Annotated in this window: 52 protein-coding genes; 20 read left to right on the top strand and 32 right to left on the bottom strand. The window is 55.1% G+C overall.

Going from position 1 to position 50,970, the window contains the following annotated elements; translation table 11 throughout:
- The 10 genes from HOJ95_07670 to recO form a co-directional block, all read right to left on the bottom strand.
- Positions 1–1,681 (bottom strand): glycine--tRNA ligase subunit beta (locus HOJ95_07670; GenBank protein MBT6394568.1); only part of this gene is annotated, 1,681 nt, incomplete at its 3' end.
- A gap of 35 nt (positions 1,682–1,716) precedes the next feature.
- Entirely contained in the window at positions 1,717–2,724 is a 1,008-nt protein-coding gene (gene glyQ / locus HOJ95_07665; protein ID MBT6394567.1) for a glycine--tRNA ligase subunit alpha, read from the bottom strand.
- Positions 2,721–3,929, bottom strand: a complete 1,209-nt coding sequence (locus HOJ95_07660; protein ID MBT6394566.1) for an aspartate kinase — start codon at positions 3,927–3,929, stop codon at positions 2,721–2,723. The genes glyQ and HOJ95_07660 overlap by 4 nt, the downstream gene beginning before the upstream one ends.
- 36 nt (positions 3,930–3,965) lie before the next feature.
- On the bottom strand, positions 3,966–5,213 hold the full coding sequence (locus tag HOJ95_07655; protein MBT6394565.1) for a hypothetical protein: 1,248 nt from the start codon (positions 5,211–5,213) through the stop codon (positions 3,966–3,968).
- Between the two features lie 27 nt (positions 5,214–5,240).
- Positions 5,241–6,563, bottom strand: coding sequence for a homoserine dehydrogenase (locus HOJ95_07650; protein ID MBT6394564.1), 1,323 nt, complete (start codon positions 6,561–6,563; stop codon positions 5,241–5,243).
- Between the two features lie 29 nt (positions 6,564–6,592).
- Positions 6,593–7,789, bottom strand: coding sequence for an aminotransferase class I/II-fold pyridoxal phosphate-dependent enzyme (locus HOJ95_07645; GenBank protein ID MBT6394563.1), 1,197 nt, complete (start codon positions 7,787–7,789; stop codon positions 6,593–6,595).
- A gap of 12 nt (positions 7,790–7,801) precedes the next feature.
- Positions 7,802–8,776 carry a lipoyl synthase gene (lipA, locus tag HOJ95_07640; protein MBT6394562.1) on the bottom strand — a complete coding sequence of 325 codons (975 nt, stop codon included), beginning with the start codon at positions 8,774–8,776 and terminating at the stop codon, positions 7,802–7,804.
- Between the two features lie 122 nt (positions 8,777–8,898).
- The gene (locus HOJ95_07635) at positions 8,899–9,651 is read right to left on the bottom strand and encodes a hypothetical protein (GenBank protein MBT6394561.1); all 753 of its coding nucleotides are present in this window, start codon (positions 9,649–9,651) and stop codon (positions 8,899–8,901) included.
- A 114-nt stretch (positions 9,652–9,765) separates the two neighbouring features.
- Positions 9,766–11,445, bottom strand: a complete 1,680-nt coding sequence (locus HOJ95_07630; protein ID MBT6394560.1) for an arginine--tRNA ligase — start codon at positions 11,443–11,445, stop codon at positions 9,766–9,768.
- 15 nt (positions 11,446–11,460) lie between these two features.
- Positions 11,461–12,204, bottom strand: a complete 744-nt coding sequence (gene recO, locus HOJ95_07625; GenBank protein MBT6394559.1) for a DNA repair protein RecO — start codon at positions 12,202–12,204, stop codon at positions 11,461–11,463.
- A gap of 179 nt (positions 12,205–12,383) precedes the next feature.
- On the opposite strand from recO, the gene HOJ95_07620 reads away from it, so the two are divergent.
- The gene (locus HOJ95_07620) at positions 12,384–12,572 is read left to right on the top strand and encodes a 30S ribosomal protein S21 (GenBank protein MBT6394558.1); all 189 of its coding nucleotides are present in this window, start codon (positions 12,384–12,386) and stop codon (positions 12,570–12,572) included.
- Positions 12,573–12,613: 41 nt separating this feature from the next.
- Here HOJ95_07620 and era read toward each other — a convergent pair whose 3' ends face one another.
- Positions 12,614–13,663 carry a GTPase Era gene (gene era, locus HOJ95_07615; GenBank protein ID MBT6394557.1) on the bottom strand — a complete coding sequence of 350 codons (1,050 nt, stop codon included), beginning with the start codon at positions 13,661–13,663 and terminating at the stop codon, positions 12,614–12,616.
- Positions 13,605–15,389: an aspartate--tRNA ligase gene (gene aspS, locus HOJ95_07610; GenBank protein ID MBT6394556.1), complete on the bottom strand. Its 1,785-nt coding sequence runs from the start codon at positions 15,387–15,389 to the stop codon at positions 13,605–13,607. Before aspS ends, era begins: the two co-directional genes overlap by 59 nt.
- 203 nt (positions 15,390–15,592) lie before the next feature.
- Here aspS and HOJ95_07605 point away from each other — a divergent pair, with 203 nt between their 5' ends.
- Entirely contained in the window at positions 15,593–18,130 is a 2,538-nt protein-coding gene (locus HOJ95_07605; GenBank protein MBT6394555.1) for a ComEC family competence protein, read from the top strand.
- A gap of 52 nt (positions 18,131–18,182) precedes the next feature.
- Positions 18,183–18,752, top strand: a complete 570-nt coding sequence (locus HOJ95_07600; protein MBT6394554.1) for a hypothetical protein — start codon at positions 18,183–18,185, stop codon at positions 18,750–18,752.
- Between the two features lie 15 nt (positions 18,753–18,767).
- Here the strand turns inward: HOJ95_07600 and HOJ95_07595 are convergent, their stop codons facing one another.
- Complete coding sequence (locus HOJ95_07595; protein MBT6394553.1) at positions 18,768–20,462, bottom strand: thiamine pyrophosphate-binding protein; 1,695 nt, start codon at positions 20,460–20,462, stop codon at positions 18,768–18,770.
- Positions 20,463–20,635: 173 nt separating this feature from the next.
- Here HOJ95_07595 and HOJ95_07590 point away from each other — a divergent pair, with 173 nt between their 5' ends.
- Together HOJ95_07590 and HOJ95_07585 are read left to right on the top strand one after the other, a co-directional pair.
- Positions 20,636–21,382: an NAD-dependent deacylase gene (locus HOJ95_07590; protein MBT6394552.1), complete on the top strand. Its 747-nt coding sequence runs from the start codon at positions 20,636–20,638 to the stop codon at positions 21,380–21,382.
- Between the two features lie 98 nt (positions 21,383–21,480).
- Positions 21,481–22,764, top strand: coding sequence for a histidine--tRNA ligase (locus tag HOJ95_07585; GenBank protein MBT6394551.1), 1,284 nt, complete (start codon positions 21,481–21,483; stop codon positions 22,762–22,764).
- A 7-nt stretch (positions 22,765–22,771) separates the two neighbouring features.
- On the opposite strand, the gene HOJ95_07580 is transcribed toward HOJ95_07585, so the two are convergent.
- Positions 22,772–23,689: a GNAT family N-acetyltransferase gene (locus HOJ95_07580; GenBank protein ID MBT6394550.1), complete on the bottom strand. Its 918-nt coding sequence runs from the start codon at positions 23,687–23,689 to the stop codon at positions 22,772–22,774.
- Positions 23,682–24,074, bottom strand: a complete 393-nt coding sequence (locus tag HOJ95_07575) for an FxsA family protein (protein ID MBT6394549.1) — start codon at positions 24,072–24,074, stop codon at positions 23,682–23,684. The genes HOJ95_07580 and HOJ95_07575 overlap by 8 nt, the downstream gene beginning before the upstream one ends.
- A gap of 230 nt (positions 24,075–24,304) precedes the next feature.
- On the opposite strand from HOJ95_07575, the gene HOJ95_07570 reads away from it, so the two are divergent.
- From HOJ95_07570 to HOJ95_07530, 9 genes are all read left to right on the top strand, one after another.
- Positions 24,305–24,514 carry a hypothetical protein gene (locus HOJ95_07570; protein ID MBT6394548.1) on the top strand — a complete coding sequence of 70 codons (210 nt, stop codon included), beginning with the start codon at positions 24,305–24,307 and terminating at the stop codon, positions 24,512–24,514.
- A 159-nt stretch (positions 24,515–24,673) separates the two neighbouring features.
- Positions 24,674–25,735, top strand: coding sequence for a zinc-binding dehydrogenase (locus tag HOJ95_07565; protein ID MBT6394547.1), 1,062 nt, complete (start codon positions 24,674–24,676; stop codon positions 25,733–25,735).
- A gap of 172 nt (positions 25,736–25,907) precedes the next feature.
- Positions 25,908–26,162, top strand: coding sequence for a hypothetical protein (locus HOJ95_07560; protein MBT6394546.1), 255 nt, complete (start codon positions 25,908–25,910; stop codon positions 26,160–26,162).
- 30 nt (positions 26,163–26,192) lie between these two features.
- Positions 26,193–26,471, top strand: coding sequence for a hypothetical protein (locus tag HOJ95_07555; protein ID MBT6394545.1), 279 nt, complete (start codon positions 26,193–26,195; stop codon positions 26,469–26,471).
- Positions 26,472–26,756: 285 nt separating this feature from the next.
- Positions 26,757–28,580 carry a pentapeptide repeat-containing protein gene (locus HOJ95_07550; protein ID MBT6394544.1) on the top strand — a complete coding sequence of 608 codons (1,824 nt, stop codon included), beginning with the start codon at positions 26,757–26,759 and terminating at the stop codon, positions 28,578–28,580.
- A 117-nt stretch (positions 28,581–28,697) separates the two neighbouring features.
- Positions 28,698–29,171, top strand: coding sequence for an OsmC family protein (locus HOJ95_07545; GenBank protein ID MBT6394543.1), 474 nt, complete (start codon positions 28,698–28,700; stop codon positions 29,169–29,171).
- Between the two features lie 576 nt (positions 29,172–29,747).
- On the top strand, positions 29,748–29,918 hold the full coding sequence (locus HOJ95_07540) for a hypothetical protein (GenBank protein MBT6394542.1): 171 nt from the start codon (positions 29,748–29,750) through the stop codon (positions 29,916–29,918).
- 6 nt (positions 29,919–29,924) lie between these two features.
- Positions 29,925–30,074 carry a hypothetical protein gene (locus HOJ95_07535; GenBank protein ID MBT6394541.1) on the top strand — a complete coding sequence of 50 codons (150 nt, stop codon included), beginning with the start codon at positions 29,925–29,927 and terminating at the stop codon, positions 30,072–30,074.
- Positions 30,031–30,738 (top strand): hypothetical protein, encoded by a 708-nt coding sequence (locus HOJ95_07530; protein ID MBT6394540.1) that lies wholly within the window; start codon positions 30,031–30,033, stop codon positions 30,736–30,738. Before HOJ95_07535 ends, HOJ95_07530 begins: the two co-directional genes overlap by 44 nt.
- Positions 30,739–30,848: 110 nt before the next feature.
- Here HOJ95_07530 and HOJ95_07525 read toward each other — a convergent pair whose 3' ends face one another.
- Positions 30,849–31,292: a carbon monoxide dehydrogenase subunit G gene (locus HOJ95_07525; GenBank protein MBT6394539.1), complete on the bottom strand. Its 444-nt coding sequence runs from the start codon at positions 31,290–31,292 to the stop codon at positions 30,849–30,851.
- 175 nt (positions 31,293–31,467) lie between these two features.
- Here HOJ95_07525 and HOJ95_07520 point away from each other — a divergent pair, with 175 nt between their 5' ends.
- Positions 31,468–32,160: a glycosyltransferase gene (locus tag HOJ95_07520; GenBank protein ID MBT6394538.1), complete on the top strand. Its 693-nt coding sequence runs from the start codon at positions 31,468–31,470 to the stop codon at positions 32,158–32,160.
- Positions 32,161–32,208: 48 nt separating this feature from the next.
- Here the strand turns inward: HOJ95_07520 and HOJ95_07515 are convergent, their stop codons facing one another.
- The 4 genes from HOJ95_07515 to HOJ95_07500 form a co-directional block, all read right to left on the bottom strand.
- The gene (locus HOJ95_07515; GenBank protein MBT6394537.1) at positions 32,209–32,472 is read right to left on the bottom strand and encodes a hypothetical protein; all 264 of its coding nucleotides are present in this window, start codon (positions 32,470–32,472) and stop codon (positions 32,209–32,211) included.
- A 45-nt stretch (positions 32,473–32,517) separates the two neighbouring features.
- A complete protein-coding gene (locus tag HOJ95_07510; GenBank protein ID MBT6394536.1) occupies positions 32,518–32,769 on the bottom strand; it encodes a hypothetical protein in 252 nt (83 codons plus the stop codon).
- Between the two features lie 189 nt (positions 32,770–32,958).
- A complete protein-coding gene (locus HOJ95_07505; protein ID MBT6394535.1) occupies positions 32,959–33,117 on the bottom strand; it encodes a hypothetical protein in 159 nt (52 codons plus the stop codon).
- 15 nt (positions 33,118–33,132) lie between these two features.
- Positions 33,133–33,747, bottom strand: a complete 615-nt coding sequence (locus HOJ95_07500; protein ID MBT6394534.1) for a methyltransferase domain-containing protein — start codon at positions 33,745–33,747, stop codon at positions 33,133–33,135.
- Positions 33,748–33,989: 242 nt separating this feature from the next.
- Here HOJ95_07500 and HOJ95_07495 point away from each other — a divergent pair, with 242 nt between their 5' ends.
- The 3 genes from HOJ95_07495 to HOJ95_07485 all read left to right on the top strand — a co-directional run bounded on the left by HOJ95_07495 (position 33,990) and on the right by HOJ95_07485 (position 36,476).
- Positions 33,990–35,342 (top strand): amidohydrolase family protein, encoded by a 1,353-nt coding sequence (locus HOJ95_07495; protein ID MBT6394533.1) that lies wholly within the window; start codon positions 33,990–33,992, stop codon positions 35,340–35,342.
- A 197-nt stretch (positions 35,343–35,539) separates the two neighbouring features.
- Positions 35,540–36,106 (top strand): hypothetical protein, encoded by a 567-nt coding sequence (locus HOJ95_07490; protein MBT6394532.1) that lies wholly within the window; start codon positions 35,540–35,542, stop codon positions 36,104–36,106.
- 34 nt (positions 36,107–36,140) lie between these two features.
- Positions 36,141–36,476: a flagellar biosynthesis anti-sigma factor FlgM gene (locus HOJ95_07485; protein ID MBT6394531.1), complete on the top strand. Its 336-nt coding sequence runs from the start codon at positions 36,141–36,143 to the stop codon at positions 36,474–36,476.
- Between the two features lie 86 nt (positions 36,477–36,562).
- On the opposite strand, the gene pnp is transcribed toward HOJ95_07485, so the two are convergent.
- The 9 genes from pnp to HOJ95_07440 all read right to left on the bottom strand — a co-directional run bounded on the left by pnp (position 36,563) and on the right by HOJ95_07440 (position 45,568).
- Positions 36,563–38,698: a polyribonucleotide nucleotidyltransferase gene (gene pnp, locus HOJ95_07480; GenBank protein ID MBT6394530.1), complete on the bottom strand. Its 2,136-nt coding sequence runs from the start codon at positions 38,696–38,698 to the stop codon at positions 36,563–36,565.
- A 54-nt stretch (positions 38,699–38,752) separates the two neighbouring features.
- Positions 38,753–39,022, bottom strand: a complete 270-nt coding sequence (rpsO, locus tag HOJ95_07475; GenBank protein MBT6394529.1) for a 30S ribosomal protein S15 — start codon at positions 39,020–39,022, stop codon at positions 38,753–38,755.
- A gap of 127 nt (positions 39,023–39,149) precedes the next feature.
- Entirely contained in the window at positions 39,150–40,058 is a 909-nt protein-coding gene (truB, locus tag HOJ95_07470; GenBank protein MBT6394528.1) for a tRNA pseudouridine(55) synthase TruB, read from the bottom strand.
- Positions 40,055–40,426 carry a 30S ribosome-binding factor RbfA gene (rbfA, locus tag HOJ95_07465; protein ID MBT6394527.1) on the bottom strand — a complete coding sequence of 124 codons (372 nt, stop codon included), beginning with the start codon at positions 40,424–40,426 and terminating at the stop codon, positions 40,055–40,057. The genes truB and rbfA overlap by 4 nt, the downstream gene beginning before the upstream one ends.
- 25 nt (positions 40,427–40,451) lie before the next feature.
- Complete coding sequence (locus tag HOJ95_07460) at positions 40,452–40,742, bottom strand: DUF503 domain-containing protein (protein MBT6394526.1); 291 nt, start codon at positions 40,740–40,742, stop codon at positions 40,452–40,454.
- Positions 40,743–40,782: 40 nt separating this feature from the next.
- Positions 40,783–42,960, bottom strand: a complete 2,178-nt coding sequence (gene infB / locus HOJ95_07455) for a translation initiation factor IF-2 (GenBank protein MBT6394525.1) — start codon at positions 42,958–42,960, stop codon at positions 40,783–40,785.
- Positions 42,961–43,050: 90 nt separating this feature from the next.
- Positions 43,051–43,635, bottom strand: a complete 585-nt coding sequence (locus HOJ95_07450; protein MBT6394524.1) for a YlxR family protein — start codon at positions 43,633–43,635, stop codon at positions 43,051–43,053.
- Between the two features lie 59 nt (positions 43,636–43,694).
- Positions 43,695–45,041, bottom strand: coding sequence for a transcription termination/antitermination protein NusA (gene nusA / locus HOJ95_07445; protein ID MBT6394523.1), 1,347 nt, complete (start codon positions 45,039–45,041; stop codon positions 43,695–43,697).
- The gene (locus HOJ95_07440) at positions 45,038–45,568 is read right to left on the bottom strand and encodes a ribosome maturation factor RimP (protein ID MBT6394522.1); all 531 of its coding nucleotides are present in this window, start codon (positions 45,566–45,568) and stop codon (positions 45,038–45,040) included. Before HOJ95_07440 ends, nusA begins: the two co-directional genes overlap by 4 nt.
- 276 nt (positions 45,569–45,844) lie before the next feature.
- Between HOJ95_07440 and HOJ95_07435 the strand changes: the two genes are divergently transcribed.
- Entirely contained in the window at positions 45,845–46,432 is a 588-nt protein-coding gene (locus tag HOJ95_07435; protein MBT6394521.1) for a hypothetical protein, read from the top strand.
- A gap of 102 nt (positions 46,433–46,534) precedes the next feature.
- Positions 46,535–47,788, top strand: a complete 1,254-nt coding sequence (locus HOJ95_07430) for a 2-oxo acid dehydrogenase subunit E2 (protein ID MBT6394520.1) — start codon at positions 46,535–46,537, stop codon at positions 47,786–47,788.
- An 89-nt stretch (positions 47,789–47,877) separates the two neighbouring features.
- On the opposite strand, the gene HOJ95_07425 is transcribed toward HOJ95_07430, so the two are convergent.
- The 3 genes from HOJ95_07425 to HOJ95_07415 all read right to left on the bottom strand — a co-directional run.
- On the bottom strand, positions 47,878–48,522 hold the full coding sequence (locus tag HOJ95_07425) for a cytochrome B (protein MBT6394519.1): 645 nt from the start codon (positions 48,520–48,522) through the stop codon (positions 47,878–47,880).
- A gap of 17 nt (positions 48,523–48,539) precedes the next feature.
- The gene (locus HOJ95_07420) at positions 48,540–49,181 is read right to left on the bottom strand and encodes a flavin reductase family protein (protein ID MBT6394518.1); all 642 of its coding nucleotides are present in this window, start codon (positions 49,179–49,181) and stop codon (positions 48,540–48,542) included.
- A gap of 44 nt (positions 49,182–49,225) precedes the next feature.
- Positions 49,226–50,970, bottom strand: a 1,745-nt coding sequence (locus tag HOJ95_07415; GenBank protein MBT6394517.1) for an ATP-dependent helicase, incomplete at its 5' end; no start/stop codon positions are given.

The following is a 50,970-nucleotide window of genomic DNA, read 5'->3' as shown; positions in this document are numbered from 1 at the left end:
GCGCCAGACCCGCGCCGACACGATTACGAAGGAAATCCGCTAATCGCGACGTTACCGTTTCTTTGTCGTCCTTGAATTTATCGAGCAGTGGCACCATCGCCTGAATAGCAAATTTGTTCAATGAAATCCGGCAGCCAAGCGCGATAAGCACCCGATTAATCCCGTTCGCCGCCCTGCGCAGCGCATAAGGATCCTCTGAGCCACTCGGAACATAGCCCAGCCCAATCATTCCCGCCAGGGTATCCATGCGGTCAGCAAGGCCCACAATCGCCCCCACATCGCCCGAGGGCAGATCGTCCCCCTCGCCCCGGGGCAGATAGTGCTCAAAAATAGCATTTGAGACCTCAGCCTCTACCCCTGCCCGCTCGGCATAGCGGCTGCCCATCAAGCCCTGCAACTCGGGAAACTCGTAGACCATGCCGCTGGTCAGATCGGCCTTGCAGAGCCTCGCCGCCTTATCCACCTGTTGTACGAGTTCCTTTTCGCCCGGAAAAAGTTCCGCCGTAATCCATTTGGCAAGCGCCCGAAATCGCTCGGTCTTCTCCCAGCTTGTGCCGAGGCGGGGATGGTAAACAACGCCCTTTAGTTTCTCGGCCATATCGTCGAGCGGGGTTTCGAGATCCTGTTTCCAGTAAAATTCGGCGTCCTCTAAACGGGCGCGCACAACCCGGGCGTAGCCCTGGCCAACCACCTTCATATCCTTGGCCTCGGTGTTGCTCACCCCAATGAATTTGGCGACAAGCGCCCCGCCGCCTTTTTTCCTGAGCGCAAAGCAGCGCTGGTGGGTTTCCAAGGTGGAGATAATCACTTCCTCGGGCAGATCGAGAAAACGCTCCTCGAAACTACACGTCACCGGAATCGGCCATTCGACAAGGTGCGCCACCTTTTCGACCAGCCGCTCGACGCCATCCACATCCGCCGCAAGCTCTGCCCCGGCACCAGCTGCCGCCTCTTCAACCCCGCGGCGCACGAGGGGGATACGCCCTCCGCCCGCGCCGTCGTCAACGACGGGCTCGACCTTGTGGGCGCGGAGTTTCATGAGGTAGTCATCGAAGCCTGTGACTGTGAACCCCTCGGGCGCCATGAAGCGGTGACCGAAGGTAGAATTATTGAAGTAGGGAAAATTGAGTAAAGAAGCTATCCCCTCCCTCTTTATTTCAGGGACAATCTTCCCGCCGTATAAAGCCAGCACCCAATGAATCGGCCTGACGAATGGAACCCGACCACTCCCCCAACGCATTGACTTTGGAGACGGCAGATTTCGAATCAACGGATATAAAACCCTAGCGGAAAGAATACTCCCGACCTCTTCCCCCTCATCTTCCATTAAAAACATCAACCGCTCGCCCTTGGGGGTATCTACTCTTTGAAGCTGGGAGACCTCAACGCCGCTGGTCTTGGCGAAGCCTAGGGCAGCCTTGTTGGGATTGCCATCGTCGTCAAATGCGTTTTTGACAGGGGGCCCAAAAATCTCTTCTTTCAATGGTGATTGTTGCTCGGCAAGGTCGGCAACGTGAAGAACGAGCCGCCGGGGGGTGCCCATGACGGTGAGGCCCTCGAAATCAAGACGCGCCTCTTTAAAGGACGCCTCGGCCCGCTCTTTTAGCGCAGCGAGCATGCCCGTCATGTAGGCCGAGGGGATTTCCTCGCAACCAATTTCAAACAACAGTTCTTTGCCCAACTCAACCTCTAGGATGGATGTTCAACATTTTGATATCAGGAAGCCGCACCGGCTTTTTTCTTCTTTTTCTTCTTTCCGCCTTCGCTTTCATCAGCGGGAGCGAGCTTTTTTGTGTATTCAGCAATCTGGTGCTCGCGCTCGGCATCATCTTTTATCAAGGTAAAGCCAGCCTCTAGGCGCGAGGCGATATAACCCTCGGCGCAGGCGCGGGCGAGCTTTCTGATGCGCCCGATATAGCGCGCCCGCTCGCTCACCCCGATTGCCCCCCGAGCATCAAGGAGATTAAATACGTGCGAGCATTTGAGCGCCTGGTCGTAGGCCGGAAGCGTCAGCTTTTTCTCGATGAGCTTAAAGCCCTCGGCCTCATACATGTCAAAGGCCTTGAAATTCAGGTCAACGTCAGATTCATTGAAATTGTAATGGCTGAACTCGACCTCGCTCTGGTGGTGAACGTCACGGTAGGTGACTTCCTCTCCCGTGTCGGGGTCGCGCGACCAAACAAGGTCGTAGACCGATTCTTTTTTCTGAAGGTACATCGCGATGCGCTCGACGCCATAGGTCAGCTCGGCCGATACAAGATCAAGGTCGAGGCCACCCACCTGCTGGAAGTAGGTAAACTGCGTGACCTCCATGCCATCAAGCCATACCTCCCAGCCGAGGCCCCAGGCGCCCAGGTTGGGCGACTCCCAATCGTCCTCGACAAAACGGATGTCATGATCAAGCGGCTCGATGCCCAGCGCTTTCAGGCTGTCGAGATATAGCTCCTGCACCTCAAGCGGCGAGGGCTTCAAGATCACCTGAAACTGATAATAGTGCTGGAGGCGGTTCGGGTTTTCACCATAGCGCCCATCGGTGGGCCTTCTGCTTGGCTCGACGTAGGCCACTCGCCAGGGCTCCGGGCCCAGCGCACGCAGAAACGTCGCCGGATTCATTGTCCCGGCGCCTACTTCGATGTCGTAGGGCTGCTGGATGACGCAACCCCTGGCAGCCCAGAAATCCTGGAGGCGAAGGATGACGTCCTGAAAAGTTTCGGCGGTGCTCATTCAATAAATTCCCGGTGAAGCGAGCGGGTGGCCTCCTCGGCCTGTTTTTCCTCGACAATAACCGAGATTGAAATTTCAGAGGTCGAGATCATCATGATGTTAATTCTATCGCGCGCAAGGGCGGCGAAGGTGCGCGATGCGACGCCCGCCTGGCTTTTCATGCCGATGCCGACGACCGAGACCTTGGCTACGCTATCGTCCCGAAGAATCTTGCGCGCGCCAAAAGAGCCATGCGTTTCCTGCATAATGCGTTCGGCCTCGGCGGCGGCATCACTGTTGACGGTAATCGAAATGTCGGTCAATCCCTCCTCGCTGACGTTCTGGACGATCATATCGACGGCAATGGATTTCTCGGCCAGGGAGCCAAACAGCGATGCGGCGATACCCGGGCGGTCAGCAACGCCCAGGGCGGTAATTTTAGATTGTTTTTTATCGCAGCTCACGCCGTTAACGGCGGGGGCTTCGAATCCAGCTTCATCCGGCGTGATCAAGGTGCCCTCCCCCTCGTCAAACGATGAGCGAACGACGAGTTGCAACTTATGTTTGGCCGCAAGATCGACCGAGCGCGACTGTAGAACTTTCGCCCCCAACGAGGCAAGCTCCATCATCTCGTCATAAGATATCTTCTCAAGAAGCTTGGCGCGAGGGGCGATCCGGGGGTCTGCCGTGTAAACGCCCTTTACGTCGGTGTAAATTTCGCACAAGTCGGCCTCAAGTGCGGCAGCGAGAGCCACTGCCGTTAAATCCGAGCCGCCCCGGCCCAGGGTTTGCTCTTCATTGAGTTGATCGACGCCCTGAAAACCAGCGGCGATGACAACCCGGCCCTCCTCAAGCTCTCGCCTGATCCTTTTAGGCTGAATCGTGCGAACGCGGGCGCGGGTGTGCGCCCCCTCGGTCATAATGCCCGCCTGGCTTCCGGTGAGCGAGATGGCTGAAACGCCGAGACCCTCAAGCGCTATGGCAAGAAGGGCGCTCGTGATTCGCTCACCCGAGGCGAGAAGCAGATCAATTTCGCGGCCCTCCGGGTCGTCTGATAGTTCTTTCGCCATTCCAATGAGGCGGTCGGTATCACCGGCCATGGCGCTGACGACAACGATAACCTCATCCCATTTCTGGCGAGCCGAGGCCACACGCGAGGCGACCTTTTTAATGCGGTCGATGTCGGCCACCGATGTGCCGCCAAATTTTTGTACGACAAGTGCCATGTGGAATTCTCGTCTAAAAAATATATAAAAACGATTTCACGCCGACATAAGACGGGCGCGCATCGCCTTGCCCGATAACGGGGCCCGATTCTCGCATAATTTTTCGCTGAATGCGTCCGCCCGAGGGGCTGGCGTGTTGGTGAACTTCCTCCAGAGGCCAGAGAGCCCCCCCGGCAGCTTGGGCGGATGAAGCTCTCCGGCGCGCCACTCGGCCAGCGCCCATGGTGAGGGGTCGAGCGAGCCCACCCTATCGGACATTACGAGTATGCGGCATGGCTCCCCACCTCCCGGGTCTTCCATGAGCGGCCCGATGACTTCTCTGTCGAGAGCTTCCATTGATGCGGTGAGGCCCTCGAAATTTGAGGCCATCATCGCCTCGGCCGGGTCATCAATGCAGAGCATGACAAAATCGTTTTCTCGAAGGGCCTCTCTTGTAGCTCTCACCATTTCTGCTCTGCCTGCCGTGCCTGTTTCGGATGGCTGCCGCACCTGGGCACCACCAAGGCGGCCCAGTCCCAGGGCAACGCGGCAATTAGACACCATGGCGGCGCTTGGGGTCCCTATAAGTTGAGAGAGTGGCGTGATGTGCGGGAGCACCCCTCCGCCCCAGAGCCAAAGGCTGTTGGCAGCGAACATGGCGGTTTCTTGTTTTTGCTTCAAGCCCGGATGCGTGGCCAAAATCATTTGCGAGTCGTTTACAATGTGGACGAAGCGCCTCGCCTCATCCAGGGTGGGGAGATGATCTCCGATGGGCTGGCCCATAATTTCATGAGGGGGAGAAAAAGCGGACATGGACTGGCTCGCCACGTTAAATCCAGGTTTTCGGTAGGTCAGGAGGGCCCGATAGCCGCCAAGCGAAATGATACGAATCTCCTCGTCGGGATCGGACAAAATGTTTTCATTGAGATGAGCCGTGATGCTCGCCCCATCCTCATCGGAAACTCCACATCCGGCGGCGTCGAACATCAGGACGCTGGTCGTGCCAGGCCTTAAGCAAACATAGTTCGCCCGAAAGGCAATATCCCCTTCTCCCATTTCGATGCCAAAACTCACGGCCTCAAGGGGCCCCCTGGGTAGGTTATCGTTTATTCCATAAAATTCTGAGAGCGTGGCCTCAGGGCCGGACCATGTGCCGGGACGTGTCGCCGCCCAGCCGCCGACCTCGCCGAGCGAGGCCAGCTTGACCAGGAATGGCGTTTCTGCGGCCTCCAGGGGGGTGCGGCCCTCGAAATCGGGAAGACTCTCTGCGGCGATTCCGCAGCCAAGGACGACAAGGCGCTTCAAGATGAACTCCCTAACGGCTTTTTATGCTTAGGCGAACTTCGTGCCGTCGGATTCGACTCGAACAAGTGAATATTCTGGGGTGACGACATCGAGGGCGAGTATCTCCTTGAGGGCAGCCTGCATGGCCTCCTCTGCGGCCTCATAAGTCATGATGACGAGGGGCACATGGTCGTCGCGCTCGGCTCTGCCTTTTTGGACGATGGTTTCGAGACCAATCTCATGGTTACCGAAGACGCCTGTGATGCGGCTCAAAACACCGGGGAGATCGAGGGCCGAAAAACGAAGATAGAACGGTGTCCGCACCTCTTTAGGGGATAGGATTGGGAGGCGTTTGCGCGAGTCGGGTAGAAACGCTGCGGCCGGAAGGCGCGAATGGCTCCCGCTTCTGAGCCACCTGGCGATTTCCACGATGTCTCCCACGACAGCGCTGGCGGTGGCCGCCGAGCCTGCCCCTTGTCCGACAAAGGCCTGGGGCCCTGCGTTAACGGCTGATACAGCAATGGCGTTGAACACCCCGCCCACCTGTGAGAGGGGGTGCCCCTCGGGAAGCATGGCAGGATGAACCCTGATGTCGAGCTTCCCGTCCGTCTCCCTGGCAATTGCGATGAGTTTCACTCGAAAACCCAACTCGCGCGCGAACGAAATGTCTACGTCACTGATCTTCCGGATGCCCTCGCACGGGATGGCATCGATATCAACAGGCGTTCCGTAGGCAAGGTTGGCAAGAATGGCAATCTTGTGGCTCGCATCGACCCCGTCAATATCGAACGATGGGTCGGCCTCGGCATATCCGAGTTCCTGGGCGGTTTTGAGCGTTTCATCAAAGGCAGCGCCCTCCTCGCTCATCGCCGTGAGGATGTAGTTGCAGGTTCCGTTCAAGATGCCTGAGATACCCTCGATGCGGTCGGCGGCAAATGCCTCGCGCAGGTTACGTACGATAGGAATGCCGCCGGCGACGGAAGCTTCATATCCGAGCGGGCAACCGGCTTTTTCTGCCAGCGCAAAAATTTCCTCTCCATGCACTGCGAGCACAGCCTTGTTCGCGGTAACCACGGGCTTCCCATTGCCCAGAGCCCGAAGAATGTGGGTGCGGGCGTCGTCTGTGCCGCCAATGAGTTCGGCGACGATATCGATTTCGGGATCGTCAATCAGCCCCTCGGCATCGGTGTTCAAATTCTCGGGCGCCACGCCTTTGGCGCTTTTGCGGGCCGCACTCCTGTCGGCGATACGGGTGACGGACACTTCCACGCCAAGCCGCCTCGTTATCAAATCGCGTTGCTCCTCAAGTAGATGAACAACACCGGTGCCCACAGTTCCAAGGCCCAAGATGCCAATTTTTATTTTTTCCATGATTTCTCTATCAAAGGTTGAAGATATGCCTAATCCGAAGGCAAGTCCGAGGAGTTAGTGCGAAACACAGGGCGAAGGTTCCTCATTGCCTGGCGGATTCTATGCTCGTTTTCTACCAGCGCAAAGCGGACGTGCGTGTCACCAAGCTCACCGAACCCCATGCCTGGAGCAACGGCCACGTTGGTTTCTTTAAGCAGATGGGTTGCGAAGTTGAGCGAGCCCATTTCCTTGAATTGATCGGGAATCTCTGCCCAAACGAACATGGTTCCTTTGGGCTTCTGAACATTCCAGCCGATTCTTGCGAGTCCGTCGCATAGAACGTCCCGGCGGTTCTGGTAGGTTGCCCGCATGTCTTCAACGCAATCCTGCGGACCATTCAGGGCGATTATCGAGGCTATCTGAATTGGCTGGAAGGCGCCGTAGTCGAGATAGCTTTTGATCCGGCGAAGGGCGGCGATGATTTCGGGATTTCCTACGACAAATCCGATGCGCCAGCCGGGCATCGAATAGCTTTTTGATAGCGAGAAAAGCTCGACACCCACATCCTTGGCGCCGGGCACCTCAAGCATGCTGGGTGGTTGATAACCGTCGAAACCTAGATCGGCATAAGCAAAATCATGTATGACGATCAGGTTGTGCTCTTTGGCAAAAGCCACCACCTTTTCAAAAAAATCGAGATCGACACACACGGTCGTCGGATTGTGCGGAAAGCTCAGGATCAAAATTTTGGGTTTGGGCCATATCGGACCCATTACCTCAATCAGGTTGTCAAAAAAATCATCTCCCTGCGCGAGGGGCACATGAACCACGTTTCCGTTTGCCAATACGATGGCGTAAGTGTGAATCGGATAGGTCGGACTCGGCACCATGACGAGATCGCCCGGGTTCGTGATGGCGAGGCAGAGGTGGGATATCCCCTCCTTGGCGCCAATGGAGACGATGGCCTCCCTGTCGTGGTCGATATCAACATCGAAACGGCGGCCATACCAGTCGGAGATAGCCTTTCTGAGCTTGGTGATGCCTCGCGAGGCGCTGTAGCGATGGTTTCGAGGGTTCGAGGCTGCCTCGACTAGTTTTTCGACGATATGCGGAGGGGTGGCAAGATCGGGATTTCCCATCCCGAAGTCGATGACATCCTCCCCCCGGTGGCGGGCGGCTAGTTTAAGCTCGTCCACGGCCGCGAACACATAAGGCGGCAGGCGAGTGATTCTTTGAAATTCGTGCATTCTCTTTCGCCTTCAGGGATATATCGGGAGCATACCGACGGCCACGTTTTGGCCCGACATGTCTTCCGTCATGAATGAGCGGCCCTCGGGGTCTCCTGCCCCATTCTCGCCGCCGCTCGCGCCCTGGCCCGCCAGCATCGCCTCGCGGGCGTTATAGGAGCTTCTAACGAAGGGCCCTGCAAATACATGTGCAAATCCCTTCTCCTGCCCTGCGACACGATAACGCTCAAAGGTGTCGGGATGAATATATTCGGCAACCGGGATAGCTTTTTTACGGGGCTGCAAATACTGACCGATAGTCATGATCTGACAATCTACCTCAGGCGCTCGCAGATCTTCCATTAGCGCCATTACATCCTCTTCGGTCTCTCCCATGCCGACCATTACCCCACTTTTTGTGGTCATTGTGGGATCAATCTCCCGCGCCATGCCAATTACCCGAAGGGAGCGCTCATAATCACCCCGGGGGCGCGTTTTCTTGAACAAGCGATGAACGGTTTCGATGTTGTGATTAAACACATCCGGCCTGGCATTCACTACCGTTTCGACTGCCCCGTAATTTCCCATAAAATCAGACACCAAAACTTCGACTGTCGCCTTGGATAGATTTTCGCGAATCGCCCCAATGGTCTCGACGACATGAGAGGCCGCACCGTCGAGCAGATCGTCTCGGTTCACCATGGTGACAACCACATGATGCAAATTGAGGCTCGCAGCCGCCTCGCCAACGTGCCGAGGCTCGTCCGTGTCCAGTGGGGCAGGCTCGCCTTTTTCCACCGCGCAATAACCACAAGTTCGCGTGCAAATATCGCCGCCAATCATGAAGGTCGCCGTCCCCTGCTCAAAACACTCAAACAGGTTGGGGCAACGCGCCTCCTCGCAAACCGTGAATAGGCTTTTCCTGCGCATCAGGGTCTTTACGTCATGCGCTTTGCTCGGTGCGGGAAGCCGCTTGACGAGCCATGGTGGAAATCTTCGCGAAACCATTGAAAATCCTCTGCTATCGGGTTACGAGCCGGTGCATAATAAAAACGCCCCCCGGCAGTGTCAAGGGAGGGGTTTTATACGGGATTCGCTGGTCTAAATCCATTCAATTCGAGCACAGATGGCTACAGCGGGACAATCTGCCCACCCCGAACCGTGGTCTTGGCATGAAGGGCGCGAAGGACCTGAGCCGCAGCTTTTTTGTCCGAAAATTTACCTACGCGAATTCGAAGCCAGACACCTTTAGCCTTGAGGTCAACGCGCTGGATAAATACGGCAAACCCCTTTTCTCTGAGCTTTTTGTGAATCTTGAGGGCGTAGGCCGGCTCCTTCACCGAAACAACCTGAATGGTGTAGCGCGGCCTAGCGGCTACCCTCGGAGGGCGAGGCGCTACCACAGACTTTGGAGTGTTAGCCGTTTTGCCAACAGAGGTATTTTTAAGTGGTACGGGCTTCGGTAATTTCTGGACTTTTTTCGGCACCGTTGTCATAGGTGCAGTTGGAAGCTTCAGGGGAGCTAGCTTCTCTGGTGAAGGCTCATTTTTATCCAGTAGCTCTTTATAGAAACTCGGCTTGATAACGTTAGATACGTCTGCCCTGGATGTGCCAGCCCGGGCGGTTTTCGTTCCAGAATCAAGTTTTGGCGCTATTTTTACGGTCGCCTCAGCTTCGATGGTAGGCGAGCCGGAAGTGCTTGAGCTTGCGAATGCCGTTTTGTCATCGACTCCCGCCTGCCTGTCGGCCACGAAAAAACCCATACTGAAAGAAATCGTCAACAGGATAAAAGCGCCACCGATGAAAAGCGCGAATTGTTGCCTTGAGAACGAGAATCGTATTTGCTGGGAGCCGTTTGATGAGGATTTACTAAACCAGGGCATCGGGGATGAAATCCATCGGGCGGATGGAGACAACACAATCTACTAAAAAGACTAGGGTTACGCCTCAACCCATTAACACCAATCCTACATCATCCGAAAATTTATTCCACCCACCTACATTTTGTCGGGCGCAGAGACGCCCAGGAGGGCAAGTCCATTTTTGAGGACAATCTGCATGCAGCGGATGAGATATAGCCGTGCCATCGTGACCTCGGGTGCTTGCTCAAGTACCCGGTGGCGGTTGTAGTAGGCGTGAAAATCCTTAGCCAGCGAGAGCAGATAAAAAGAAATGCGGTGGGGCTCGAGTCTCCTGGCCGCCACCTCGACAATTTCGGGCCACTCAAGCAACGTCTTGGCCAAGACATGCTCCTCGGGAAGACTCAGCCCCCCGGGTGTAATTCCTCCCTCAGTGTTGAACGTGATGCCCCGCTCGGTAGCCTGGTGAAATAGGCTGCATGTCCGGGCGTGCGCGTATTGCACATAGAAAACGGGATTCTCGCTTGATTGTTCCATCGCAAGATCCAGATCGAATTCGAGCGCACTGTCGGGGCTTCGCAACATGAAGAAAAAGCGGGCCGCATCGACACCCACCTCCTCGACCACCTTGGAGAGTTCCTCGAACTGGCCCGCGCGGGTGCTCATCTGGACGGGCTCACCTCCCCTTCGAAGGCTGACGAATTGCACGAAGAGCACCTTTAGGCGCTCGGGATCGTGTTCAAGCATTTCCAGTGAAGCTCTCACCCTGGGAAGATAGCCATGGTGATCCGCCCCCCAGATGTTGATGCATTGATCGAAGCCGCGATTGAATTTCAGGTGGTGGTAGGCGATATCCGAGGCGAGATAGGTGGGCCTGCCGTCTTCGCGAACAACAACCCTATCTTTCTCATCTCCGTGGGCGCTGCTTTTGAGCCATTTGGCGCCCTTGTCCTCAAAGATGTGGCCTGCGCTTTCAAGCGCCTGGATAGCCTCACCGACCTTGCCTGTTAACTCTGTGGGGTCCCCCCCAGCGAACAGTGATTTTTCGCTGAACCATTCATCGAAACCCACCCGAAAAGACTCTAAGTCGCCCTTGATGGTTTCGAGAATCAATTTTGAGGTGAAGGCAATCGATGCCTGGGTGGCATCGACGCCCTCCTTGCCTGCAAGGGCTTCTTGATAGGGCTTGCTCTCGGCTATTTCTTTGATGTACTCACCCGAGTAAAGGTTGTCGGGGAACTCAACATCCTCGCCCTTTGATTGCCGGTAGCGGATCAAAGTGGAGGCGCCCAGCATTTCCATCTGGTTGCCCGCGTCGTTGACGTAATATTCGCGGTGCACATCATGGCCCGTGGCGCTCAGTATCCGGCCAAGGGCATCACCAACGGCGGCCCCCCGGCCATGGCCAACATGGAGCGGGCCAGTTGGATTTGCGCTGACGAATTCGAGCAGCACTTTGCTTCCAGCACCAAGATCGCTCTTGCCGTATTCGTCGGCGGCGCTCATCACGGCGCCCAGCCCTGAGGCCAGATAGTCGGTCTTGAGATAAAAATTTAGAAAGCCGGGTTTTTCCACACGAATTTCATCGATGACATCCGCCCTCGCAGACATGTGCTCCTTGATGCACTCGGCGATGATGAGGGGCGCCTTGCGCTCTGACTTGGCAAGGAGCATCGCCAGGTTAGATGAGTAGTCGCCAAATTCCTTTTTGGCCGGCGCATCGATATCAATCGGGGGGACTTCCTCGGTTACCAAGGCCCCCGCCGCCCGTGCGGCCTCGATGGCTTGTGCCACCATCGATTCGAGTATTTCTTTAATCACGTATTCGAACTCCTATTTTGCCTGCCGAGCCCGTGTCGGCAGTGAAACGCCCACGTGGAACGATATGAGTGCGCGCGCCGCCTGAATAATTTCGTCCTGTATGGACGGGTGAAATTTAATGGAGCGAATCTGCTCTGTGCCAATCTTCATTCCCTCGCCCAGGGCTGGGATAGTGCCGGCCTTGAGACGAATTGCCTGGCCGGTCGGCAGCTTGCAGCTACCACACCGCAGCTCGCCCGCCTCTAAGTCGAGCGAGGCCCGCTCGGTGCCCGGCGATTTCGTGCATACCTCGCAATACCCAAGCGTGGGTGCGATTCCCAGGCGAGCAAGAAGACCCGATATATACAACGCCTCGAGGCTTCCTGCATCCACTCCAGCATCCAGTGCCTCAAGGGCGGCCATCGTCCAATCGAAATGCTCTTCATCTCCTTCGTGGACACCGAAAATCCGGTCAATGGTTTTCAGGATACTCGCTGCGCACTGCATTGCTTCAATGTCGCTCCACAGGCCATGGAGCACGGATGTCGTCTCGCAGTACCTCAGGGTGCCCAGATCCTTTCCCGGCCGCATCGACCATTCCACCTGGATGCGCGTGGCAGGCTCTAAACCCACCCCAATTTTGCTTTTAGGCGAGCGTGCCCCGCGTGCGACGACCCGTATTTTCCCCTCTTTTTTCGCAAAAAAAGTAGCGATAAGGCTGGTATTCGAGTAAGGACTCGTTCCCAACACAAAGGCCTCGTCCACATGAATACTCATCGCTCCACCCTTGGTCCTATGTGAATTCCCGCCACCAGGCTTGAAAGCCGGGTAAGCGAGCGAAAATCAGGTGACTTGCGAATCTGCGGCTCTTGACGGAATAAAACAGATATGGGATAGAAATCCACGCGTTTATTGTCTTTTCCACTAACCGTAGGCGAGGGAGGTAGTTTCCAAATATGCCAGGAGTGAAGGTACACGAGGGAGAATCCATCGACAAGGCACTGAAACAGTTCAAAAAACAGTGCGAAAAATCGGGAATCCTCACCGAAATCAAAAAAAGAGAGTACTACGAGAAGCCTAGCGTTAAGCGTAAGCGGAAAATAATTGCTGCCCGGAAAAAGCGAGTCAGAGCTCAGAATCGATAGGGCCGCATGGGCTTTTAAGTAATTACCTTTTTCTTCCGCAACTACTCTAGCTTGAATCCCAGATCGTGCAGCGCCGAGTCGCGTTGGCGCCAGTTCGGTTTGATCCTAACGTGAAGCCCCAGAAACACCTTCTCGCCCAGCCTATTCTGTATTTCCTCACGTGCCGCCTGCCCAATTTTCTTTAGGCGATCACCACCCTTTCCGATGACAATGCCGCGCTGGCTCTTTCGCTCTACATAGATATCAGCCTCGATATGCATGAAGCCCGTTTTCTCATCGCGCGCCATCTCCAATACCTGTACGGCAACGGCATAGGGAACCTCGCGATGAAGCTGGTGGTAGACCTGCTCTCGGACGAATTCGGCGACCAGGGATTCTTCCGAGACATCCGTCACAGAGCCCGGTGGGTAGTAGCGCGGCCCCTCGGGAAGGCGCTCGAACAGATGCTTGAGCAGATTATCTACGTTTTGTCCCTTGAGCGCGGATATCGGGAAAAACTCCTCGAATTGCCCAAGCTTGGAGTAGCGCTCGAACATCGGGAGAAGCTTCCTCTTGTCTTTGAGGAGGTCCACCTTGTTGAGAACAAAGAAAAAAGGAATTCCCGCGCTCTCCAACAACTCGACGGCCTGAAGATCGGCCCCCTCGTTGAAGCCATCTGTCATGAAAAGAATGAGGTCCACGCCTGCAACCGAGGCCTTTGCCTCCTCAAGCAAAAAACGCCCGAGCTTCGATTCAGGGCGCTCAAGGCCCGGGGTATCAAGAAAAACTATCTGCCCCTTGGGCCGGGTATACACACCCAGAAGACGGCGGCGCGTCGTGCCCGGCTTGTGGGTAATGATGGCCAGCTTTTGTTTGAGGATGCGATTCAAAAGCGTGGATTTCCCGGCATTGGGCCTGCCAACGATGGCCACAAAACCTGAGCGGTGACCAGGGGGGGTGGCCTCCCCCTTTATTTCGGCAAGCAGGTTTTCGGCATCAAATGGGATTTGCGCGTTAGGCTTGGACGTTTTCTTGTCGCTCAATGAGTGGGCCTCAACTTGGAGCCTGTGCTCCACGAATTCCGAGTTCTCGAAGCTGTGTCTGATCGACATCCGCTGGCGCACCCGTCATCAGACAAACGGCCCGCTGCGTTTTCGGGAAAGCAATGACGTCACGTATCGAAGGAGAGCCCGTGAGGAGCATCACGATACGGTCGAGACCAAAAGCGATGCCGCCATGTGGCGGGGTGCCATATTCCAGCGCCTCTAAGAAGAAACCAAAACGCTGCTCTGCTTCCTCATCGTCCATGCCAAGGGCGGCAAACATCTTGCGCTGAATATCGCGCTGGTGAATTCGCTGGCTTCCGCCCCCGATTTCTAGGCCGTTAAGCACCATATCGTAGGCCTGGGCCTTGATTTTAGTGGGATCGGTCTCGAACAGCGGAATGTCCTCAGGGTTGGGTGCTGTAAATGGGTGGTGAAGCGCAAAATGGCGTTTCTCCTCCTCTTTCCATTCGAGCAGGGGAAAATCCACCACCCAACAAAAATTGAACTCCTCGCTGTTGATCAATCCGAGGCGCTCGCCAATTTCTCGTCTGAGTTGTCCGAGGACGGCCGCGCTCACCTCGGGAGTGTCGGCCACCATCATCAGCAGGTCGCCCACCTGTGCCCCTGCCCGCTCCCCGATTTCCTCAAGCTGGCCCTCGCCAAAGAATTTCGCAATGTTCGACTCATAACCGTTCTCGGTACGCTTCACCCAGGCGAGACCACCGGCTCCAAGCTCAATGGCGCGAGCAATGACGTCGTCAATCTCTTTTCGCGAGGCCGAGGCCATGCCGGGGCCAGCCATCGCCCTTGCGACGCCGCCCTTCTCGATGGCCCCCTTGAAAACCTTAAACTCGCTGGCGGCGGCAATGTCGGAAATCGTTGCGAGTTCCATCCCAAATCGCCGGTCGGGGCGATCGTTTCCGTAGCGCTCTATGGCCTCATCATACGGTACGCGATCAAAGGGAGTTGAAATTTCAACGCCCAGCGTGTCCCGCCATATCGCGGCCACAAGGCCTTCCATCATGTTGAAGAAAGACTCGCGGTTCATGAACGAAGTTTCGATGTCTATCTGTGTGAACTCGGGTTGCCGGTCGGCGCGAAGATCCTCGTCGCGGAAACATTTGACGATTTGGTAGTAGCGATCAAAGCCCGAGACCATGAGAATCTGCTTGAACATTTGAGGGCTCTGAGGAAGCGCAAAGAAAGAGCCTCGCTGCACCCGGCTGGGCACAAGGTAGTCCCGCGCACCCTCGGGCGTGCTTCGCGTTAAAACGGGCGTTTCGATGTCGATGAAATTATTGTCGTCCAGATAATTGCGGATCGTCTGGGTCGCCCGGTGACGAAGGCGGAAGTTTTCCTGAAGCGATGAGCGGCGAAGATCAAGATAACGATATTCAAGGCGCGTTGTCTCGCCAGCATCAGTGTCGCTCTCAATGGGAAACGGCGGGGTTTTTGCCTCGCTCAAGACTTCAAGCTCTGTGATACGCACTTCAATATCACCTGTTGAAAGATTCTTGTTGGCCATGCCCTCTGGCCGTGCGATGACCTTTCCTCGAAGCGCCAGCACCCATTCGGAGCGAACACGGTCCGCTAATTGATGCGCCTCCTCGTTATAGGAGGGGTCGGCCACGACCTGAGTGAGGCCGAAGCGGTCGCGCAGGTCGATGAAAATGAGGCCGCCGTGGTCTCTATTTGTCTGTGCCCAACCCATGAGGAGTACTTCTTTGCCAATATCGGAGGCGCGCAACTCCCCCAGGGTATGGGTGCGTCCGGCGTCCAGAAGCGTATTCAACGAAAAAACCTCGCTTTCATGAAGTGTTAAAGGAGGCCAAGCCTGTTTGCCTTGGAACTGTGGCCCGCTCAAGTCTTTGCGGCGCGAGCCTATCACGGTGAAATCGGCCTCTCAAGCGATGGGAAGGTGGACTGATGGGCATGCTAGACTATCCGTTCCATTGAATCTGAGATTTAATTCGCACACCCATCTCGGGAGAGACTGTGTTTCCGCTCGATTATATAACGATGGGCTATATCGGCGCCCTTCTCCTTGGCGGCATGTCGCTTCCGTGGAATCTCCAGGGCGGCCTCTGGTTGGCTGGGCTTCTAGCCGGAGTTGCCTGCCTTCTGCGAAATCGATTTCGGGAAAAGAGCACAGCCACCTACCTCCTTCTCGCTGGCGGAGGGGCTCTCGTGGCCATGTTTGCACTAAGCCTACACCAGTGGGCTGTTCCCTCTCACCATCTCCTCCGCCACATGCCGCGTGCAAGCGCCACACTGATTGGCCACATCACCCGGCCCTTAGAGCATCGCGCCGCCTCAAAGCGCCCCCGTGTTTATATTCAGGTTGAACGGCTCTCCGTCAGAGGGGTGGAGGTTCCCGTACGCGGACAGGTGCGCCTTACCCTATCGTCAGCGCCCACCGCCACCTATCGCGTGGGAGACAAAATCCTTGCTAGACGGATCAGGCTTCAGCGCCCCATTCGCTACCGCAATCCGGGCGCATTCAACTATCGCGAGTTTTTGCGCCTCAGGGACATTCACGCCACGGCCTTCACATCGCCCCGCTCCATCGAATTGCTTGCTCGCGTAGAGAAGGGGGCGTTTCAAAGACACCTATACGCCTTCAGGGAACGCATGCGGAATTTCTTGCGCATCTCGTTTCCCGGAGTGGTGGGTGGTTTTCTTGAAGCCATCACTCTGGGGGTCCGTGAGGATTTGGACAGCGAGGTTCGCGAATCGTTTCGCCTGGCAGGTGCAAGCCACATCCTGGCAATAAGTGGCCTTCACGTGGGCTTTATTTCGGCCTTTTTCTATTTCGGGTTTCTCGCCATTTGCCTTCGGCTACCGCCACGGATTTTCCCGATTCGCCCGATAGTCTTAACGCCCTTGAAAATGGCATCCCTGGCCACCATTCCCGTCGTAATCCTGTTTGCACTTCTAACGGGAGCGCGCGTCTCCACTGTGCGTGCGGCGATCATGGCTGTTGTTTATCTTTTAACGCGAATTTTCGAGCGCCCCGGGGGAGCGATGCATTCGGTTCTCCTGGCGGCCCTTTTGATTCTTCTCATCGAGCCGGGCTTTATCTGGGACACAGGGTTTCAGCTATCGTTCATCGCTGTTGCGGCAATCATCCTCGCGGCGAGACGACTGCCTCGACCTGATGCCCCTTACCGCCTAGTCGAATGGGGATGGTGGAAATTTCGCCTACTACAGTTCGCTGGCATCCAGGGGGTTGTATCGGCCACGATGGCTCCCCTGACAGCCTTTCATTTTCAGGAAATTCAACTTGCGGGCCTGGTGACAAATTTTTTTCTCATTCCCGTTGCCTCAATTCTTGTTCCCCTCACCTTTGTGACAAGCACATTTGCTGCGGGAGCAGATCTCATCAACTTTGAATGGTTCGGCACGCTGATCGCCGGAGGAAATCTTTTTCTCAATTTTCTGGCCTCGGCCATGATCGCACTCACCCGAATGGCGGCGGCAGTGCCGGGGAGCGCGTTGACTGTTGCCCGGCCTCATGCCCTTCAGATGGCCCTATTTCTATGCGCTCTGGCAGCCGCGCTTGGGGTGCGCAGGGCAGCGGGGAGAAAAGCGGGATGGGCGGTGGTGGCGGCCTCTATCATTTTCATCGCCCTCCCCTGGAGCCCCTCTATGGCCACGCCGAATGGTCAATCGGCGCTGCTTTTGCCGGATGTTGGCCGAAAAAATATTTTTTTCCTTCGCCTACCGGACGGCAGGGGATACGCCATCGACGCAGGGCGGCAAAGCCGCGCAAAGTTCGACACTTGGCGAAATGTGCTTGCGCCCCTGCTCAGAAACGAGGGGGAGCGGAGCTGGGAGGCACTCATTTTATTGGCACGCTCGGGCGAATATGACTCTGCCCAGCGGGAGCTTCAAACCGCTATGCGTCTAAGGCGCGTCATTGAGATTGATAAACGAGGAAGCATCCTCACCCGTGCTCCCGGAAACGAGGGGGCCGAAATTATCCCAGCCGCCGGGAATGGCCGTACCGGTCTCCTTTGGAAAACCGAATCGCGAGGCACCCGCCTCTCGTTCAGCCGTTGGGAGGGACACTCTCAATTCCTCCTTGAGCATGGCGGGGCGCGCTGGCTCCTCCTCTCGGGCGGCAGCCGCTACGGGGCGCAGCGCAACAGGCACCGCTTTAAGCCCCGGAGCCTGCCAAAAGGAAAATTCGATCTGGTCAGGGCCCCCGAGCGCATGCTGCGAGAAGAAAAAGTGTTGGATTGGCTTGAGCGCGTTCGCCCGTTCGCCGTCATTGCATCGCCCCAGAGCACGCGCCGCCTGCCCTATGAGCAGTGGCAGCACATCAAGAGGCGGCAGCGCGCACTGGGAGTCTACAGACCCTGGCGCGGGGGAATGGCGCGCGCCTCGACGAGCGGCAGAGCACTGGGCCAGGGCGGGCGCATCGAACGATACGCGGCCTCCTCCGACTGGCCCAAGCCTTCCCTTGGCCGGTGGGTGCGCTATTATTCGGGCGAGGAAAGAAAAAGAATACGGGCCTCAAAATTCAAGTAGCGTAACTCTACTCTTGGGCCCCATCAGTCCTTTTTCGTTTAACGGAGTAATGATGGATTCACGAAAATCTCCCACCGTTTACTACTCGCGGCGCGTGCTCATCACCTGGACCCTGGGGGCGGCGGCGGCAGTGGCAATTTTGGCTGGCGCTGTGGTAGTCACGACGGGAGGCAGGCAGGCAAAAAAAATTGCGCTCCTGCGAGGAGAAATTCAGCAGCTAGCCAAGGCCAGCCTAAAGCTTCGCGCCTCGAACACTAAGCTAGAAAAGCAGGCCGCCTCGCTTCACGAGCGCCTTAAAACACTACCCCAAAAAAAACCATCAAAACCAGTGCCCGCCCTCTCGATTCAAGAGCGCCTCTTCACGCCCGGCTTGGCTGTTGAAATCGTGCCAGCGAGGCTGTTCGTCACCCTTGCCCGGTTGGACGGGGAGCGCGCGCGCATCAGAGTTGCCGAGCTTGAGGCGGGAGAGACTCGAAACACCAGCCGGGTAATGTCGCCCGGACAGATTTGGCGTATCGAGACGCGTAGCGACACATTTATTTTGCTTTACCACTCCCTCAAGGGCTCGCCCCCCGAAGTGCGGCTATCCGTGAGCAAGCTTCCCGTCAAGAACAATCAGTAGACGCCTCTTCATCCTCTATCTCGATGGCTGCTCTGTTGAGAGAGGATCGGCGGCGAATGTTTTTACCGTGCGCTGCCAGCGCGAGGAGAGCGAGTTTTTGTCTATCGGACAATCGACGACGTGAACCCCGCCCGCGCTCTGAGACTCACGAAGCGCCTCGGCAAACTCGGCTCCTGATTCGACCTTGTGTCCCACGGCGCCAAATGCCTCGGCCAGTGTCTTGAAGTCGGGACTGTTTATGTCGGTGCCAATATAGCGCTCGCCGTATACATATTTTTGTGAGTGGCGCAGCGCGCCATAGACCCCATCGTTGAATATGATGTAGGTAATGTCGATCCCCAGAGAAACGGCTGTTGCAAGCTCACCGCACGACATCATGAAGCTGCCGTCCCCGACGATGGTGCAGACGGTGCGCTCGGGGGCCCCAATCTTGGCGCCATAGGCCGCAGGAACCGCGTAGCCCATCGATTGATAGGCCTCCGAGAGCAGGACGCTCCGTGGACGATGAATCTCGAAGGCCTGCTCCATGAGCCAGCTCTGGGTGGCCGAGCTGTCCGAGATGAAAATCGTATCCGGGGGAAAAGCGTCGCGAATGGTTTTCATGACAAACAGTCCATCGAAGGGCGGGCTCGCCGGTTTATCCATGTAGGCCTGGAGGCGCTCGGCGTAAACCGATTTCGAGGTGCGGGCGCGAAAATGGCCCTCGCCCGGCGGAAGCTCGGGCGTGCCTTCAAATCGTTTCAATATGCGCTCAATGGCCTCAAGCGCATCGGCCTCGATGCCCAGCTTCGCCGGATAGTTTCTCCCCAGGCGAGCCGGGTCGATATCGATCTGGATAAGATTTTCTGGAATCGGCACACGGTAATAAAGGGTGGCGAATTGCCCAAATCCAGTGCCCACGGCAAGGCACAAATCCGCATCGGAGAGCATGTCCTCGCATCCCTCAAAAGTTGCCACCCCAAAGCAGAGCGGATCTTTTTCCGACAAAAATCCCCTGCCCTTAATTGAGGTGACGATAGGTGCGCCAAGTTTTGAGGCCAAAAGCTGTAGCTGGCGACCACAACCCGAAACCTCAACCCCGAATCCGGCATAGATGACGGGGCGCTTTGCCGCCAGAAGCATCTCGGCAGCCTTGTCGAGTGCGGCCTCATCAAGCGCTGGCGGCGCCTCGGGTAGCGGGAACTCAGGCGCCCGAAGCACACGCTCCTCCTCGGCCCGCAAAAGATTCGACTTCACCACAACCTGAACCGGCCCCGGTCTTCCCGCCACCGCCCACTTGAAAGCAGCGTCCACCGCCGGCGGGATTCCCGCCACCGAATCGGGGACGAGTACTTTTTTCACACAAGATTTGAGCGCGTTCTCCATGTCCACATCGTGAATCGCACTCTTGTTGCGCATGTTGTCGGCCAGCGCCGAGGTAATCGCCACTACGGGCACAGAGTCCTCATATGCCGACTGAAGCGCTGTGGCCAGATTCGTGCCCCCTGGCCCGGGCACCGTAAAGATGACACCCGGCTTTCCAGAGACCTTCGCATAGGCGTCGGCCCCGAAACCCGCCCCCTGCTCGTGGCGCGTAATGACGGGTTTCACGGGAAAATCGATCAGTGCGTCATAAAAAGGCAGGGTAAGCGTGCCGGGAATCCCGAAAATATATTCCGCCTCATTCTCCCTTAGGGCGTCCAAAAGCGCTCTTGATCCGGTGCGAGCCATCAAAATTCTCCTAGCTGGCAAAATTAATATTTAATATAGAGACGACCAAACCTATGGCCTCGCTGATTTACTGTCAATGGAAGGCGGGATTTGCCTCACAGGCGCTGGATGGATATTCTCGGCTTGACCATTCAACGTCCGTCACCGCACGTTACCGCCCATAAGAGACCCCGATGTTTTCCCGCGATGCCATCACCGCGCTGCAATCCGCCCGTTCGATAACTGTCCTCACGGGCGCAGGCGTGAGCGCCGAGAGCGGAGTGCCCACCTTTCGTGGTGCGGGGGGCTTGTGGCGAAATTTCAAGGCAACTGACCTCGCAACGCCTGAGGCTTTTGAGCGAGACCCAAAACTCGTGTGGGAGTTTTATAATTACCGGCGGGAAATGCTCGCTCCTCTACAGCCGAACCCCGGCCACCATGCCATCGCCGCGATTGAGGCGCGGGCCGAGGATTTCACCCTCATCACCCAGAACATTGATAATCTTCACCGCATCGCGGGCTCAAAAATCCTTATCGAGCTTCATGGAAATATCTGGCGGGTGCGGTGCGCCAATTCGGGATGTGAAAACGCTGCGCCCCGCGAGAACCGCGATGTGCCGGTATCCCCGATACCACTCCTATGCGGTGAATGCGGTGGTTTTATGAGGCCGCACATTGTCTGGTTCGGTGAGATGCTCAACTCTGAAGATATAAAATCATCATTGGGAGCCATCGAGGCTTGCGATTTTTTCATCGTGGCAGGAACATCGGCAGTGGTTCAGCCTGCGGCGGGCATGCCGCTTCTCGCCCGCCGGGTCGGGGCGTTTGTTTTGGAGATCAATCCAGAGCGCACGGATCTTAGCGAGGCATTGAACGAATCTGTTCAAGCGGCATCAGGCGAAGCCCTCCCCTTGCTTATCGAGGCGGCCTTTGGCGGCTAGGAAGAGCAGGGGCGGCTTGATCATTAGGCCGATAGCCTATAGAGCTTTCTCACACCATATGTGATTCACGCGGCGAGCGATCAAACGTATTAGGGAGCATGAAAGTGGCCAAGCAAAAACTCAACGCCCCTCGCGGCGTGAAGGATATTCTTCCCGAGGAGGCCGGGCGCTGGAACGATGCCGAGCGCAAGGCTCGCGATGTATTCGCGCGCTATGGCTACGGTGAGATTCGCGTTCCCACCTTCGAGCGAACCGAGCTTTTCTCGCGGGGAATTGGCGACACGACCGACATTGTCAGCAAAGAGATGTACACATTCGAGGACAAGAGCGGCGACTCGATTACGCTTCGCCCCGAGGCCACGGCATCAATTTGCCGCGCCTATGTTCAGAACAGCCTCTACGCCCAGGCCGGGGTGGCCAAGCTCTTTTGCATTGGGCCCATGTTCCGCTACGAGCGCCCCCAGGCGGGCCGCTTTCGTCAGTTTCACCAAATAGATGCCGAGGCGATGGGAACGGACGACCCGGCGCTGGATGCCGAGGTGATTATAATGCTCATGGAACTTCTCGAATCTATGGGTCTCACCGGCCTCTCGCTCCAGCTCAACAACATTGGGGACGCCGAGTGCCGCCCGACCTACTCAAAGGCGCTGCTCGAATATTTGACAAAAGAAACCGCTGGCATGGGGAGCGAAATAACCGAGCGCATCGAAAAGAACCCGCTCCGCTTTCTTGACAGCAAGAATCCCGACCACAAGGAAATTATTGCCCGCGCGCCGACCATCGATAAATATTGGAACGAGCGGTGCCGCGATCACCTGGCCACCCTTTGCGGGCATCTGGATCGCGCCGGGATTCGCTACGAGAAAAACCCGGCGCTTGTTCGGGGCCTCGACTATTACTGTCTGACGGTATTCGAGGTAACGAGTGAAAACCTGGGGGCTCAAAATGCTGTCTGCGGAGGCGGTCGCTACGACACCCTTATCGAGGAACTCGGCGGCCCACCGACGCCTGCCATCGGTTTTGCCATCGGGATGGAGCGCCTCCTTCAGCTTACCGAGGGTGTGGAGAGCGAGGGAAAAGAGCGCTCATCTGTCGAGGTCTTTATCGTTGCGCTTGGCGAGGGCGCCGAGGCAGAATCTCTCTCGCTCGCAACTTCCCTCCGTAGTCGAGGTCTTCGCGCAGATCGCACTTTCGGGGGCGGGAGCATGAAGAGCCAGATGAAGCGCGCCGACCGCTCGGGGGCCCGCTATGTGCTCGTATTGGGCGAGGATGAAATCAACAAAGGTATTGTATCGCTTCGCGACATGACCGAGAGCAAACAGGAAGAAATTTCAAGGAATGATATCGAGAATTATCTTGCATCCCGTATCTTAGCTGATTGATGCGGGGCTACCATTCGTAGACCGTGATTTTTCCCATCTCAACGAATCCAATATTTTTGTAAAAAGCTTTTGCGGCAGGGTCCAGATCATCGACAATTAGCTCGATGGCCAAAAGATTTTGCTCTTTCGCGCGCCCGACCATGGCGGCCATAAGCACCCCGCCGAGGCCTCGCCTGCGATGATCGCGGGCAACGCCAATATCAGGCAAATATGCGGTACGGTCGCCTCCCTCGATGCGGGCCCTGTCGATGGCAAGAACCGCAATGCCAGCCCCCGGGCTCAGGTCAGCTCCTTCGTATTCGAGAAGGAAACAATCCTCGGGCGCGGTGTCGGCGCTCTCGAACCAATGGGCGATGTCGTTTTCTGAATGGGACCAAAAATTCCACATCTCGGCAAAAGTGTCGTTGTAAATTTGGGCGGCGAGCGACAAATCATCCGGCAAGCTGAACGGTCGCAACCGGTAGCCCTCGGGAAGCTGAGGCACGTGATGCGCATCGTCCAGTTCAAGCCGAAGCAGGCGAATCTCCCGGAGGCGCTTTCCATTTGTCTCGTCAATGAAATCCGGGTCGAGCGGCTCGCTGAAATAGCTCCAGATGCCGTCAAAATCTTTTTCCCGCGCATGGCCGCGCACCGCCTCTATCAGCGCCTTGCCAGCCTCGCGACTCGCTGGCGATATTTCAGGCGCCAGGGCCCCGAGATAAAGAATATCCATGCAGGCCCGCCCCCGGGCGCGCGTCTCCTCATCGGCAACGACACGGCAAAACCCATTAAAATCGTCGCCAGCGCCCGCCGCGAGCCATATGCGCTCGCTCCCCGCTATCAGGGAATCAAGGAATTTTTCATCACCCTGCCCCTCAAAGGCCTCGCGCATGAGCGCCAGCAGGGCCGGGCGGTGCGTCTCATCATAGGCAACAGCCTCAGCCATGATGAATCCGCAAGCTGCCGTCCTTCATTTTTGCCTCGAACTTTCTCATCAATATGCCCCGAAGAATCCCCCGCACGGCGGGCACCATCAGCGCAAAACCGGTGCAATCGGTCAGCAGGCCCGGCGTGATGAGAAACACCCCGCCCACGAGCACCATCGCGCCGTCCACGAGCTGATCCGCCGGAAGGCGCCCGGCGCTCGTTTCTTCCTGAATCTTTTTGAGCACATAAAAACCTTGGGTACGGGCGGCCCAGGCCCCAATTGCCCCCGTGAGCAGAACGATGCCCACGGTTGTCGAGAGCCCCAGGGCGCTTCCCAACTCAATTAGAATCATCAGCTCAAGGAGCGGCACCGCCGTGAACAACAAAAAGAGTTTAAAAATCACAGGTTTTATCTCTCCACAAGTTATTGAACTTGAAAAATATCGTTTCCTAAAAAATCTCATCCCGCATCATGCCCGGACCCAGGACCACCACGGTCCAGCCACGAGCCCAAGACCGCTACGGGGCCCGGCCCGCATCCAAAGAATCGCGCCCCCGCAGCTATTGTGAGATAATTTTTCTCGCAGGGCCGCCCGAATCATTATCCCAGCCCCGGCGGGGAAAGACAAAAGCGATGCCAGAGAAGAAAAAAGGGATTTTAAAGCGAATCGTTCACCACTTTCGCGCGCCCTCTTTTAAGGAACTCCTTGAGGAGTCCACCGAGGCGCTCCATGATAAACCCATCGCCATGACCTGCCCGCGCTGCGGCCACATGGTGCCCGTTGCTGCCAAATGCGCCAATTGCGGCCGCCCGCGCGAGGCCACCGTCGACAAGCGCGTCTGAGCATCGAGCAAGGCTGCCTACCAAACACCCTCCCCTCAGCTCCCGGCCCAGAGCGGCGCAAAAGCGCTATGCAGGGTATAATAAAGACCATCACTCAACTTTAATTATTTTGGCGCAGATTTTTCGATTCAAATTTTTCATGACAAGGGGGTCCACACCATGCCAGCCACGATGAAAGCCATGCGCGTCCACGAATTGGGCGGCCCGTTCAAGCTAGAGGAAGTCCCCGTCCCCGCCGTTGGGCCAAACGACGCTCTCGTCAAGCTAAAGGCCACGGGCGTTGGGCTCACCCCTGTTTTGATGCGCCGCACGCCGGGCACCATCGACAAGTTCCCCCGCATCATGGGCCACGAAATCGCCGCCGAGGTCATTGAAACAGGCTCTGCCGTCGAGTGCGTCTCGGTTGGCGATCTTGTTACCGCGCATTTTTATCTCGTGTGCCATTCGTGCGATTTTTGCCGCAGCGGGCGCGAAACCCTTTGCGAAAATTTTAAAGGCTACCTTGGCCTTGTGCATGATGGCGGCTACGCCGAGTACGCCTCAATTCCCGCGCTCAACCTGTGCAAGATCCCAGAGGGCATAACGCCGCTTGATGCCTGCGTGGCGGCAGACGGCATTTGCACCCCCTATCACAACTGCACCGCCGAGGCCCAGATAAAGCCCGGCGATAAGGTGGCCATTATTGGCGCAGGGGGGGGCGTCGCCATCCACGCCGTCCAGATGGCGCAGCTTTGTGGCGGCGAGGTCATCGGCGTTGATGTTTCAAAACAAAAGCTCGAAACCGTGGCCAAGCTCGGCGCCATCGCCACCATCGATGCCTCAGACTCCGACACCGTTGAGGAAATAACGGCCTTAACTAAAGGGCGCGGCGTTGATGCCTACATCGATTATGTGGGCTCTAAAGAAACCTTAGAGGCCGGCATGGACACCCTTGGGAAAGGCGGGAAATTGGTTATCGTCGGCTCGCGCGCGCCCTCGGCCTTTGGCGGCGTATCACCCAAATTCACCGTCGATCCCCAGCGCGTGCTCCAGATGGCCCAGGAAATCCACGGCTCGCGCTATTGCTCGATGCTTGAGCTTCGCCGCTCGCTCCAGCTCGTTAAAAGCGGCCTGATAAAGCCCATCGTCACCAAAACATTTCAACTCGAGGACACCGAAACCGCGTTCCAGGAAATACAGGACAATAAAATCACGGGCCGCGCTGCCGTCGTCTTCGACTAGGGGTAGCCACCCCTGACCCGAACCGGGTGGTGTGATAAAATCTAACCACACACCGGTCGGGCATAATAAAAATTGGCGATACCAAAGCGCATAACATTGGGCACGCTAAAATTTTAGCATTTAGCGCCCACAAAATTTCACGCATCTTTTTTACCGACAGGAGACAAACCCCATGGAAGAGCAACCCCTAAAATGGAGCGAGGCGCCAACCGCGCCCGGCGAGCGGATTACCGATAAACCAGAGCTTCCCCCCAAAGGGGTGCTCATGGAGCTTCGGGCCGACACTAAAACAATGGAAAATGAACCCATGCTCAAGGTGGGCGAGTCCGCCGGATGGACCATTTACACCGATGAGTCGGCGCGCATCGGCGGCACGGGCAAATATCCGCCCCCCATGCCCATGCTCGGCACCGCCATTGGTTTTTGACTGCTCACCCAGGTTGCGCGGTACGCGCACATGTTGAAGATGACCATCAAAAGCGGGCGCTGCCGCGTCGAGGGCGACTACCTGCTCCACGGCTCGGTGATTAAGGGCACCGTCGGGGTTCATCATAAGGGTTTCAAGACACATTTAGAGATTGAATCGGATGAGCCAAGGGAGAAAATAGCCCACCTCATTCGCTGCGCCAAAGGGGGGTGTTATGCCGAACAGTTAATCGTTCAGCCCGTGCCCTTGGAGAGCACCGTTGTTGTGAACGGGGAGCCCATGTCTCTAGAGGGCATTACGGAAGAATAAGGCCGCAAGGCGGCGATTTACGATAGTCAGACCACCCCGCTCCGGGCGGCCTCGGGCCTCATAGCGCCGCTCGCATAGTTCCGCCGCCAAGAAAAAATAACGATTGAGCGGGGATTGCGAGGTGGAGGCATATATGTCCGCTAATTGACAGATTAACCTAAGCAATGATTTCATTTAGACTAAAATAAGATATAATTTGCCTTATATAACATCACTCCTTACGAGGAACAGTCAGTGTCCTGCGCGTATATACATAAAAACAAAACAGGTCCTAACAAGGAAAACATGGAATGTCAGTTCAATGTAGCTGAACATGAACTAACAAAGTTCTCCGGCCAACTGTGGTGCCAGTTTCATTTGCCCCTAGAAAATGAAAAGGGAGAGAAATCCGACAAGGCCAAATGGACAAATAAAACGGATACATTCAACAGCACCATTATCAAAAATATTGCCAACTTTTACAGTCATGGAAATCTCAACCTTCCCTATGACCTATCAGGAACTATCTTTCCATCGGAATTTCCTCCAGATTATTTCCCCAAACAATTTAACGGAGCAGTTCCCAACATAGATTGGAACAATTGTACTTTTTATGGACCCGCAGATTTTCAGGGCGCAAAATTCAATGCAGAAGCAAATTTCGAAGGTTCTATCTTTAAATCATCCGCATTTTTTCAAAAAGCGACATTCGGCAAAAGAGCGATATTCAACAATGCTGAATTCCATTCTTCAGCCGATTTCAATGGCACTACTTTTGAAAGCGATGGTGTAAATGCAGAATTCAAAAATGTGAAATTCTACGGAGACACCGCAGAGTTCATCAACCCTATTTTTTCAGGAAAAGCGATATTTGATGGCTCACTTTTTGAAACAGAACTTAAATTTTTCGTTCGAGGTCCCAAGGAATCAGAGATTTCCTTTTCAGAGAATACGACCTTTTCAGAAAAGACACACTTCAGTTTCAGCAACAATACCTTTCAAGGGTCCCTTGCTTTCAAGGAAGCCAACTTCCATAATGAAGTGACATTTGAGGATTTAGGATCTGATACGGACTTTTCAAATGCAACATTTTGTGACGAAGTTTCGTTCAAGGGTCGAAGTCAAGGCGAGGCGACATTCCAAGAAGCTAAATTTATCGGCAATGCTATCTTCACCATAAACTTCACTTCAATTACAAGCTTTCAGAATTCCAAATTTTTCAACAACGCAGTTTTTCGTGGTTGCGAATTTTCAAAATTCGCAAATTTCAAAGAAGCCCATTTCTGTAAAAATATTGAGAAAGATAAATCTAAAGCTCAAGAACTTTCATTTGAATTTACCAACTGTCGAATTGGAAGTGGGTCAAATTGGAAACATGCCAATTTCCACGGAGAATCTTCCTTTCAGAACACAAAGTTTGCAGGTAATAATAATTTTGAGCATTCAACTTTTTACAGAAAAATAGATTTTTCATGCACCGAAGACAATAGGGAATCTTCTTTTTTTGAACTTATTTCTTTCTTTAAGGCAATCTTTTGCGGTCCTGTAACTTTTTTAAATCGCAGATTTACCAATTCAACAAACTTCTCAGAAACCACCTTCAAATACCCTCCTTCTTTTCACAACTGCACACTTCACCAGGATACAAATTTCATAGGAACAAAATTCGAAAATTGGACACACTCAAGTGCCTTTTTGGCCTACCGAACTTTGAAGCAATTCATGGAAGATCGGAGAGCACGAAGAGAGGAGGCTATGTTCTATGCCCTAGAGCAGAAGGCTCTTCGGAATTTAAGAAACACATCTCGAACTGAAAGATTCATATCTCATTTGTACGACTTGGTTTCAGAATATGGCCAAAATATATGGCGCCCATTTATCTTGTGGCTAGGTATTCAGGGCCTAGCTTTTTCAATTTATTGGTGGTTGGGAGTTGCAGGCTACTCCTCCGACGTCTCCAGCACTTTTATTTTCACATTAAGACAAATCATCGTGCCAACTGAAATCTTAAAAAACACTCCGGGGCTTGGGACGGGCATTATTTTGTTGACCGTAATTCATAGCCTATTGTCCATTTCAACATTGTTTTTGTTTTTTCAAACCGTAAGAAGACAATTTCGAATGATTTGACTCCCCCAACCCATTTACCCGATCGCTAAATACCCCCTATAATCCGGAACTCTTGGAGCTACCCATAGCGCGGAAGAAAATTTCGCGGAACTTTTTCATCAAAGGAGACTGAAAACGATGGCGGAGGCAGCCAAAGAGGAAATGGTCAAACAAGAGCGGCGCGTGCGCGCCTCAAAATTGGGCGAATGCAAGATTGAACTCAAAGCGAGAGGCCATGTGTTTTATGCCGATGAGCCGCTGAAAGCTGGCGGCACGGACGAGGGCCCCACCCCAAGGGAGATTGCGCTCGGGGCGCTGGCGGCGTGCGTGACGGTGATTACGGGCAAGGTGGCCAAGGGGCTCGATTTTAATGTGATCGATCAGAGCATCGAGGTTAGAGGCACGGCGGACCCCCTTGGCGCAAGGGACGCGGACAACGGCATCACCCCCAATTTCGACCATGTGGAGGTGAACATTCGCCTGGTGACGGATGAAACAGATGAGCGGGTGGCGGAGCTAAAGCGCCAGCACCATGGGCGCTGCCCGATATCGGCGCTCTTTCGCTCGAGCAGCTGCGAGCTGGTGGAGGAATGGAACATCGAGCGCCCTTAGCAGGGAGCCCCCTGAGGGGCCGTCCCGGCCAGAGGACTGTGGATATCGACGGATTTCCGGCCAGGGGGCCGTCCCGGCCAGGGGGACCGTTCCGGTCTGGAGTGATAACGGCGGGTATGCGGTCTGAGGATCTGTCCGATCTGGGGTGATAACGGCGGGTATCCGGGTGGATTTGGATGTGCGGCTGATGGCCTTGGATGTGCGCTGCATAAGTGAACGGCTGGCGGCTAAGCGGATTTCGATGTGCGGCATATGAGCACCGATGCGGGGCCTATGAGCTGCTACGCTGATAAATTTGCGGCGATACCGACGAACGTGCGATTGATGAATATGCGCGACGGAGACTCTGCCCGGCGGCGATTGTTTGTGTGCGGCTTTATGGACTGGCAATACCGACGAGTGTGCGGCTGTTGAACTGAATATGGGCTGATTGTGCGGCTTTTGTGAGCGGCGGATGTGTGGTTGATGCCCAGCTATTAAACGAAACATTGTCGACGTTTAAGTATTTGTATTTATGTGTGTTGTGGGCCTGATCGAGATATTCGCCCTGTGGGGCCGCAAGGGCCTATGTGCGACATGTGGCACTCAATAGGAGGGAGGCGGACCCCTGCAGCGGCTGACGGAGAAAAGAGAGGCTTCGATCAGCCTCTGGCGATGTCCTATGCCGTGGCAGCCGGGACTGCGCGGACACTGGGACTCGACCCCGCACGGGCCGCGAATACGCTTGCTCTGGCCGGGGTGACGTAAAATCCCTTGCTCGTCACTCGCACGGGTCATATCTCCCACTGGAAGGGATTCGCCACGGCAAATGCCGCATTTAACGGGATACATGCAGCGTTTCTAGCCATGCGCGGGGTTTATGGGCCCCATCGAGATTTTCGAGGGCCCCTACGGGCTTTTTGAGTCTGTGACTGGACCCTTTAATATTAATTGGGAGAATCGCTCGCTTGAGAAAATGCTCGGGGTGAGCGTCAAGAAATACATCGCCGGGGTACATTCACAGACAGCTATCGAAGGTGTTTCCGAGCTTCAAGCTGAAAACACCATCGAGCCAAACGAGATTGAAGCTATCGAGGTCGAAACCTATGAGCGCGCATATTTCATCATGGGTGGTGGTGGCGCAGGGGATAAACATGATGTGCGCACCAGGGAGACCACCGATCACAGTCTTCCCTATGTGCTTTCAGCCGTGCTTCTAGATGGCCAGGTAATGCCCCCTCAGTACGAAATGGCGAGAATTCTAGCAGATGACGTACAAAGGCTTCTCCACCGAGTAACAATTTCAAGCAAACCAGACCTTACAGCACGCTATCCGGCTGAGTCGCCGGTTCGCATAAAAATCACCATGAAAGACGGCACCGCATGCACTCTGGACAAATCCAGCTACGAGGGTTTTCCTGTGTCCCCAATGACTTGGGAGGGCGTGCGAGCGAAATTCGCGGTCCTTACCGAGCCCCATACGAGTGCGAAACTAAGGGATAAAATAATTGATGCCGTTTCACGTATGGAGAATATCTCGATCAGGCAGCTAGGAGCCTTGCTTGGAAAGGTGCAGGAGACCTCCTAGTGCCACATGCCGCACATAAGGGCCCGACATAACCTATTCCGACGATATAAACAACCTATTTACAATGACTTGAACATATTTACTCAAACGTGCTTCGAGGCAATCTCGCCCTATTCAAGCTTTCCTTTCACATTCTTCGCGAACTCATTGAAAATCTTGTTCGCCTGATTCTTTATCACGCTAAATCCAAGCGAACCCAGCTTGCCAAACACATCAACAGTTGAGTCAATACTAACCCTCGTCTCACCCTCCGAGAGCGCCTCGAGGCGCACCTCGTTTGTCTGCTTGAGACTCGCCGCAATTTTCGAATCCTTCCCCTCGCCTGTCGTGCGAATGTACTCGGGCTCGCGCTGCTCGGCCACCTCAATCTTCATGTTAAAACTCGCCTTGAGAAAGCTTACCTTCTGAACCACCAAAACCTCATAATGCGTCTCGTCCACCTTCGTCACGCTCTCGACCCCGGGGACACAGCCCGCAAATTCTTCCACATTCCAGATAAATTCCCAGACCTTCTCTCTCGGCGCCGCAATCGTGACTTCCTGATTAAAATCCATTCGCTTTCCGCTTCCCTTGGGTTGAATGAATAGATATTGCTCCGCTTCAATAAGTGGCGCATTCTAACAGGTGAAACCCACATGCTCCATGTAAATTCCCACGAATTCCCTATGCATATAGGCCAATTCGAGGTCCTTAACTCCGAGAGCGCACAAGGCGATTTTAAAATTAAATATGGAAACTCTCATCCTTTTTGCCCGCCCCCCCATTCCAGGGAAAACAAAAACCCGGCTCATCCCCGCCCTCGGCGAGGTAGGTGCGGCCCGTCTCTACGAGGCGTTTCTTGCAGATGCCGCGAGACTTGCCCACAAAATCAGGAAATCGAGGACAACAGTCGGCCTCGCCGCCGAATGGGCTCTTAATAGAGAATCTCCTCAAGCGCCTCTCCTCGCCCGTTGGCTCCCCGGCCCATTTCTCCACCAGATTCAAACCGGCTCCGACCTGAGCCAGCGCATGGCGGTTGCGCTGGGCCGGCGCCTAACTCATGGAGGGCGCCACGCCCACCACAGCCGGGCAGTCCTCATCGGAACCGATTTCCCCGACCTTCCCCCCGAAATCATCCTCGAGGCTTTCACCGCCCTTGAGAAAAACGAAAACGCCGCCGCCCTCGGGCCCGCAAAGGACAGGGGCTACTACCTCATCGGCCTGAACCACTTAACGCCCGGCGTTTTCACCGGGATCGAGTGGGGCGGCCCCGGCGTCTTCGAGGCGCAAAAGAAAAATCTTGAGGCGCTGGGCTACCTCATCCACACCCTTCCCGAGTGGGGAGACGTCGATGAGCCCGGGGATCTGGAAAATCTGCGAACAAGGCTCGGCGATAATCCCAGCGCCGCACACGCGACGCGTACGGCACTAGGGATAAATTAGAGATTAAATACAAATCAAGATAAATGCGGGAAACAGAAACCACCTTGTTCAATCTGTCGTCACGCCCTCGATAGGAAAAGGCTCGCCATTCACCGCGACAGTGCTGTTGAGTGGCACCTGCTGGACGATCATTCCTTCTGCGAAGCAGCCGTTCTTCGCATTTGTGATGAGATGGGCCAATTTATCTGCCGGGGCATCAGAGTCTAGCTCAAGATGGGTATCCACCGCTTCCCATTTATTGAACACCGTGCCCTTCAAGACAGAGCCTCCGAGGAGTTTTCTGAATCGAACGCTCACCTTCGCATTACTCACTTCTATCTTCATCATGTGCGCGTACCGCGCAACCTGGGTGAGTAGTCAAAAGCCCACCCCCATCGCCATATAAGTCATTGGCGTAGGATACTCTGCAGATCCCCCAATATGTGCACCCTCATCGCACAACACTTCGAACTTGCCGAAAGTGCCGCGCTTCATCTGCTGCGTCCCAACAATCACCTCGGTGTATACGGTGCTGTCGGTGGAGAGTCCACCTTTCGGGAGCTCGGGCTTGTCGATAACGCGCTCTCCAGGTTTGGTGCTCATCGAGAAGGCATCGGCTGGTTTATCCATGTCTATTCTCATCCTCAGTGTGTGATGAAATAATAAAAGATTTCTCTACACCTGCCAGAAAAAATTAAATGTCTGGGCGATCATTGATTCTCGACACAACAAATTATGAACCGTCAAGAATTCAGAAAACATTACATAGCGCGTGAGATAATCCACTTTCCTCCATTCCGCATCGGCAAATTTATCGTGTTACAAAGAAGGCTTCCTTGCCCTGTAATTGATCCCCACCGTTCCGAATGCGGCGGCGCTTGAATCCTGGGGCGCGCCGGCGAAAACGTCCTTCCGCCAGGTAATCTCGAAATTTTCGAATCCAGCCTGCGTGACGACGGCCTCTAGCTCTGTATCCAACAGAGCGCCAGCAATTCAGCCAGTCCACAGGTCAATTTCGCTCTTTGCCTCCTCGGGGACAGGCTTGGACACCAGAATGTCGGCAATCTGGAGCCTCCCACCTGGCTTCAAAACCCGGTTCAACTCGGCGAACACCCGTGGCTTGTCCGGACAAAGATTCACCACCCCGTTCGAGATGATGATATCGGCCCAGCCGTCCTCGACGGGAAGCTCCTCGGCCAAGGCTTCTTTAAATTCAATCTGACTGACGCCCCCTGCCTCGGCTGCGGCGCGCGCCTTGTCGAGCATGGCGGGAGTCATATCCACCCCGACAACACAGCCCGAGGAGCCGACAAACTTGGCGGCGAGAAAACTGTCCATCCCGGCCCCGCAGCCAATGTCCACCACATGCTCACCTGCCTTTATTTCGCCAAGGGAAAATGGATTGCCAGTTCCAGCGAGCGACTCAACCGCGCTCTCGGGAAGCCCCTCTAACCAGTCGTCCTCGTAGCCCAAAATTTTCGCAAGTGGTCTTCCCGTATGGAAATGAAAACCCTTATCGGGTTGATTTGCTACAACGGCATATTCGTTCTGCACCGCTTTTCTGAGCATTTGCGTGTCTACATCTGAAACCACACCGATTTCAGCCATAGTAATTTCCTCCGAATGGTTCGTGCCATTGAATGTTTGTACTTAAATTTGAGAGAATATGATGTCAATAATTAAATCGTATCACATAGGCGGCGGCTTTATCAGGGAAAACCACCCTGAACCAGAGCCGCTTGATCAATAGATAGGGTGGCCCCAAAATAAACTGGTTCGCGGAATAAGTTTCCATATCATGCAGGTTTCCCGACTGCCGATATTTGGCAGCCCTTAATGAGGTTTTTTTCATGACGGCCGATCTCGTTGTATCGAACGCGCAAATAGTTACCCCATCGTCCACCTTTGCAGGCCACATCTACGTGACTGGTGGTCGCATCTCGGCCATCACGAGTGAAAAGGAGGCCGGAGCTGCCCGTGAAATAGATGCCGAGGGGCGCTTTGTTCTTCCCGGTATGGTGGACGAGCATGTACACATGATGGATCCGGGCTTCACGGATCGAGAGGACTGGACAACAGGAACAATGGCAGCGGCAAGGGGCGGGATAACAACTGTTGTTGACCACCACCGCAGCGAGCCTCTCGTTTACACAAGAAAAATTCTTGAAGAGAAGACTGAGTATATAAACTCTCGTGCCGTGGTGGATTTTGGACAATTGGGCGGCATCGACCTGGATAATCTTGAGCATCTAAAACCCATGTGGGATGGCGGGGCACTGGGATTCAAGGGCTTTATTTGCGAGCTTCACGGGGTGCCTGATCTGTCCGAAGGCGTACTACTCAACGTCATGCGCGAGGTGAAGACCTTCGGCGGCACCGTAATGCTCCACTGCGAGAGCGATTCAATTCTCAAAAAGGCCAAGGCACAAATCGACGCCGACGGTCGCACCGACTACATGTGCATCAGCGACTGGCGCAACCCCGAGAGCGAGTACGTGGCAACGATGGACGCCATCTCGCTAGCCGAGTTGACCGGATGCACCGTCCTCGTCGCCCACGTAAGCCAGCCCCGCCTTCTCGATGCGATTCATGCGGCCAGGGAGCGCGGTGTTCAAATCTTCGCCGAAAGCTGCCCACAATACTTTTTCATGGACACCGATTCTTTGAAGGAAAAGGGTCCGTTCGTGAAATTCACGCCCGTTCTTCGGGCCCCCGAGGTGAAAGATGGCATGCGTGCCTATCTCGGCCAAAATATGGTGGACACCATCGGGACGGACCACTGCCCCTTCCCCCGAGCCCTGAAGGAGGCCGGCGTCGATAACATCCACGATGCCCCCTTCGGCATCCCAGGGGTCGAAACCACTGTCCGCGTCATGCTCACTGCTGTAAGTGATGGGCTCATGACCCTCAATCAGTGGGTTAAAATATGCTGCGAGCAGCCTGCCCGCCTTTTCCACCTTTTTCCGCGGAAAGGAGCAATCCAGATAGGCGCAGACGCCGACCTCATCATCGTGGACATGGAGCGCGAGGAAACACTCCGAGACGCCGACATTGTGTCCAAGTGCAAGTGGACGCCGTTCGATGGGATGAAGACAAAAGGGGCGCCGGTGATGACAATCGTTCGCGGAAATGTGGTGATGAAGGATGGCGAGGTCACGGGACAAGCGGGTATAGGCGAGCCGGTGGCAAGGGTCGGAAGCTGACAATCAATCAGCGGAACACCCGTAACCTATTGATATATATAAAATTAAAAAACAACATAAATCTTACTCAAGTTCCCCTCAGGAGTGCCGTTAGGGGAAATGGAAGAGTAGATATGGGGCCAGCCTATTGCAGTTCGCGGGCTGTCCCTTGTTGAGATATATTTGGGTTACACGACCCCTACCGGGAGTGGTCGTCTATGGTTGGCAGAATTGCTCCATATCTAGCGAATAACGTTCAACAAAGCTACCTGCGGCAGCAGCGGGTGGGCGAGCGCATCGCTGGTGCCAAGCTGAAGGATAATCCAGCCGCCTCGGTGGAAATCTCTGATGCTGCCAGGAGGGCTGCTGATGAAGCGCATGCAGCAGCCTCGATGCACAGACAGCAGAACATCGAGGAGATGACCGAACGCTTTGTCGATCAATACTTAGAAAAACCTTCACCCCTTCCGGCGGCGGTCTCTCAAGCGCTTAGGGCCTCTCAAGAAGACGTCGAAAATGCCGATGGAGGAGTAGAGACCGAAGATCGAGGGACAGAGGGTGAAAGCATAGAAACTGCCGAGGTACAGGACAAAGGCCGGGCCGCTTTTATTAGCCTCATCGAGTCGTTTGGTTTAGAAGTTAGCCAGGACGATGACGGCCAAGACCAAGCCATCGTCAACAAGACAACGGGTGAAGAAGTTGTTCCGCTGAGCAATAATACACGCGAGGCTATTAAAACTGAACTTAGCCAGTTGGTGAAAAATATTTTGGGTGAAGTTCTCTGATTTCTACTAACGACCACCAGAGAAGGAAGTATCCATGATCGACATGGATCCTATTCGAAGAAAAATATCGGGCGAGAGCTACACCGACTCCCTCCGTCGCCGCCAAGATGCCGAAAAGGCCAAGGGCGGAGCCTCATCTCCCGGTCCATCCGCTGAAGCGCCAGCCGGTGACAATATCGAGGTTAGCGAGCAGGCGGTGATGATGGGACGCATCCAAAAGGCGCTAGCCGAGATCGCCGACATCCGCACAGAGCTGGTGAGCGAAATCAAAGCCAAAATCGAGGCAGACGACTACCATGTTCCGGGCGAGGATATCGCGGAAAAAGTCATCCTCGATGCGCTCAAGGAAATGAAGTCATTCGGCCCCTAGCCGCCTATATTCAACACACAAACAAAAAAAGCCGACCCGATGAGGGCCGGCTTTTTCATGTCTGAAACTAAAAATTATTCGGAGCCCTATTCCACCGCCTTAAAATGCTCTTTATACTCGTCGGGCACATCCTCTTCCTTAACATCCTTCATCGAGAGGCGAATACGACCGTTGCCCTCGACCTCAAGGCATTTCACCAAAATCTGGTCCCCTTCCTTGAGAACATCGGTAACAGCCTTGATGCGATCTTTTGAGATCATCGAGATGTGGCAGAGACCATCCGTTCCCGGGAAAATTTCGACGAAGGCGCCAAAATCCATGATTTTACGAACCGTTCCATAGTAAATTTTATTCGGTTCGGCCTCCTGGGTAATCTCCCGGACAATCTCAATGGCGCGGCGAGCACTCGCCTCATCGGTCGAGGAGACGAATACCGTGCCATCATCCTCGATATCAATTTGAGCACCAGTCTCCTCAACAATGCTGCGAATTACCTTCCCGCCAGGTCCGATAACGTCGCGAACACGATCCTTGGCAATCTGAATGGAGAGGATACGAGGTGCAAACGGGGAGATTTCCTCGGTTGGCTGGGCAAGGACGGCGTCCATCTTGTCGAGGACGTGAAGCCTCGCCACCTTGGCCTGGGCCAGCGCATCGCGCACGAGGCTGAACTTTAGGCCCTCAATTTTAATGTCCATCTGGAGGGCGGTAATACCCTCGCGGGTGCCACCCACCTTAAAGTCCATATCACCAAGATGGTCCTCGATGCCAAGAATGTCAGTAAGAATTGCTGTATTTCCCGTTTTCTCATCGCTCACCAAACCCATGGCCACACCGGCAACCGGTGAAGTGATAGGAACACCTGCTGCCATGAGCGATAGGCTCGCTCCACAGATGGTGGCCATCGAGGAGCTTCCGTTGCTCTCGGTAATGTCCGAGACAACTCTGAGGGTGTAGGGGAAGTCATCCTGGTCGGGAAGAACGGCCTGAACCGCCCGCCGGGCGAGCGCGCCGTGACCAATCTCGCGGCGTCCGGGTCCCCGGTTGGGTTTCGCCTCTCCCACACTGAAACCGGGGAAATTATAGTGAAGCAAGAAGGTGCGGTCGGTCTTACCATCCAGGGTATCGATGAGCTGAGCGTCCTTCGAGGTCCCCAAAGTTGCGTTGACAAGCGCCTGTGTCTCGCCACGCGTAAACAAAACGCTGCCGTGGGTTCTGGCAAGCGGGTTCATGCGGATCGTGATGGGGCGAACCTCGGTAAAACTGCGTCCGTCGGCCCTGATTTTGTCATTCAGTATCAGGCCACGGAAAACATCATGCTCGGCATTAGAAAAATGACCGCTGACCTCTTTCTTATCCGGGGCGTCATCCTCACCAGTACACAGCGCATCGATACAGGCCGCCTTGGCCTCCCCGATAGCCTGGTACTGGGCAAGTTTTTCATGAATTCCGGCTGCCTTTTTGAGAAGAGGCTCAGCAATCTCATAGACTCGCGACCTAACGGCCTCATTGACCACCTCTTCATCGAGCTCGCGTTTAGGCTTGCCAATCTCTGCTCTAAGATCTTCTTGCACGGCACATAGCTGTTTAATGACCTCGTGGCCCTTCTCGAAGGCGTCCATGTAGACATCCTCTGAGACCTCGAAGCTTCCCGCCTCGACCATCACCATGGCATCGGCGGTCCCCACCATCACACAATTCACATCGCTGTCGATTTGCTGATCTAAAGTGGGGTTGACAATGATCTCGCCATCGATCCGGCCCACGCGCACGGCGCCAATGGGGCCGGCAAAGGGAATGTCTGAGATGTGGAGCGCGGCCGAGGTGCCATTGATGGCCAGAATATCTGAGTCACAAACCCCATCATAGGACATGACCATGATCTGAATCATCGTCTCGCACTGGAACGATTCCGGGAACAGCGGACGAATTGGCCGATCAATGAGGCGGCAGGTCAGAACCTCCCGCTCACCGGGACGCGCCTCGCGCCGGAAGAAATTGCCCGGTATCACCCCCGCTGCGTAGAAACCCTCACGGTAGTCAACGGTCAGGGGGAAAAAATCGAAACCCGTGCGGGGTGTGGAAGCAGCACAGGCGGTGCATAACACCTGGGTTTCGCCATAGTACATCATGACGGCGCCATGGGCCTGTTTGGCAATCTCGCCCGTCTCGAAGGCGAGGTTAAATCCATTGATGGATAATTCTTTTCGCGTAGCTGGCATGATTAGGGATCTCTCTGGAGGTTGGCCGCTCTCTAGCGGCAGATACCGGAACGCTTAGCGGCGAATGCCGAGGCGCTGAATCAAGGTGCGGTAGCGACCGACTTCTTTATCTCTCAGATAATCGAGCAAGCGCCTCCGCTGTCCTACGAGCTTCAACAGACCTGTTCTGGAGTGATGATCTTTCTTGTGAACTTTGAAATGGTCTGTGAGATAAGTGATTCGTTCTGTGATGATTGCAACCTGGACCTCTGGCGAGCCAGTGTCGCCTTCGTGTGTCTTGTAGCTGTCGATAACTTCTGTCTTCTCGTCCTTCGTCATGGTCATTCTGCTTTCACCTCGGTTTGCCTGGCCCGGCGGATCCGGGCTGTCATTAATTTACGGATTTCTTACTCTTCGGCGGGCGATTGTAGCGAACTTAGCAATCAATGTAAATATCAGAATTAAAAGAATTTCACCGTGAAAATACCCTGTCAGCCCGGATACGTTCTCCCCCCGGGAGAATGATTCCGACCGCGACCAGATCGCCATTATTGCCTAGAACACGCACCTTCGAGTCCCCCTGGAGAGGCTCGGCGGCCTCAAAATACCTATTTTCGAGTTGCACCCCGTTCCTGAATCGATCCTCTTTACCGGGTCGAAGGGTAATGGCCGGCAGATGTGTCAGAGCATCTGAGAGCGTTATCAAGCTCTCCTGCAAATGTCCCTCGTCGGCCAAAGCCTCTGCCTCCTCGAGAAAGATCCCCTCCTCGATTCGAAACGGTCCCAATTGGGTCCTCGTGAGGGCATCCATACACCCTCCACTCCCCTGGAGAGCGCCTACATCGTGACATATCGAGCGAATATAAGTACCGCGGCTGCAAGTAACATCGAAAGTAAGGCTACTCCCCACCAGTTCAAGCGCCCGAATATCGAAAACCGTAATCGCCCTGCCCTCGCGCTCGACCTCTTTTCCCGCCCGGGCCAACTCGTGCAAGCGAGTTCCACCCACTTTTAATGCCGAATACATGGGCGGCACCTGAATGCCCTCGCCCCTGAAAGTGTCGAGAAGCCGCTGCGCCTCCACAAGCGATATTTCACCGGGTGCCTCCTCCGATAGCGTCTCGCCCGTCGTGTCTTGGGTGTCCGTCACTCGCCCAAAGATCATCGTCGCCCGGTAGGTTTTCTGGCAATCGAGAAGATAGGGGAAAATTTTCGTGGCCGCCCCCACACAAACAGGAAGCACACCCTCGGCCATTGGATCGAGGGTGCCCGCATGACCCACCTTTGTTTTCTTAGGCACAAGCTGCCGCACGCTCGCCACAACGTCATGCGAAGTGGGACCCGCCTTTTTCTTCAAATTCAAAACACCCGTGAATTTCACTTATTTCTTTCCAAATCCATCAACATGCGGTTGATCTCATCGCTATGCCCGATGCCACGATCAACAAGAAATTCAAGTTTAGGAACCCGCCTGAGTTCGAGCCCATCAGCCAATTTCGCTTGAAGAAATCCACTCGCCTTCACGAGCCCTTCCATACCTTCCTCGATTTCCGCCTCAGAGCCCCGCCCCTCGCCGTAGCAACTAAAAAACACACTGGCCACCCGAAGATCGGGAGAAACCTCGACCCGAGTGATACCCACATTCCGCACTCGAGGATCCTTCACACCATTCAATAGCAGCCCCCCGAGTTCGGCATGAATCAACTCAGCCACTCGAGCTGACCGCGGAAAGTTATGATTAGAAGGCATATCCCTTTGCTCCCGGCCTTGGGTTTTAAAGAATCTCGATATCGTAGTCGAGAATGACCGCTCGTCCCATGACCATATCCTCAATCGAGTCGAGCGCAGAGCGAAGCTGCTCATCAACGTGACTACCACTATTCGAAACGGCGCTCACCCCGAGCTTGCAACGTTGCCATTTGTCCTGAAATTCAACCTCGGCCACGGCGACATTGAAGCGCTGCCGCAACTTGGCAATGATCGATTGAACAACCTTGCGCTTGGCTTTTAGGGAACGACTTTCTGGAATGTGTAGGTCCACGGACAAAAGACCCACGGCTGTCATCTTTTTATCTCCAACCCGGCGCTCGAACCCTGGCTTGAGATTAGAGGGTCCGGGCTACCTCCTCGGTGACGAAGGGCTCGATGATGTCGCCTTCCTTAACGTCCTGAAATTTCTCGATACCGATGCCGCACTCATAACTCTGCTGCACCTCGGAAACATCCTCTTTAAAGCGGCGCAACGAGGAAAGACGTCCCGTGTATACAACGACGCTGTCCCGGATGAGACGCACCTCAGAGCCGCGCTGGATCGTGCCATCCGTAACATAACAACCGGAAATGAGCCCCACATTCGGAATATGGAACGTATCGCGAACCTCGGCATGCCCGCGAACAATCTCTCTGATGTGCGGATCGAGAATTCCCTCAAGGGCTGCCTTTACTTCCTCGATGGCATGATAAATTACCGAATAGAGACGAATGTCCACCTTCTCGCGCTTGGCCGTTTCATCGGCCCCCGGTGTCGGGCGTACGTTGAAGCCGACAATAATCGCTGCTGAGGCGGCCGCCAGCATGACGTCCGTCTCAGTGATGCCACCCGCCGAGGCATGAAGGATCTTCACCGCCACCTCATCGTTACCCAGCTTTGAGAGGCTTTCCTTGAGGGCCTCAAGACTTCCTTGAACATCGGCCTTGAGAATGATGTTCAACTCTTTGACAATGCCCTTCTTCACGCCTTCCAAGAATGTGTCCAGGCTAACTCGAGCCATCGGAAGCATTGCGACTAGGCGTTCGTGCTGCTGGCGGCGAGAACCTATTTCTCTCGCCGTACGCTCGTCGGCAACGCCGGAAAACTCGTCACCCGCCTGGGGGACACCACTAATTCCTAAAATTTCGACAGGCGTCGAGGGGCCCGCCGTCTTAATTTTTCTGCCCTGATCATCAAGCAGGGCACGGACTTTCCCGTTCCAACTGCCCGCGACAAAATTATCTCCGACCGATAGTGTACCGCGTTGCACGAGAACCGTTGCCACCGGGCCGCGCCCCTTATCAAGTTTTGCCTCAATTACAATTCCCCTGGCGCTACGCGAGGGATTAGCCTTGAGTTCCAACATTTCTGATTGGAGGATTGCAATGTCGAGCAAGTCATCAACTCCATCACCTTCCTTTGCTGACACCGGGCTATACACGGTGTCGCCACCCCAATCGTCGGGAATGAGTTCCAGCTCGGAGAGTTGTTGCTTCACGCGGTCTGGATTTGCGTCGGGCAGATCCATCTTATTCATCGCCACCATGATCGGCACACCAGCGGCCTTAGCATGTGCCACGGCCTCCCGGGTCTGGGGCATAACGCCCTCGTTGGATGCAACGACAAGGATTATCAAGTCCGTGACCTGGGCGCCCCGTGCGCGCATGGCAGTGAAGGCTTCATGGCCCGGTGTGTCGAGAAAAACGGCGGTTCCCTTTTCCGTTGTCACCCGGTAGGCCCCAATATGCTGAGTAATACCCCCCGCCTCACCGTCCATGACGTTCGCGTTCCGAATTGCGTCGAGGAGACGAGTTTTGCCGTGGTCAACATGGCCCATGACCGTAATTACTGGGGCCCGGAAAACCATATCCTCGGGGTTATCTTCCTCCTCCTCAATTTCCTCTGCTAACACCACATCTTCGTACTTCTCTTTGGCAACTTCGACTTCAAAACCAAACTCTGTGCAAACAATCTCAGCCGTATCGTTATCGATCATCTGATTGATAGTCGTCATCTGGCCAAGTTTCATGAGCTCTTTAATAACTTCTGTTGCCTTGATGCTCAGCTTATCAGCAAGTTCTTTTACAGTGAGGGCATCGGGAAGACTTATTTTCTTCTGGCGCCGGGATCGCCGATCATCGCGCTCCGGCTCCTCAGCTACAGGCGCAAGGGGAACCTCCTTTACGGGCGCTGCTGGCTCCTCTACTTTTGGCTTCTGTGGCGCAGGAGGCTCCTTGGCACTGGCAGGCTCAGATTTTTTCTTTGCAGGAGATTTCTCTTGTGTTTTTTTGGGCTCTTTTTCAGCTTTCGGGGCAGCCTCTTTTTCAGCTTTCGGGGCAGCCTCTTTTTTCTCGGGCGTGGCCTTGGCGGGCGTCTGTTGAGAGAAAAGCGTCATAACGAGATCGGCCGTTTCCTCATCGACCGTACTCATGTGACTCTTGACCTCTATTCCCTCTTTGGCCAATTCCTCGACAAACACTTTATTCACGTACCCGAGCTTTTTAGCTAGCTCGTAGATCCTCACCTTCGCCATTCAAACTGCCTCCGCGCCATTTAATTTAGTCTAGCCCTCTCGGCCCCTTCTCGATCCCTATATGTCACATATTCTTCTTAAACAAAAATTCTACGGTAACGACTCCAGCACATCCACCTGAGCACTTCTGAGCGCCAACGGGTTGGCCAGCGAGGGATCGGCAACAAAGAACACCCCTACAGGGCGGCTACCAAACACATCGCCGACCCGCGCCATCGGCAAAGGAAACTTCACGGGCCCACTCTTTGCCGCCATACCCAAATCAGCCTCGAGCACCTCCAAGCGACTTGACTCTGAAAGATCATTCGCCAAAAAGAGGCACCCCCCCGTTTTATTGCGACATGCCCTTAAGGCAGTATCGCGTCCTGCCGACACCACTCGCTTGCGCCAGGCCGCACCTAAAATACCTTCCAAGCGCCTTCCCAAATTCTCAACAAGGGCGGCGGAGATGCTAGCGCCATCGGGCGACTTTACCTCAGAGCGAAGCGCTCGCTTCAACCTTCCTGCCTCAAGGGCCAAATCAAAGCACCCAGCATTAAAACAACAATATGCACCCCGACCCGGCAGCCGACTATCCAATTCAACGTATACATCGCCGCCGGGGCCAGCCACCATACGAAAAAGCTTCTCGGGAGGCTCCTTTTTTCGGCAAGCAATACAAGTTCGCTCGGGCACCGCCCACGCATCCTTATTAAAAAAGAGCTACCGGACAAGCCTCAATCCAAAAGCGCCGACTACGACTCCACTTCCTCGTCATTGGACCCCTCTATCGAGGGGACGTCAAATTTCTCAGCCGCATCAATAAGAAGCTGAGCGCGTTTGGGCCCAATGCCAGGTACCTCGCAAAGCGCATCCAGGGAAGCGCTCGCAATCGAGCTGATTGTAGCAAATCCGTTTGCGCTTAATAATTGAACCATTTTATCGCCCACAGCCTCGAGTTTTGAGAGATCCGAGTCCCCAGAGGCATCTGCAGATTCAACCGGAGATGCCTCCGCGTCATCGTCCTTCGCGGCACCGTCCGAGGCGAATGCTTGTTCGGCAACCATTCGGCGGTATTCGCTCTCCCCTTTGAGGTCGATTTTCCAGCCGATGAGCTTGGCGGCCAAGCGAACGTTTTGCCCACCCTTGCCGATGGCGAGAGAGAGTTGATCATCAGGAACAAGAACCTCCATCCGCCCGTCCTCTTCGTGAAGGGTAATGTGCTGGATTTTAGCCGGGCTCAGAGCGTTGCCTGCGAAGGTTCGGATATCCTCGTTCCAGGGAATGATGTCAATCTTCTCTCCGCGAAGTTCCTGAACGATCGCTTGAACACGGCTGCCCCGGGTGCCGACACAGGCGCCCACCGGATCGATGTCCCTGTCGTTGCTCACCACCGCTACCTTCGAGCGCCCACTAGGCTCTCGAACGCAGCACTTAATCTCGACAATTTCGTCGTATATTTCAGGAACCTCTAGCTCAAACAAGCGAATCAGGAGGCCCGGATGTGTCCGGCTAGCCACTACCTGCGGGCCTTTCGATGCCTCACGCACCTCAAGAATATAGGCGCGAATTCGGTCGCCTCGCTTATACACCTCACGGAAAATTTGCTCCCGGCGCGGCAAAATAGCTTCGGTGCGCCCAATATTGATGTAGATGTTGCCGCGCTCAACCTGAGAGACTGAACCCGTGATGAGTTCACCCTCACGGCTCTTGAACTCTTGAAATATATTCGCCCGTTCGGCCTCACGCACACGTTGGATAATGACCTGCTTGGCCATCTGGGCGGCAATACGACCAAGGCCATCTGTGTTGAGAGAGGTCTTGTAGGGCTCGCCGACCTGGATATCAGGGAAATCCTTACGAGCTTCCTCGACATCGATCTCCACCTCGGGATTCTGAATGATCCGCACTACTTCCCTGACCATCATTGCCCGTATTTCACCCGTCTCAAGATCAAAATCGACCTCTACGTTCTCACCCAGCGAGTACTGCTTACGGGCGGCCGAGGCAATGGCCGTCTTCAATGCGTCGTGAAGAATTTCTTTGGCCACTCCCCGCTCGCGCTCAAGCTGGTTGAGAACCGCCAATAACTCCTGGCTCACCTGTGCAACCCTCCATCTTTCACTTCACCCGATTGTGGTTTGTCCTGGAATACAGTGTCCCAGTCCACCCGGAGGCGAGCCCGGGAAATCTCGCCCAGGGAAAAAGAGCGTTTCTCGCCGCCCTCGACTTTAATTGTTACCGTTTCTCCCTCGATCCCCAATAGTGTTCCAGTGAACTGCTTGCGCCCGCTCTCGCCATCGGGTGAGAAAAGGCGGATCTCGACAGGACTGTCAGAGAAGCGCTCGAAATCGACCGCTTTTCTAAGGGGCCTCTCAAGGCCGGGACTCGACACCTCAAGGACGTAGGAAGACTCGATGAGGTCCTCCTCCTCAAGGCGCATGCTCAACTCGCGGCTCATACGAGAACAGTCTCCCACGGCCACACCATCCGGCTTATCGATAAACAGGCGGATGACCATTCGTCCACGGCCCCCACCCCGTTCAATTTCTACTACTTCAAAACCTAGCGAATGAGCCACTTCCTCTGCTAGTGGCCACACAATGCTGAAAATATCACGAGAGGACAAAGTGCCCCACTCCAAAAAGGGGACGAAAAAAAGCGGGCCGCATCAGCGGGCCCACTTCTAAGACATGCGGTGTACACGTCGCAGGTAATGTACCCCTCATCGTCGACAAGTGCAAGATGCCATTTCACATGCAGAGAGTTTGGTTCAAACGGACAATTTCCTTATCCCAGACAATAGCACCAGCCAACAGATTCCCGTCTTGCCCCGAAAGAGGCCCCATGTTAAATTCCCTTCCCGAAAGCCCATGAATTTTCACCATTTACGGGAGACACACAGATGGCGCAAAGTGAAGCCCAGCGGCGCGAAATGGTCCGCGTGGACGACATTTTGGAAATCAGCCACAGGGTACTCACCTCTGCGGAAAAAGACTCTCTCAGCGAGGAGATTACCGGCACCTCCACTGGCGCGGGCTTAGACACGGTATCTGCCATTCTTCAATCGGCTGGCCGCACAGTGGACCCTGAATCGCCTACCTGGCGGGCGATATCACTGCTCGACCGTAAACTCGATATGATCATCTCGCTTCTTCAGAAAAATGAGCATGCCTCGCAGGAAACGGAGTACGTCCGCAGTGGCGTCAATGTGAGCGGCTCAGGTATCCGCTTCCCCAGCCAGCAGGAATATAAAAAAGGGGATTTCCTTTGGATAGCCATGATTTTTCCATCCTCGCCCCCCATGCGGGTCGAGGCCATCGCCGAAATCGGCAGGACCGGCACCTCGAAGAATTATCTCGACAGACTACCCGGCTCGATAATCGATGTATCCTCAAAATTCGTTGCTATAAACGCCCAGGATAAAGAGCATATATTGCGCTACACCTTCCAGCGCCAGCGCGAATTGCTAAGGGCCAAACGAAACGATTGACCGCAAGACCCGATGGCATCAACCGCCTTTGACCACCATGGACCGCGCCCGCCCGTTTGCGGTAATCTCTGACTCGTAATTTTTCTAGCTAGGAGTTGCAAAATGGCCACGCCTATTCCCATGCCCAAGCTCGGATTGACCATGGAGGAGGGTACGATCCTCAAATGGCTCAAGTCCGACGGCGAGGCCGTGAACAAGGGCGAAATGATCCTTCTTATCCAAACCGACAAGGTAGAGTACGAGGTCGAATCCCCGGATGAAGGGGTGATTCTAAAAACCTTCTCGGGCGAAGGAGATGTCGTGCCCTGCGGCGAAAACATCGCCGTCATCGGAGTCGAGGGCGAGGATATTAGTGATTACGCGCCCAAAGTCGTTGCCGCGCAGGCTGATACGCCTCCCGCCTCGGAGACTCCCGCTATACCGGCGCCAGCGGCTGTAAATGCACCTTCTGTGAACTCGACAGTGGCGCCCTCTCAGGGAGGCCGCATATTTGCCAGCCCCGCCGCCCGCCGCCTCGCCCGCGAAATGGGCATCGACTACTGCGGAGTGAGAGGCACCGGTCCAGGTGGCCGAATCGTCCAGGCTGATGTGCAAGCTGCAGCCTCAGGCGGCGCAACATCCGCCGCTCCATATGCGCCACCCGCCGCCCAGAGCGGCCCTCCTGCCGTCGCTGCCACCTCTCCCGTCGCCGGCGTGCGCAAAGTCATCGTCGAGCGCATGGCCGCCAGTTGGGACCAGGTTCCACGCATCACCCTCCAGGCCGAAGTGGACCTCACGAACCTCCTCGCTGTAAGAGAGGCCAGCAAGCTTGCCTGGGAGGCTGATCTTGGTGTCAAAGTATCCATCAACGATTTGATTGTTTTCTATACTGCCCGGGCAGTTCGCCGATGCCCCGCCGTGAACGTTCAATTGATTGGGAACGAAATTCACCAGATGCAGGACATAAATATCGGGCTTGCTGTCGCTGTGGACGCAGGTCTGATGGTCCCTGTCATCCGGGGGGCAGACCAAAAATCCATTGACCAAATTGCAGGGGAATCACGCGCCTTGGCCGGGAACGCCAGAGCCGGAAACCTTCCCCTCAGCGCCCTTGAGGGCGGCACCTTCACTGTCTCGAATTTAGGGGCCTACGGAGTCGATCACTTCTCGGCAATCATCAACACCCCAGAAAGCGCTATTCTCACCATCGGCGCAGCCAGGGAGCGGGCTGTCGTGCGTGGCGGCGAGGTCGTCCCCAGGACCACCTGCTATCTCGGAGTCAACGCCGACCACCGTCTTGTGGACGGCGCACCTGCCGCCGAATTCCTAGCAACTCTTAAAGAGATGCTAGAGCATCCCAAGGTCATGCCTGCTTGAAATTATTTCAGGCCAACCTATTTTATATCAAATACTTAAATATATTTATCTAGTCACGTTTCGAGGCCCAAAAGTTTTACTTTAACAGTCTAATCATCCCCTTCAATATTCTTCTTGATTCCGGTAATCATCCCTCGTGTCAAATTTTCCTTATGGACAAAGCTGGCCAGCGCCACGCCCCCGATATGAAGAAGAACGAAAAAGAGGAGGAAATGGGAGAGCGCCTCGTGGAGGTCCTCCCAGTAGTCATCGTTATCCGAGCCATCCTGCCTGGCCAAAATCGCTCTCGGCACCGCCTGGGAGCGAATCGACAGGCGCAAGAGAGGGCCAGAGCCGTACTCGATGACGTAGATATTGAGGCCAGTCCACACCACCGCCACCAACATGAGCAGGAGTAGCAGCGTCATGGCTCCGCCAGCGGGCGAGTGCCCAAGATGCCGCCTGGCTCGTAGGAGAGCGAGATCGGCCAAATACCGCCAAACCGTGAAAGGAGAATAGATAAAATCGTAGAACCGGGCGTACTTTGGACCAATAAAGCCCCAAACGATCCTCATAGCCACCAGCGCACCCACCAAGTAGCCCGTCCACACGTGCAGGAGCATGAAATCATCCTCGGTGAAGTAGGCGATGAAGAAGCCGGCGGCGACGGACCAGTGAAAGACGCGAACGAACAAATCCCACACTCGCAACCGGGAACTCGTGGACACAACTTCATTATTTGCTGGAGAACTCATGGCACCCGCCCCCCTGCCTAGCTCACCATCTGTCCGGGCTTTCGATCGGGGCGCTGCATCTCAAAAACGTCCTGGGTGCGGCAGTAGTGGTTACCGGCGAGACGGCCCACCGGAGCGAGTTTAACCGGGTCAATGTACTTATCGTCTGACATCACATCCTCGCTGATGTGCCAGCGTACGACCTCGCCGATAATAAGGTTCGTGCGCTCTCCCCGCTCGCTGCCATTCGTGATGACACTATTCAATTCACACTCCATTGCCACCGGACAATTGGCAATGCGCGGGGCGGGAACAATATCCGAGGGCACGGTTTCGAGACCCGCCTCATCGAACTCGCTCACCTCCTCGGGGAAATTTCCAGAGCAGATGTTCATCTCCTCCTCCATGCCGTTCACCACGACATGAATGACATAACCTTGTGTCTCAAGGATGTTACGTGTTGTGTGCTTCTGGGCCTCGCTTGTCTCGCCCACTGAAATCGACATCATGGGAGGCGCATGCGAGACGGCGGTAAAGAAGCTGAACGGGGCAAGGTTCGTGTGCCCCTCACCACTAATCGTGCTCACCCAGGCAATGGGCCTCGGGACAATTGATCCGACCATGAATCGGTAAATCTGGCGACGATCAAGTTCTGAGGGGTCAACAGTAACGAATTTCATATGAATGATTCCTCCAGTTCGCGGGGCAAAAGGCCCCTCTTTCGTTAAAATTCATCGTCATATTCGTAGTGCAGGCCATCGGGCTCGTCCGGGTCGGCGGGTCGGCTAGCCGAACGGCTTATAGCCCTTGAGGAGCCCTCAGAGGGCAGCTCTTCGCCTGGCCTGCCCTCCTGAATTACAGGGACATCATCCCATGCCTGCTCGGGAGCCGCATCCTCCTCAAGAGACCAGCGCTCGTAAAGCTCCTCGGGCAACTCCGACACAAAGCGCGAGAGACGAGAGAAGACACCCATCCGCCGGCTGTCGCTCTCGAGCATGGGGTAGCACATATGAAGCTCATCCTTCGTCCGGGTAAGCCCCACATAGAACAGGCGACGCTCCTCCTCTTCTCCATCAGGGTCGGCAAGCGCCCGCTGGAGCGGAAAGTGGCTATCCGTCAGCCAGACCATGAACACCACGCGCCATTCGAGCCCCTTGGCTTGATGAATTGAGCTTAAGACAACGGCCTCCTCGGGTCCCTCCTCGCCAGGGGCCGCGCTCTCGGCTGCCACCGTTCCCATGAGCGCCAGATCTGAAAGAAACGTCTCGGGCGATTCATATTGGGTGGCAAACTCTGATAGCTGGCGGATATCCTCAACCCGCGACGGCGCATTGTCGAAGTTCGCCTCCATGTAGCTCTCGTAGAATCTATCGAGGATAAGATCGATCATCCCCGAGATTGGTGGCGCGCCCTTCTCGCCACCAGGGTCCGGGTCCGATCTTAGGTCCAACCCTGCCAGCGCCTCGATGAGTCGCCTGAAGACCTCCCAACTCTCACGAGCGGGCTTGGGAACAAAACCGCTATCTGCATTTGCGGCAAAACGCAGCAGATCATCCTGGGCTGACAATACTGCCCATATGCGGGCCGCCGTCGCCTCTCCGACACGAGGCAGAAGCTTGAGCGCCCTCTTCCAGGCAAGCTCGTCCATGGGCGAGGCCACAAGGCGAACAAATGCGGTCACGTCCTTGATGTGGCGTTGCTCGAAAAAACGAAGACCACTTCTGATTTCAAAAGGAATCCCCCGCCGCGTAAGCTCCATCTGAACTTCCATCGAGTGATAGTGCGCCCGATAGAGGACGGCGATCTCGGAAAGAGGCACACCCTCGTCGTTCAACTCGAGTATGCGCTGGGCAATGAAGTCGGCCTGCTGCAACACCTCACGGCAAGGCACGAGAGCAGGTAAAGAGCCGGTTTCGCGTGTTGTGGCAAGTTCTTTTTTGAATTGGCGCTTGTTTTGAGCAATAGAGGCGTTCGCCAGCGCGAGGATGGGCGGGGTGCTCCGATAGTTGGCCTCAAGGCGGAACAAACGTGCATCCGTGTAGCGATCCGGGAAAGTGATGATGTTCTCAAAGTGAGCGCCCCGGAAGCTGTAGATACTCTGGGCATCATCACCCACAACAGTGAGATTCCGATGCCCCCCGGCAAGCAGGTCAATGATGTCGGCCTGGACCTTGTTGGTATCCTGGTACTCGTCCACGAGAATGTGCCGGAAGCGTTCTTGGTAGAGCGCACGCACTTGCTCGTGATCAGATAAAAGTGTCCGCGTATGGGTGAGCAAATCGGAGAAATCCATGGCCTGAATTTCTTTTTTTCGCTCAATGTATTTCGCCGCGACTTCCTCGATTTCGGCGAGTCTATCCGCCAGATAGGGAGCCCGATCCATTACTGCGGTGGCGGGGGTGCGATCGGTGTCGGCAGCAAAAGCAAGGAGGGATTCGAGGACATTTCCTTTTGGAAAGTGTTTTTCCT

It is taken from the genome of Nitrospinaceae bacterium (assembly GCA_018669005.1).
In the GTDB taxonomy this organism is placed as follows: domain Bacteria; phylum UBA8248; class UBA8248; order UBA8248; family UBA8248; genus UBA8248.
This window is presented reverse-complemented; position numbering and strand designations above follow the sequence as displayed.

Excerpts from the sequence above, each read along its gene's own strand:
- HOJ95_07620 (MBT6394558.1), top strand. The coding sequence starts at position 12,384 with ATGCCAGGAGTGAAGGTACACGAGGGAGAATCCATCGACAAGGCACTG.
- HOJ95_07565 (MBT6394547.1), top strand. The coding sequence starts at position 24,674 with ATGCCAGCCACGATGAAAGCCATGCGCGTCCACGAATTGGGCGGCCCG.
- HOJ95_07590 (MBT6394552.1), top strand. The coding sequence starts at position 20,636 with ATGTTTTCCCGCGATGCCATCACCGCGCTGCAATCCGCCCGTTCGATA.
- HOJ95_07595 (MBT6394553.1), bottom strand. The coding sequence starts at position 20,462 with ATGGCTCGCACCGGATCAAGAGCGCTTTTGGACGCCCTAAGGGAGAAT.
- era (MBT6394557.1), bottom strand. The coding sequence starts at position 13,663 with ATGTCGATCAGACACAGCTTCGAGAACTCGGAATTCGTGGAGCACAGG.
- infB (MBT6394525.1), bottom strand. The coding sequence starts at position 42,960 with ATGGCGAAGGTGAGGATCTACGAGCTAGCTAAAAAGCTCGGGTACGTG.
- HOJ95_07460 (MBT6394526.1), bottom strand. The coding sequence starts at position 40,742 with ATGACAGCCGTGGGTCTTTTGTCCGTGGACCTACACATTCCAGAAAGT.
- HOJ95_07525 (MBT6394539.1), bottom strand. The coding sequence starts at position 31,292 with ATGGATTTTAATCAGGAAGTCACGATTGCGGCGCCGAGAGAGAAGGTC.
- HOJ95_07635 (MBT6394561.1), bottom strand. The coding sequence starts at position 9,651 with ATGCCCTGGTTTAGTAAATCCTCATCAAACGGCTCCCAGCAAATACGA.
- HOJ95_07580 (MBT6394550.1), bottom strand. The coding sequence starts at position 23,689 with ATGGCTGAGGCTGTTGCCTATGATGAGACGCACCGCCCGGCCCTGCTG.
- HOJ95_07585 (MBT6394551.1), top strand. The coding sequence starts at position 21,481 with ATGAAAGTGGCCAAGCAAAAACTCAACGCCCCTCGCGGCGTGAAGGAT.
- HOJ95_07530 (MBT6394540.1), top strand. The coding sequence starts at position 30,031 with ATGGGCCCCATCGAGATTTTCGAGGGCCCCTACGGGCTTTTTGAGTCT.
- HOJ95_07550 (MBT6394544.1), top strand. The coding sequence starts at position 26,757 with ATGGAATGTCAGTTCAATGTAGCTGAACATGAACTAACAAAGTTCTCC.
- rbfA (MBT6394527.1), bottom strand. The coding sequence starts at position 40,426 with ATGCCTTCTAATCATAACTTTCCGCGGTCAGCTCGAGTGGCTGAGTTG.
- HOJ95_07555 (MBT6394545.1), top strand. The coding sequence starts at position 26,193 with ATGTTGAAGATGACCATCAAAAGCGGGCGCTGCCGCGTCGAGGGCGAC.
- HOJ95_07560 (MBT6394546.1), top strand. The coding sequence starts at position 25,908 with ATGGAAGAGCAACCCCTAAAATGGAGCGAGGCGCCAACCGCGCCCGGC.
- HOJ95_07435 (MBT6394521.1), top strand. The coding sequence starts at position 45,845 with ATGGCGCAAAGTGAAGCCCAGCGGCGCGAAATGGTCCGCGTGGACGAC.
- HOJ95_07645 (MBT6394563.1), bottom strand. The coding sequence starts at position 7,789 with ATGCACGAATTTCAAAGAATCACTCGCCTGCCGCCTTATGTGTTCGCG.
- rpsO (MBT6394529.1), bottom strand. The coding sequence starts at position 39,022 with ATGACCATGACGAAGGACGAGAAGACAGAAGTTATCGACAGCTACAAG.
- HOJ95_07490 (MBT6394532.1), top strand. The coding sequence starts at position 35,540 with ATGGTTGGCAGAATTGCTCCATATCTAGCGAATAACGTTCAACAAAGC.
- HOJ95_07500 (MBT6394534.1), bottom strand. The coding sequence starts at position 33,747 with ATGGCTGAAATCGGTGTGGTTTCAGATGTAGACACGCAAATGCTCAGA.
- HOJ95_07570 (MBT6394548.1), top strand. The coding sequence starts at position 24,305 with ATGCCAGAGAAGAAAAAAGGGATTTTAAAGCGAATCGTTCACCACTTT.
- HOJ95_07495 (MBT6394533.1), top strand. The coding sequence starts at position 33,990 with ATGACGGCCGATCTCGTTGTATCGAACGCGCAAATAGTTACCCCATCG.
- glyQ (MBT6394567.1), bottom strand. The coding sequence starts at position 2,724 with ATGAGCACCGCCGAAACTTTTCAGGACGTCATCCTTCGCCTCCAGGAT.
- HOJ95_07545 (MBT6394543.1), top strand. The coding sequence starts at position 28,698 with ATGGCGGAGGCAGCCAAAGAGGAAATGGTCAAACAAGAGCGGCGCGTG.
- HOJ95_07430 (MBT6394520.1), top strand. The coding sequence starts at position 46,535 with ATGGCCACGCCTATTCCCATGCCCAAGCTCGGATTGACCATGGAGGAG.
- HOJ95_07540 (MBT6394542.1), top strand. The coding sequence starts at position 29,748 with ATGTGGCACTCAATAGGAGGGAGGCGGACCCCTGCAGCGGCTGACGGA.
- HOJ95_07650 (MBT6394564.1), bottom strand. The coding sequence starts at position 6,563 with ATGGAAAAAATAAAAATTGGCATCTTGGGCCTTGGAACTGTGGGCACC.
- HOJ95_07485 (MBT6394531.1), top strand. The coding sequence starts at position 36,141 with ATGATCGACATGGATCCTATTCGAAGAAAAATATCGGGCGAGAGCTAC.
- HOJ95_07660 (MBT6394566.1), bottom strand. The coding sequence starts at position 3,929 with ATGGCACTTGTCGTACAAAAATTTGGCGGCACATCGGTGGCCGACATC.
- HOJ95_07510 (MBT6394536.1), bottom strand. The coding sequence starts at position 32,769 with ATGGATAAACCAGCCGATGCCTTCTCGATGAGCACCAAACCTGGAGAG.
- pnp (MBT6394530.1), bottom strand. The coding sequence starts at position 38,698 with ATGCCAGCTACGCGAAAAGAATTATCCATCAATGGATTTAACCTCGCC.
- lipA (MBT6394562.1), bottom strand. The coding sequence starts at position 8,776 with ATGGTTTCGCGAAGATTTCCACCATGGCTCGTCAAGCGGCTTCCCGCA.
- HOJ95_07420 (MBT6394518.1), bottom strand. The coding sequence starts at position 49,181 with ATGAAATTCGTTACTGTTGACCCCTCAGAACTTGATCGTCGCCAGATT.
- HOJ95_07520 (MBT6394538.1), top strand. The coding sequence starts at position 31,468 with ATGGAAACTCTCATCCTTTTTGCCCGCCCCCCCATTCCAGGGAAAACA.
- HOJ95_07425 (MBT6394519.1), bottom strand. The coding sequence starts at position 48,522 with ATGAGTTCTCCAGCAAATAATGAAGTTGTGTCCACGAGTTCCCGGTTG.
- recO (MBT6394559.1), bottom strand. The coding sequence starts at position 12,204 with ATGAGTATTCATGTGGACGAGGCCTTTGTGTTGGGAACGAGTCCTTAC.
- HOJ95_07600 (MBT6394554.1), top strand. The coding sequence starts at position 18,183 with ATGGATTCACGAAAATCTCCCACCGTTTACTACTCGCGGCGCGTGCTC.